The sequence below is a fragment of the Halostella pelagica genome, assembly GCF_004762015.1.
Lineage (GTDB): Archaea > Halobacteriota > Halobacteria > Halobacteriales > Natronoarchaeaceae > Halostella > Halostella pelagica.
In genome coordinates this window covers 1-52,316 of record NZ_SJES01000002.1, presented here as the reverse complement: position 1 = coordinate 52,316, position 52,316 = coordinate 1, and the positions used below count along the sequence as shown (strand labels likewise).

Annotated in this window: 62 protein-coding genes, 2 tRNA genes, 1 rRNA gene and 3 pseudogenes (1 of these 68 running past the window's edge); 37 read left to right on the top strand and 31 right to left on the bottom strand. The window is 62.2% G+C overall.

Annotated elements, in window-relative coordinates; all coding sequences use genetic code 11:
* Positions 1–489, top strand: partial view of a hypothetical protein gene (locus EYW42_RS04635; protein ID WP_135534097.1) — the 3' portion only. Its footprint begins 99 nt before the window's first position; the window shows 489 of its 588 coding nt (coding positions 100–588); its start codon lies beyond the left edge, outside the window; its stop codon occupies positions 487–489.
* Positions 490–567: 78 nt separating this feature from the next.
* On the opposite strand, the gene EYW42_RS04630 is transcribed toward EYW42_RS04635, so the two are convergent.
* Both EYW42_RS04630 and EYW42_RS04625 read right to left on the bottom strand, forming a co-directional pair.
* Positions 568–1,026 carry a hypothetical protein gene (locus EYW42_RS04630; RefSeq protein WP_135534096.1) on the bottom strand — a complete coding sequence of 153 codons (459 nt, stop codon included), beginning with the start codon at positions 1,024–1,026 and terminating at the stop codon, positions 568–570.
* A 72-nt stretch (positions 1,027–1,098) separates the two neighbouring features.
* Complete coding sequence (locus EYW42_RS04625; RefSeq protein ID WP_135534095.1) at positions 1,099–1,539, bottom strand: acyl-CoA thioesterase; 441 nt, start codon at positions 1,537–1,539, stop codon at positions 1,099–1,101.
* Between the two features lie 124 nt (positions 1,540–1,663).
* On the opposite strand from EYW42_RS04625, the gene EYW42_RS04620 reads away from it, so the two are divergent.
* Both EYW42_RS04620 and EYW42_RS04615 read left to right on the top strand, forming a co-directional pair.
* Complete coding sequence (locus EYW42_RS04620) at positions 1,664–2,983, top strand: TraB/GumN family protein (RefSeq protein WP_135534094.1); 1,320 nt, start codon at positions 1,664–1,666, stop codon at positions 2,981–2,983.
* The gene (locus tag EYW42_RS04615) at positions 2,983–3,588 is read left to right on the top strand and encodes a metalloprotease (RefSeq protein ID WP_135534093.1); all 606 of its coding nucleotides are present in this window, start codon (positions 2,983–2,985) and stop codon (positions 3,586–3,588) included. Before EYW42_RS04620 ends, EYW42_RS04615 begins: the two co-directional genes overlap by 1 nt.
* 41 nt (positions 3,589–3,629) lie before the next feature.
* On the opposite strand, the gene EYW42_RS04610 is transcribed toward EYW42_RS04615, so the two are convergent.
* Genes EYW42_RS04610 through EYW42_RS04595 form a run of 4 tightly spaced genes read right to left on the bottom strand, consistent with a single transcriptional unit; the run spans position 3,630 to position 6,204 of the window.
* Positions 3,630–3,920 carry a hypothetical protein gene (locus tag EYW42_RS04610; RefSeq protein ID WP_369335309.1) on the bottom strand — a complete coding sequence of 97 codons (291 nt, stop codon included), beginning with the start codon at positions 3,918–3,920 and terminating at the stop codon, positions 3,630–3,632.
* A gap of 8 nt (positions 3,921–3,928) precedes the next feature.
* Positions 3,929–4,204, bottom strand: a complete 276-nt coding sequence (locus EYW42_RS04605) for a winged helix-turn-helix domain-containing protein (RefSeq protein WP_135534091.1) — start codon at positions 4,202–4,204, stop codon at positions 3,929–3,931.
* 42 nt (positions 4,205–4,246) lie between these two features.
* Entirely contained in the window at positions 4,247–5,716 is a 1,470-nt protein-coding gene (locus EYW42_RS04600) for a molybdopterin-dependent oxidoreductase (protein ID WP_135534090.1), read from the bottom strand.
* On the bottom strand, positions 5,713–6,204 hold the full coding sequence (locus EYW42_RS04595; RefSeq protein WP_135534089.1) for a hypothetical protein: 492 nt from the start codon (positions 6,202–6,204) through the stop codon (positions 5,713–5,715). Before EYW42_RS04595 ends, EYW42_RS04600 begins: the two co-directional genes overlap by 4 nt.
* A 156-nt stretch (positions 6,205–6,360) precedes the next feature.
* Between EYW42_RS04595 and purM the strand changes: the two genes are divergently transcribed.
* Complete coding sequence (gene purM, locus EYW42_RS04590) at positions 6,361–7,332, top strand: phosphoribosylformylglycinamidine cyclo-ligase (RefSeq protein WP_202613813.1); 972 nt, start codon at positions 6,361–6,363, stop codon at positions 7,330–7,332.
* A gap of 15 nt (positions 7,333–7,347) precedes the next feature.
* Here the strand turns inward: purM and EYW42_RS20080 are convergent, their stop codons facing one another.
* The 3 genes from EYW42_RS20080 to EYW42_RS04575 form a co-directional block, all read right to left on the bottom strand.
* Positions 7,348–8,697: a hypothetical protein gene (locus EYW42_RS20080; protein WP_135534088.1), complete on the bottom strand. Its 1,350-nt coding sequence runs from the start codon at positions 8,695–8,697 to the stop codon at positions 7,348–7,350.
* Between the two features lie 110 nt (positions 8,698–8,807).
* Positions 8,808–9,347: a CBS domain-containing protein gene (locus EYW42_RS04580; RefSeq protein ID WP_135534087.1), complete on the bottom strand. Its 540-nt coding sequence runs from the start codon at positions 9,345–9,347 to the stop codon at positions 8,808–8,810.
* A gap of 38 nt (positions 9,348–9,385) precedes the next feature.
* Positions 9,386–9,757: a DUF555 domain-containing protein gene (locus EYW42_RS04575; RefSeq protein WP_135534086.1), complete on the bottom strand. Its 372-nt coding sequence runs from the start codon at positions 9,755–9,757 to the stop codon at positions 9,386–9,388.
* A 294-nt stretch (positions 9,758–10,051) separates the two neighbouring features.
* Here EYW42_RS04575 and EYW42_RS04570 point away from each other — a divergent pair, with 294 nt between their 5' ends.
* Both EYW42_RS04570 and psmB read left to right on the top strand, forming a co-directional pair.
* The gene (locus tag EYW42_RS04570; RefSeq protein WP_135534085.1) at positions 10,052–10,231 is read left to right on the top strand and encodes a hypothetical protein; all 180 of its coding nucleotides are present in this window, start codon (positions 10,052–10,054) and stop codon (positions 10,229–10,231) included.
* An 86-nt stretch (positions 10,232–10,317) separates the two neighbouring features.
* A complete protein-coding gene (gene psmB / locus EYW42_RS04565) occupies positions 10,318–11,052 on the top strand; it encodes an archaeal proteasome endopeptidase complex subunit beta (protein WP_135534084.1) in 735 nt (244 codons plus the stop codon).
* Between the two features lie 162 nt (positions 11,053–11,214).
* Here the strand turns inward: psmB and EYW42_RS04560 are convergent, their stop codons facing one another.
* Positions 11,215–11,541 carry a hypothetical protein gene (locus EYW42_RS04560; protein ID WP_135534083.1) on the bottom strand — a complete coding sequence of 109 codons (327 nt, stop codon included), beginning with the start codon at positions 11,539–11,541 and terminating at the stop codon, positions 11,215–11,217.
* A 932-nt stretch (positions 11,542–12,473) separates the two neighbouring features.
* On the opposite strand from EYW42_RS04560, the pseudogene EYW42_RS04555 reads away from it, so the two are divergent.
* From EYW42_RS04555 to EYW42_RS04545, 3 genes and pseudogenes are all read left to right on the top strand, one after another.
* Positions 12,474–12,875 (top strand): annotated as a pseudogene (locus EYW42_RS04555) (cation transporter); the annotation flags it as partial.
* A 77-nt stretch (positions 12,876–12,952) separates the two neighbouring features.
* Positions 12,953–13,627, top strand: coding sequence for an MBL fold metallo-hydrolase (locus EYW42_RS20510; protein WP_135534081.1), 675 nt, complete (start codon positions 12,953–12,955; stop codon positions 13,625–13,627).
* A 242-nt stretch (positions 13,628–13,869) separates the two neighbouring features.
* Positions 13,870–14,049 (top strand): hypothetical protein, encoded by a 180-nt coding sequence (locus tag EYW42_RS04545; RefSeq protein ID WP_135534080.1) that lies wholly within the window; start codon positions 13,870–13,872, stop codon positions 14,047–14,049.
* A 212-nt stretch (positions 14,050–14,261) separates the two neighbouring features.
* On the opposite strand, the gene EYW42_RS04540 is transcribed toward EYW42_RS04545, so the two are convergent.
* Together EYW42_RS04540 and EYW42_RS04535 are read right to left on the bottom strand one after the other, a co-directional pair.
* Positions 14,262–14,579, bottom strand: coding sequence for a DUF7521 family protein (locus EYW42_RS04540; RefSeq protein ID WP_135534079.1), 318 nt, complete (start codon positions 14,577–14,579; stop codon positions 14,262–14,264).
* Entirely contained in the window at positions 14,572–14,922 is a 351-nt protein-coding gene (locus EYW42_RS04535; protein WP_135534078.1) for a helix-turn-helix domain-containing protein, read from the bottom strand. The genes EYW42_RS04540 and EYW42_RS04535 overlap by 8 nt, the downstream gene beginning before the upstream one ends.
* Positions 14,923–15,021: 99 nt before the next feature.
* Here EYW42_RS04535 and EYW42_RS04530 point away from each other — a divergent pair, with 99 nt between their 5' ends.
* Both EYW42_RS04530 and EYW42_RS04525 read left to right on the top strand, forming a co-directional pair.
* Complete coding sequence (locus EYW42_RS04530) at positions 15,022–15,345, top strand: hypothetical protein (RefSeq protein ID WP_135534077.1); 324 nt, start codon at positions 15,022–15,024, stop codon at positions 15,343–15,345.
* Between the two features lie 424 nt (positions 15,346–15,769).
* Entirely contained in the window at positions 15,770–18,421 is a 2,652-nt protein-coding gene (locus EYW42_RS04525) for a PAS domain S-box protein (protein WP_135534076.1), read from the top strand.
* A gap of 357 nt (positions 18,422–18,778) precedes the next feature.
* On the opposite strand, the pseudogene EYW42_RS20505 reads toward EYW42_RS04525, so the two are convergent.
* Positions 18,779–19,039 (bottom strand): annotated as a pseudogene (locus EYW42_RS20505) (PLP-dependent transferase); the annotation flags it as partial.
* Positions 19,040–19,076: 37 nt separating this feature from the next.
* On the opposite strand from EYW42_RS20505, the gene EYW42_RS04515 reads away from it, so the two are divergent.
* The 3 genes from EYW42_RS04515 (at position 19,077) to EYW42_RS04505 (ending at position 21,984) form a co-directional block, all read left to right on the top strand.
* Positions 19,077–20,306, top strand: a complete 1,230-nt coding sequence (locus EYW42_RS04515; RefSeq protein WP_135534075.1) for an HD domain-containing protein — start codon at positions 19,077–19,079, stop codon at positions 20,304–20,306.
* A gap of 63 nt (positions 20,307–20,369) precedes the next feature.
* A complete protein-coding gene (locus EYW42_RS04510; RefSeq protein WP_135534074.1) occupies positions 20,370–21,383 on the top strand; it encodes an amidohydrolase family protein in 1,014 nt (337 codons plus the stop codon).
* A 46-nt stretch (positions 21,384–21,429) separates the two neighbouring features.
* Positions 21,430–21,984 carry a universal stress protein gene (locus tag EYW42_RS04505; RefSeq protein WP_375137122.1) on the top strand — a complete coding sequence of 185 codons (555 nt, stop codon included), beginning with the start codon at positions 21,430–21,432 and terminating at the stop codon, positions 21,982–21,984.
* A gap of 35 nt (positions 21,985–22,019) precedes the next feature.
* Here the strand turns inward: EYW42_RS04505 and EYW42_RS04500 are convergent, their stop codons facing one another.
* The 3 genes from EYW42_RS04500 to EYW42_RS04490 all read right to left on the bottom strand — a co-directional run bounded on the left by EYW42_RS04500 (position 22,020) and on the right by EYW42_RS04490 (position 23,586).
* Positions 22,020–22,946: a biotin--[acetyl-CoA-carboxylase] ligase gene (locus EYW42_RS04500; protein ID WP_135534073.1), complete on the bottom strand. Its 927-nt coding sequence runs from the start codon at positions 22,944–22,946 to the stop codon at positions 22,020–22,022.
* 72 nt (positions 22,947–23,018) lie between these two features.
* A complete protein-coding gene (locus EYW42_RS04495; protein ID WP_135534072.1) occupies positions 23,019–23,213 on the bottom strand; it encodes a hypothetical protein in 195 nt (64 codons plus the stop codon).
* A gap of 25 nt (positions 23,214–23,238) precedes the next feature.
* Positions 23,239–23,586: a winged helix-turn-helix transcriptional regulator gene (locus tag EYW42_RS04490; RefSeq protein WP_135534071.1), complete on the bottom strand. Its 348-nt coding sequence runs from the start codon at positions 23,584–23,586 to the stop codon at positions 23,239–23,241.
* A gap of 135 nt (positions 23,587–23,721) precedes the next feature.
* Here EYW42_RS04490 and EYW42_RS04485 point away from each other — a divergent pair, with 135 nt between their 5' ends.
* Both EYW42_RS04485 and EYW42_RS04480 read left to right on the top strand, forming a co-directional pair.
* Positions 23,722–24,138: a DoxX family membrane protein gene (locus tag EYW42_RS04485; protein ID WP_135534070.1), complete on the top strand. Its 417-nt coding sequence runs from the start codon at positions 23,722–23,724 to the stop codon at positions 24,136–24,138.
* Between the two features lie 189 nt (positions 24,139–24,327).
* On the top strand, positions 24,328–25,302 hold the full coding sequence (locus tag EYW42_RS04480; RefSeq protein ID WP_135534069.1) for an aldo/keto reductase: 975 nt from the start codon (positions 24,328–24,330) through the stop codon (positions 25,300–25,302).
* A gap of 34 nt (positions 25,303–25,336) precedes the next feature.
* On the opposite strand, the pseudogene EYW42_RS04475 reads toward EYW42_RS04480, so the two are convergent.
* Positions 25,337–25,502: pseudogene (locus tag EYW42_RS04475) on the bottom strand (macro domain-containing protein); the annotation flags it as partial.
* Between EYW42_RS04475 and EYW42_RS20300 the strand changes: the two are divergent.
* Positions 25,440–25,574: a hypothetical protein gene (locus EYW42_RS20300; protein ID WP_259371285.1), complete on the top strand. Its 135-nt coding sequence runs from the start codon at positions 25,440–25,442 to the stop codon at positions 25,572–25,574. The pseudogene EYW42_RS04475 and the gene EYW42_RS20300 overlap by 63 nt on opposite strands.
* Positions 25,575–25,652: 78 nt before the next feature.
* Positions 25,653–25,823: a DUF7331 family protein gene (locus EYW42_RS19720; RefSeq protein WP_168192955.1), complete on the top strand. Its 171-nt coding sequence runs from the start codon at positions 25,653–25,655 to the stop codon at positions 25,821–25,823.
* A gap of 106 nt (positions 25,824–25,929) precedes the next feature.
* Here the strand turns inward: EYW42_RS19720 and dpsA are convergent, their stop codons facing one another.
* On the bottom strand, positions 25,930–26,463 hold the full coding sequence (gene dpsA / locus EYW42_RS04470) for a DNA starvation/stationary phase protection protein DpsA (RefSeq protein WP_135534068.1): 534 nt from the start codon (positions 26,461–26,463) through the stop codon (positions 25,930–25,932).
* A gap of 163 nt (positions 26,464–26,626) precedes the next feature.
* On the opposite strand from dpsA, the gene EYW42_RS04465 reads away from it, so the two are divergent.
* The 4 genes from EYW42_RS04465 (at position 26,627) to EYW42_RS04450 (ending at position 29,442) form a co-directional block, all read left to right on the top strand.
* Positions 26,627–27,286 carry a helix-turn-helix domain-containing protein gene (locus tag EYW42_RS04465; protein ID WP_135534067.1) on the top strand — a complete coding sequence of 220 codons (660 nt, stop codon included), beginning with the start codon at positions 26,627–26,629 and terminating at the stop codon, positions 27,284–27,286.
* A gap of 55 nt (positions 27,287–27,341) precedes the next feature.
* Positions 27,342–27,674, top strand: a complete 333-nt coding sequence (locus tag EYW42_RS04460; RefSeq protein WP_135534066.1) for a HalOD1 output domain-containing protein — start codon at positions 27,342–27,344, stop codon at positions 27,672–27,674.
* Between the two features lie 166 nt (positions 27,675–27,840).
* On the top strand, positions 27,841–28,839 hold the full coding sequence (locus EYW42_RS04455; protein ID WP_135534065.1) for a carbohydrate kinase family protein: 999 nt from the start codon (positions 27,841–27,843) through the stop codon (positions 28,837–28,839).
* A gap of 126 nt (positions 28,840–28,965) precedes the next feature.
* On the top strand, positions 28,966–29,442 hold the full coding sequence (locus tag EYW42_RS04450) for a YbaK/EbsC family protein (RefSeq protein WP_135534064.1): 477 nt from the start codon (positions 28,966–28,968) through the stop codon (positions 29,440–29,442).
* Here the strand turns inward: EYW42_RS04450 and EYW42_RS04445 are convergent.
* Positions 29,398–31,185, bottom strand: a complete 1,788-nt coding sequence (locus EYW42_RS04445; protein WP_135534063.1) for an outer membrane protein assembly factor BamB family protein — start codon at positions 31,183–31,185, stop codon at positions 29,398–29,400. The genes EYW42_RS04450 and EYW42_RS04445 overlap by 45 nt on opposite strands.
* A gap of 233 nt (positions 31,186–31,418) precedes the next feature.
* Here EYW42_RS04445 and EYW42_RS04440 point away from each other — a divergent pair, with 233 nt between their 5' ends.
* The 6 genes from EYW42_RS04440 to EYW42_RS04415 all read left to right on the top strand — a co-directional run bounded on the left by EYW42_RS04440 (position 31,419) and on the right by EYW42_RS04415 (position 36,543).
* Positions 31,419–33,518 (top strand): acetate--CoA ligase family protein, encoded by a 2,100-nt coding sequence (locus EYW42_RS04440; RefSeq protein ID WP_135534062.1) that lies wholly within the window; start codon positions 31,419–31,421, stop codon positions 33,516–33,518.
* A complete protein-coding gene (locus EYW42_RS04435; protein ID WP_135534061.1) occupies positions 33,515–34,576 on the top strand; it encodes a phosphotransacetylase family protein in 1,062 nt (353 codons plus the stop codon). The genes EYW42_RS04440 and EYW42_RS04435 overlap by 4 nt, the downstream gene beginning before the upstream one ends.
* Before the next feature lie 59 nt (positions 34,577–34,635).
* A complete protein-coding gene (locus EYW42_RS04430; RefSeq protein WP_135534060.1) occupies positions 34,636–35,259 on the top strand; it encodes an HAD-IA family hydrolase in 624 nt (207 codons plus the stop codon).
* A gap of 100 nt (positions 35,260–35,359) precedes the next feature.
* Positions 35,360–35,668, top strand: coding sequence for a hypothetical protein (locus EYW42_RS04425; protein WP_135534059.1), 309 nt, complete (start codon positions 35,360–35,362; stop codon positions 35,666–35,668).
* Position 35,669: 1 nt separating this feature from the next.
* On the top strand, positions 35,670–36,011 hold the full coding sequence (locus EYW42_RS04420; RefSeq protein ID WP_135534058.1) for a hypothetical protein: 342 nt from the start codon (positions 35,670–35,672) through the stop codon (positions 36,009–36,011).
* A complete protein-coding gene (locus tag EYW42_RS04415; protein ID WP_135534057.1) occupies positions 35,995–36,543 on the top strand; it encodes a DUF7504 family protein in 549 nt (182 codons plus the stop codon). The genes EYW42_RS04420 and EYW42_RS04415 overlap by 17 nt, the downstream gene beginning before the upstream one ends.
* 84 nt (positions 36,544–36,627) lie before the next feature.
* Here EYW42_RS04415 and EYW42_RS04410 read toward each other — a convergent pair whose 3' ends face one another.
* Both EYW42_RS04410 and EYW42_RS04400 read right to left on the bottom strand, forming a co-directional pair.
* Positions 36,628–37,716 carry a CNNM domain-containing protein gene (locus EYW42_RS04410; RefSeq protein WP_135534056.1) on the bottom strand — a complete coding sequence of 363 codons (1,089 nt, stop codon included), beginning with the start codon at positions 37,714–37,716 and terminating at the stop codon, positions 36,628–36,630.
* A 239-nt stretch (positions 37,717–37,955) separates the two neighbouring features.
* Entirely contained in the window at positions 37,956–38,438 is a 483-nt protein-coding gene (locus EYW42_RS04400) for an HPP family protein (protein WP_135534054.1), read from the bottom strand.
* A gap of 419 nt (positions 38,439–38,857) precedes the next feature.
* Between EYW42_RS04400 and EYW42_RS04395 the strand changes: the two genes are divergently transcribed.
* A complete protein-coding gene (locus tag EYW42_RS04395; RefSeq protein WP_135534053.1) occupies positions 38,858–39,151 on the top strand; it encodes a PRC-barrel domain-containing protein in 294 nt (97 codons plus the stop codon).
* Here EYW42_RS04395 and EYW42_RS04390 read toward each other — a convergent pair.
* Entirely contained in the window at positions 39,148–40,602 is a 1,455-nt protein-coding gene (locus EYW42_RS04390) for a DHH family phosphoesterase (protein ID WP_135534052.1), read from the bottom strand. The two genes, EYW42_RS04395 and EYW42_RS04390, sit on opposite strands and share 4 nt — an antisense overlap.
* 372 nt (positions 40,603–40,974) lie before the next feature.
* Between EYW42_RS04390 and EYW42_RS19715 the strand changes: the two genes are divergently transcribed.
* Together EYW42_RS19715 and EYW42_RS04385 are read left to right on the top strand one after the other, a co-directional pair.
* Positions 40,975–41,121 (top strand): hypothetical protein, encoded by a 147-nt coding sequence (locus EYW42_RS19715; RefSeq protein ID WP_168192954.1) that lies wholly within the window; start codon positions 40,975–40,977, stop codon positions 41,119–41,121.
* 107 nt (positions 41,122–41,228) lie between these two features.
* A tRNA-Lys gene (locus EYW42_RS04385) sits at positions 41,229–41,302 on the top strand.
* A gap of 54 nt (positions 41,303–41,356) precedes the next feature.
* Here the strand turns inward: EYW42_RS04385 and EYW42_RS19415 are convergent.
* The 3 genes from EYW42_RS19415 to guaB all read right to left on the bottom strand — a co-directional run bounded on the left by EYW42_RS19415 (position 41,357) and on the right by guaB (position 44,062).
* Entirely contained in the window at positions 41,357–41,494 is a 138-nt protein-coding gene (locus tag EYW42_RS19415) for a hypothetical protein (RefSeq protein ID WP_161972908.1), read from the bottom strand.
* A gap of 151 nt (positions 41,495–41,645) precedes the next feature.
* Entirely contained in the window at positions 41,646–42,149 is a 504-nt protein-coding gene (locus EYW42_RS04380) for a dual specificity protein phosphatase family protein (protein WP_135534051.1), read from the bottom strand.
* 413 nt (positions 42,150–42,562) lie between these two features.
* The gene (gene guaB / locus EYW42_RS04375; RefSeq protein WP_135534050.1) at positions 42,563–44,062 is read right to left on the bottom strand and encodes an IMP dehydrogenase; all 1,500 of its coding nucleotides are present in this window, start codon (positions 44,060–44,062) and stop codon (positions 42,563–42,565) included.
* 152 nt (positions 44,063–44,214) lie between these two features.
* On the opposite strand from guaB, the gene EYW42_RS04370 reads away from it, so the two are divergent.
* From EYW42_RS04370 to EYW42_RS04355, 4 genes are all read left to right on the top strand, one after another.
* Positions 44,215–44,418: a hypothetical protein gene (locus tag EYW42_RS04370; protein ID WP_135534049.1), complete on the top strand. Its 204-nt coding sequence runs from the start codon at positions 44,215–44,217 to the stop codon at positions 44,416–44,418.
* A gap of 6 nt (positions 44,419–44,424) precedes the next feature.
* Positions 44,425–45,306 carry a DUF5794 domain-containing protein gene (locus EYW42_RS04365; protein WP_135534048.1) on the top strand — a complete coding sequence of 294 codons (882 nt, stop codon included), beginning with the start codon at positions 44,425–44,427 and terminating at the stop codon, positions 45,304–45,306.
* Between the two features lie 38 nt (positions 45,307–45,344).
* Positions 45,345–45,569, top strand: a complete 225-nt coding sequence (locus EYW42_RS04360; RefSeq protein ID WP_135534047.1) for a DUF5795 family protein — start codon at positions 45,345–45,347, stop codon at positions 45,567–45,569.
* Between the two features lie 61 nt (positions 45,570–45,630).
* Positions 45,631–45,808 (top strand) — tRNA-Trp (locus EYW42_RS04355).
* A 277-nt stretch (positions 45,809–46,085) separates the two neighbouring features.
* Here EYW42_RS04355 and EYW42_RS04350 read toward each other — a convergent pair.
* The 5 genes from EYW42_RS04350 to EYW42_RS04330 form a co-directional block, all read right to left on the bottom strand.
* Complete coding sequence (locus tag EYW42_RS04350) at positions 46,086–46,298, bottom strand: hypothetical protein (RefSeq protein ID WP_135534046.1); 213 nt, start codon at positions 46,296–46,298, stop codon at positions 46,086–46,088.
* 609 nt (positions 46,299–46,907) lie between these two features.
* Complete coding sequence (locus EYW42_RS04345) at positions 46,908–47,582, bottom strand: potassium channel family protein (protein WP_135534045.1); 675 nt, start codon at positions 47,580–47,582, stop codon at positions 46,908–46,910.
* A 46-nt stretch (positions 47,583–47,628) separates the two neighbouring features.
* Positions 47,629–47,841, bottom strand: coding sequence for a hypothetical protein (locus tag EYW42_RS04340; RefSeq protein ID WP_135534044.1), 213 nt, complete (start codon positions 47,839–47,841; stop codon positions 47,629–47,631).
* The gene (locus EYW42_RS04335) at positions 47,838–49,388 is read right to left on the bottom strand and encodes a TrkH family potassium uptake protein (RefSeq protein ID WP_135534043.1); all 1,551 of its coding nucleotides are present in this window, start codon (positions 49,386–49,388) and stop codon (positions 47,838–47,840) included. The genes EYW42_RS04340 and EYW42_RS04335 overlap by 4 nt, the downstream gene beginning before the upstream one ends.
* 248 nt (positions 49,389–49,636) lie before the next feature.
* Positions 49,637–50,029: a pyridoxamine 5'-phosphate oxidase family protein gene (locus EYW42_RS04330; RefSeq protein ID WP_135534042.1), complete on the bottom strand. Its 393-nt coding sequence runs from the start codon at positions 50,027–50,029 to the stop codon at positions 49,637–49,639.
* A gap of 138 nt (positions 50,030–50,167) precedes the next feature.
* On the opposite strand from EYW42_RS04330, the gene EYW42_RS04325 reads away from it, so the two are divergent.
* Positions 50,168–50,947, top strand: a complete 780-nt coding sequence (locus EYW42_RS04325) for a GTP cyclohydrolase III (protein ID WP_135534741.1) — start codon at positions 50,168–50,170, stop codon at positions 50,945–50,947.
* On the opposite strand, the gene EYW42_RS04320 is transcribed toward EYW42_RS04325, so the two are convergent.
* Positions 50,944–51,552, bottom strand: coding sequence for a transcription initiation factor IIB family protein (locus tag EYW42_RS04320; RefSeq protein WP_161972907.1), 609 nt, complete (start codon positions 51,550–51,552; stop codon positions 50,944–50,946). The genes EYW42_RS04325 and EYW42_RS04320 overlap by 4 nt on opposite strands.
* A 674-nt stretch (positions 51,553–52,226) precedes the next feature.
* On the opposite strand from EYW42_RS04320, the gene EYW42_RS04315 reads away from it, so the two are divergent.
* Positions 52,227–52,316, top strand: a 16S ribosomal RNA gene (locus EYW42_RS04315); the annotation flags it as partial.

Genomic DNA, 52,316 nt, shown 5'->3' with positions numbered 1-52,316 from the left:
TTCGAGGGGGAGGGGACGTGGCACGCCTTTGCCACGGCGCTCACCGAGTGTCCGGAGTGTGCCAGCAACCGGGAAACGGCTGTCCACGACCGGGAAAACACCGTCCGACGGTTGCACTCGCAAGGGGGGTTAGAGGGAGACCGAAACGACGAGAAACGGGTCGAGACCGACACCGGAACCCAGTCGACGATGCTCGATCCCGGAACCGTCGCAACGTTTTACGCCGGCGTCAGTACGAGCGCCGATTCGCTCTCGATTCACGTCCATTTCAGTACCGGGCACACGGTCGAGCTTATCGGTCCGGACGAGACTGTCCACCGGTCTGTGGATCCGGGTGATTCGATGAAAGAGGCCATCGGCATCAGAACCTGGACGGTGGATTCATCAGAACCGGGACAGTGGACCGTCGAAATACGGTCACCGTTATCGGGCGAGAAGCGGAAGGTTTCGGTTACGTTCGGAACGCTCACGGCTGAGCAGGATACTTGACAGGTAAAACGACCGTGACCCAGTCGTCTCCGTTTGGTTAGCTCGTCCGGTCGCGACCCGCTCTGCTTCTCGGATGCCTTAGTCGAAATCCGGAAGGTCGTCCGGTGCGTCGTATTCCGCTTCCCAGTCTACGAAGTCTTGCTTCAGTACCTCGCTGACGACCTGACCGAGTTCGGTCAGTCCAGCGTTGATAGCGGAGACCGTTCCCCAGGAGTCGAGGTCCGGATGATAGTCGCGTTCGCGCCAGTCCTCGGGAATGCCGGGCGCGTGATAGCCGACTCTGTCGGCAAAGTCGTCCCAGAAAAAGTCGAACTCCCGGAACAGACCGAGGTCCCTCGCGATTTCGAACTCCCCTTCGTCCATGTCCGTGTTCCCTCGCCACTCGTCGAAGGCGTCCGCCCACGCGCCGTCTTTCAGGAACTGTTCGAGGTCCTGACGGCGGTAGTTCGCATTCCCCGTCACCTCGACGTCGTCGTACTCTTCCGGGTCCGTCTCCTGTAGTTCGGGCGGGTCGGGCGCGTCGACATCGAGAGTCATACAGTACCCTACGCCGGCGCGAGGAATAGTAGTGTCGTTCAGTCACCTCCCCGGCGACCGCGGACCGAACGCTTAGCGATCGTTCGTAGAGAGCGCCGCGTTTCGCCGTCGCTTCCCTTCTTCGCTATCGACCGTGAGCTCGGGGACCGGAACGGGGTCGTGCTCGTCGTCGATAGCGACGTAGACGAAGTACGATCCGGTCGTTGGTTCGCGCTCGCCGGTCCGCGGGTTCTCGCGGAACGCTCGGAGTCTAACGCTGACGCTAGTTTCGCCCGTGTCGTAGACGTAGGACTCGATGACGGCAGTGTCCCCGACGTATATCGGCTGGCGGAAGTTCATCTCGTTCACGCGGGCGGTGACACACGCCTCGCCGGCGAAGCGCATCGCTGACATCGCGCCGATCTCGTCCATCCACTTCATGACGTTGCCACCGTGGACGGTGTCGAGGCTGTTGGCGTGGTTCGGCTGCACCATTTCGCGGTTCTCGATGTACGTGTCCATCAGACTCGGCATGTTCGGGAGTTGTCACGGCCCGGGAAAGATACTGTCGGATCGAACGAGTGCCGGCCGCCGAAAGCCGTTCTCGCCGTCACGACTCTCCGACAGTGGTAAAAGCCGCGGCAGTATATCGATGTGCATGAGTGACGAAGCGGAGTCGGCGACGCCTCCCCAGGCGTCGCACCCGCCCTCCGGCGAGGGCAGGGTGCAGGTCGTCGGAACGGCTCACGTCTCCGCCGACAGCGTAGAGGAAGTCGAACGGACTATCGAGGAAGAGCGTCCCGACATCGTTGCGGTGGAATTAGACGAGGGCAGATACCAACAGATGCAGGGCGAAGCGGGCCAGGACCTAGAAGCCCGCGACCTCTTGCGCGGCAACACGGTGTTTCAGTTTCTCGCCTACTGGATGCTCTCGTACGTTCAGGCGCGACTCGGAGAACGGTTCGACATCCAGCCGGGTGCGGACATGAAAGCCGCTATCGACACCGCCGAGGAACTCGGTATCGGCGTCGCGCTGGTCGACCGAAACATCCAGGTGACGATCCAGCGGTTCTGGGCGAGGATGACGTTCATCGAGAAAGTGAAGATGGTCGGGAGCCTCTTTCTCGGGCTGTTCGGATTCGGCGGCGAACCGCAAGAGGAGTTCGATATGGAGGACATCACGGACGCGGACGTCGTCACGGCGATGATAGAGGAGTTCCGGCGGTTCAGCCCTGGCGGAGCCGAGGCGCTCATCGACGAACGGGACGCCTTCATCGCCCACAAACTGCTTGCGCTACGGGAGCAGGGGTATCACGTCGTCGCCACCGTCGGTGCCGGCCACCGCGAAGGGATCGAAGGCTACCTCGAAAACCCCGAGACGCTACCGCCGATGGAATCGCTCGTCGGGACCCACTCCAAACGCTGGTTCTCGCCGGTTAAGCTGCTCGGATACCTCTTTACCGTCGGCTTTCTCGTGTTCTTCTTCCTGCTCATCATGGCGGGCGTCAACGACACGTTCCTCCTGAAACTGTTCGGAGCGTGGTTCCTGTTCAACGGTGTTCTCGCGTTCTCGCTGGCGAAGATAGCCGGCGCGCGCTGGACGAGCGCAGGAGTCGGCGGCGCAGTCGCGTGGCTCACCAGCGTCAATCCGTTGCTCGCTCCGGGGTGGTTCGCCGGCTACATGGAGCTCCGGCACCGCTCCGTCGACATCGGCGATATCGGCAAGCTGAACGAGATCATGAGCGACGAGGAGACGCCGATCCGCGACCTCATTGGACAGATGTTCGACGTGCCGCTGTTCCGACTCATCATGGTCGTCGCGCTGACGAACATCGGCAGCATGATCGCCAGTTTCCTCTTTCCGTTCACGGTCTTGCCGTGGCTCGCCCCCGAGATAGGTGGCGTCAGCGGCGTCCTCGACCAACTGATCGCCGGTGCGGAAAACAGCGCGGAACTGATCTGGGAGCTGGTCACCTGATGCGTTTCTCCGGCCGCGAGGTCGTCGATCTGGTAGCGGCGTGGCTGGCGCTCGGCCTCGCGTTCACGCTTTTTTTCGTCCCTGCTGCGCGCGCCATGGATCCGGACGCTATCCTCTCGTTTCTCCCCGTGAGCATGCTGACTGTCGGGGTTGCGTTCCTCCTCCACGAACTCGCTCACAAGTTCGTCGCAGTCCGATTCGGCCAGATTGCGGAGTTCCGAGCCGACTACGGGATGCTCTTTATCGCCATCATGAGCGCCCTTGCCGGCTTTATATTCGCGGCTCCGGGTGCCGTCCACCACCGCGGTCGGATCACGCGCCGAGAGAACGGCCTCATATCGCTCGCCGGTCCGGTAACGAACATCCTGCTGATGGTTCCGTTCGGCGCGCTCGCGCTCACCGGCGCTGGCCCGGACGTCAGCGGCTACTCGGTCGGCAGTCTCGGTGTCGGCATCAACGGCTTCCTCGCGGCGTTCAACATGATCCCGTACGGCCCACTCGACGGGAAGACGGTCTGGAAGTGGAACAAAGCGGTGTATCTCGCCGTGTTCGTTCCGGCCGCGGCGTTCGTGGTGTGGATGTTCCTCGGAACGCCCGGATACTGACTACCGCGGGAAGTCGGACCGCCCGCGACGCCGGTCGGTCGTCACTTCGCCGTCACCCACGCCAGGAAGACGAGCGCGACGAACTGCATCCCGCGGAGGACTGCAACAGCCGTCTGTACGCCGGGGTCACCGGAGTACAGCATCTTCGTGCTGAAGAAGAAGTAGATCGCGGTAGCGTTTTCGAGCAGCATCACGCTCCCGAAGGCGATCAGCCCCAGGATGAGCGGCGTCCGGAAGGTCCGATAATTCCGCACCCAGACAGCGGTCAGGCCCGCTAACAGGAGGATGTTGACCCCCGAGAGGGCGCTCGCAACCATGATTTCGGTGCCCATCGCCATGGTTACTCCACTTCGTCGAGGATGGTCTCGAACTCCTCGCGGTGTTGCTCGAAGCGGTCCGTGAGAAAGTACAGTTTGCCGTACTCGTTCTCGCCGCTCTCGAGGACGTCGTGTTCAGTGAGCATATCTAGGTGGTGACGAACAGTGTTGTAATCCATCTCGATCGCCTCCGCGATCTGATTCGCGTTGCGTGGACGCTCCGATAGCGTGCGGACGATCCGCGCCCGCGTTTCGCCGCCCCGCGTACCGGCGAAGAGATACCAGAGCGCCTGTTCCATCTCCGTACGTGTCGGTCTGTCCCGGATTATATAGTTTCACCGTTACCTCTCAACGGTTCTGGAGACCCAGCCGGTGGGACCGCTCGGATACGAGTCGGACCGCTCCTCCGGTTGTACGTCGCCGTTGCCGTCGACGGCGCGAACGACCACTTCGTGTGTGCCCGACGGCGTGAACTCGTGACTCCACTGTCGCCACACGTCGTCTCCCGGGAGCGGTTCCGACAGGGTCGCCTCGGCCCACGTGTCGCCGCCGTCGGTCGACACCTCGACTGTCTGGACTCCGCGCGTCCCCGCGTAGGCGTGACCGGCGAGTCGGACGTTTCCGTCGTCTTTGTGTTCGACGCCCTCGTCGTAGAGTTTCGCGACCGTTTCGACCGGGCCCGTACCGTGCCAGCCGCGTTCCTCCCAGTAGCCTTCCGCCTCCTGGTCGAGCACCTCTATTTCGGTGACCCACTTGACGTTGATCTCGCCCCAGTGGCCGGGTATCAACGTCCGGACGGGATGGCCGTGGCCTTTGGGGAGTTCGGTCCCGTTCATTCCGTACGCCAGGAACCCACGCTGGAGGGCCGACAGCGGGAACACCTGATAGTAGTCGTCCGCGGCGTGGAGCCTGACGCATTCGCATCCGCCCTGGGGACCGGCCCGCTCGATAAGCGGCGCGACCGGCGTTCCGGTCCAGAGCGCGTTGTCCATCTTCTTCCCGTTCAGGTTTTCGCCGACGCAGCGAAGCGTGACGAATCGGTGTTCTGACTCTCTCTCCCGCAGGTCGTCGAAGTCGAGGGTGAACGGCTCGTCGACCTCACCCGTCACCGCCAGTTCCCAGTCGTCTTGATCGACGGTTGGGTCGAAGCTACTGTAATCGACCTCGTAGAACTCGTCGCTGACGAGCCCCTCGATTCCGGCTACGTCGAGCGAGCGCTCTTCTGCGGTGTCCAGTAGCGCTTCCGTCTCCGCTTGCTCGTCGAGCGGTTCCGTTTCGATCCCGGTGTCCCGTTGCGTCCCGATGACGGTCCCGGCCGCCGCAAGGCCGAGCAGCGATCCGACTGAACCGAGGACGGCGCGGCGGCGCTCGGAAGTCTCGGCCGGTCCGTCGCTGACCCGCCTGGCAACTGGGACCGCGGCTGCGGGCAGGGCTGTGGCTGCCGCGGAGAGTACCGGCGACCCCACGGTAAACGACAGTGCAAGCGCGATCCCGCCGCCGACCGCGACACCCGGGAGCGCGTGGCCGGTCCGGTCGGCCGCAACGATCCCCGCGAATCCGGCGAGCGCGAACAGGCCGATAGCGGTCGCGATAGCGCCGACAAGCAACAACTGGTGGCCGAGGTCGCCCAGTTGCTCGATGGCAAACGCAACAAGCACGTTGGGCGAGAGGTCCCGGAGGACCTCCTCGGTCGCCGCCCCGACGAACTGAGGGGTGAACCCGGTTGCGGCGTACGACCCAGCGACGGATGCGAGACCGCCCGCTCCCGCGAGGGCGAACGCCGACCGATAGTCACGGAGTGTATCGATCATCGGAGTCGAGTGTACCCCAGGATGGCGACGGCGGCCAGGGCGACCGCGACGATTCCGAAGCCGTCGAGCGACCCGCCATCGCTTTCCTCTTCGTCCATATCGTTGCCGTCGTCCATGTCGTTACTATCATTCATTTCTTCGGTCGTTTCCATATCGTCGCTGTCGTTCATGCCGTCACCATCGTTCATCTCTTCGGTCGTTTCCATACCGTCGCCGTCGTCTATGCCGTCGCTGTCGTTCATGTCGTCGCCATCATTCATCGATTCGGTCGTGCCCATCCCGTCGCTGTCATCCATGTCATCGTCCATCCCGTCGCTCTCGTTCTCTTCCATCCCGTCGTCCATCGTGGCGGTCGTCGTCAACGGGGCAGTGTTCGAACTGTCTGGCGGCGAGTCGTCGACCGCTGTGAGTCCTGCGACCGGCAGAGAGACCAGTGTGAGTCCGATAAGCGCTACCACGAGCGTCCGTCCGAAGTGTCGTCGGTTCATCTCCGTCTGTATGCAGAGAGGATTGGGATAAACCGATTTTTCAAACTCGGTTCGGTGTCGGTACAAACTGCGTCTAGAATTCGTTCGGGATCCGTCGTCCGGACCGGCCTGAGCGGGACCGATGACCTTTTGCTCGCGCCGGGAGCGATATCGCCTATGAGTGAGGAGAACTCCGAGGAGTTGACCTACGCCGACACGGGCGTCGATATCGAGGAGAGCGAGGCGGCGACGGCGGCGCTGCTGTCGGCGTTCGGCGACGTCGACGGGTACGCCGGACTGCTCGACATCGGCGACCGCTACCTGGCGCTCGCGACCGACGGCGTCGGGACGAAACTGCTCGTCGCGGAGGCGCTCGAAGACTACTCGACGATCGGTATCGACTGCATCGCGATGAACGCCAACGACCTGGTGGCGGCCGGCGTCGACCCGGTCGCGTTCGTCGACTACATCGCCATCGACGAACCGAACGACGAGTTCACGGAACAGATCGGCGAGGGCCTCGCCGCAGGCACCGACGACGCCGGGATCGCACTGCTCGGCGGCGAGACGGCGGTGATGCCGGACGTGATCAAAGGCCTCGACCTGGCCGGGACCTGCGCGGGCCTCGCACCGAAAGACGCCATCTTCGACGGCGAGGCGGAACCCGGTGACCGCCTCGTCGGATTCCCGTCCAGCGGCATCCATTCGAACGGGCTAACACTCGCCCGCGAAGCCGTCACCCGAAATCACGAGTACACCGACCCGTTCCCGCCGAACTCCGACCGCTCCATCGGCGAAGAACTGCTGGAACCGACGCGGATCTACACATACCTGCTCGACGACCTGCGTGACCACGGTGTCCGCGCCGCGGCCCACGTCACCGGCGGCGGGTGGACCAACCTCGAACGTATGGGCGAGAACCGCTATGATATCACGGACCCGCTTCTGGCACAGTCCGTCTTCGAGTTCGTCCAGTCCGAAGGTGATGTCAGCGACGAGGAGATGCACCGCACGTTCAACATGGGGACCGGGTTCGTCGCCGCCGTCCCGGCGGACAGTGCGGACCCGCTCGCGGACGCGACCGACGGACAGGTCATCGGTACGGTAAAAGAAGGCGACGGCGTCTCGATCCGCGGCCTGACGCTGTAGTCTCTGGCGTTTCGACTAGATGCTCCTGAGGGTGACCTCGTCGTCGTCGATACGGTCGATCTGGTCGGTGCCGATAGCGTAGGTTTCGTCGGCGTCTCCCCAACCGAGACTCGACTTGATCCGTTCTGCGATCCCCGATTCGGGGTTTACGTGTATTCTACTGGCCTCGACGTCCGAGACGATGCCGACGTCGGTACCGTGTTCGTCCACGACGGTCTTGCCGACGTCGTCGTCGGTCAGTTGGACGGTACTGCCGCCGGGTTCGTTCCCGGTCCCGACGGCTTCGCCTTCGGCGTACTCCTCGTCCGGACTGGAAGCGGCCGCCCCGCCGGAACTCGTCCGTCCGGCGGTCCCCGCGGTGGCCTCGACAGTCGGCTCGGCGCGCATTTCTTCGAACTCGCCGGCCGGCACGGCTTCTTCCCCGACGACCGCCGACTCCAGGTACTCCGTCTCGACGATGTCGCTCGCGAGTCGGTCACTGTCCTCGAGGTCGTAGACGTTCCGGTACTCGTCGACGACTTCCTCCTCAACCAGCGTGCGCTTGACGAACTCGGTTTCGATGATATCCCCCTCTTTCATCCTGCTCTCGATAACCTCGGTGTCGACCGCGTTCTCGTCGAGTTCCCCCGCGCCGACGACGTCGCTTTGAAGCAGGTGTCGTTCGACGCCCTCCACGTCGACGGTTGTTTCCACCGCGTCGGTCTCGACGGTGTCGCTCTCGACCACGTCGCTCTCGACGACTTCGCTCTCAACGATTACGCGCTCGAACTGCTCGCGCGTCTCGGCCCGTACTTCCTCGATGTCGGCTTCGAGCGTCAGGTCTTCCGGCCGCCCCGGTGGTATCTCGTCGGTCCCGCGGTCGTCGTCGACCATCTCGTCGGAGGTGAACCTCGTGTCGATGACGTTCCGATCGACGACCTCGCTTTCGATCACCTCGCTTCCGAGCAGTTCGGTGTCAACGACTTCGCTCTCTATCGTCTCGTGTTCGACGACTTCCGTCTCGACTACCTTCGTTTCGACGACCTCCGTCTCGACGGTTTCGCCTTCGAGAAGCGCCTCCTCGACCGCGTCGCTCTCCATCGTCGCACGCTCGATGGCGTCGTCGTGGGACACCAGTTCGTACTCGTCCGAGTTGTCGCCGTAGAGGAAGACCAGGTCACGTTCCTCCATGGTCTCTCCGAGGCGATTCCACTCTACCTCTTCGTGTCGGTCAGACGCTTCTTCCGGGCGGTGGAAGTCGACCTCGTGTTCCTCGGCATCCCGTCGTCGGTACGGTCTGATTCCGCGTTCTTCACCCCATTCGCGGATCGTCCCCGGGTCTCTCGTTGCGTTCCACGTGTCGTCTCTGTTTCGTTCGTTACTCATTATCCCCACCATCACGCTAGTCCGCAGGAGAGCACTTAGCCGTGATCAATGGTGTCACGAACCTATCGTGTACTGTGTGATTCAAGTAACCGGGGTCGGAAACAGACCGCTCAGGAGAGTCGCGCCGCCAGATCTGCCTCGGTGACGATACCGACGGTCTCACCGTCCTCGGTTACCATCACCGCCTTGTAGTGGTCGAGCAGACTGCTGATCTCGTCTAACGTCGCGTTTTTCGAGACGGTCGGGAAACTCTCGCTCATGAACTCGCGTACCGGTTCACCGCGAGCGCCTTCGTCGACGTGAACTAGATCGCTCTGGCTGATGCTCCCGACCGGTATCCCTTCCTGAATAACGGGGAGTTGGGAGTACGCCTCGTCTTCCATCTTCCCCACGGATTTTCGGAGTTCGTCGTCGGGGGCGACGTGTATCACCGTCTCGTGCATCAGGTCCTCGGCGCGGACGATACCGCCCTCTGCCGCTTCGAGCGCGTTGACGATCCGTCGAAGCGTCGACAGTCGCGGGTCGACGTCGCCGCCCTCAATACGCGCGATGAGCGGCTGAGACACGTCTGCTCGCTCCGCGAGTTCGCTCTGGGTTAGTCCCAGTTCGTTCCGCCGCTCGCGTAAGTCGGCCGGCGTCGGGAGTTCCATACCCCCAGATTACTTTCGGTTATAAAATAAACCTTCGGTCACTCGCCGCTCTCGAGTTCTTCCTCGTTTTCGTACTCGATGGTTTCGACGACGGAGAGCGGCACGTCGCGAAGCGCCCCGCCGACCTCGCTTTTACCGATGCGCTGGGCGTGTTCCTGGCTGTCGGCGTTGAACACCTTCATTTCGAGGACGAGGCCGACGAGGGCGGTGTCCGCGGCGATAAACGCCGAGTCGAACGGTTCGCCACACGCCGGACAGCCGGTTGCGCCCACGTCGACCTCGACGTAATCCATGTCCTTCTCGTTCAATCGCTTCCCCGCTTCGCTCACTGCAACGCCGATAGCGTCGTCTATTTCTTCGACATCGCGAACCAGCCATGCGGCCTCCATCACAACGAGATAGTTGCTCATAGGAACGCTTGTGGCCGGAGGGTTTCTTTCTTTGCGGTTCGCGGCCGGTCCGCGCGGTCCGCTGACAGACGCGCACGTCAGGCCGATAATGCTCATAACTTATGAGAATCCGGGGGATGAGCGAACCCGTACATAGACTCGCGTCGGACCGATCCCCTCGATCCGTTTGGCCTGATACAATTCCAGTTGAACCGCAGTACTGCGTCGGGATGGTTGTGCTATTATAGATTGTTATATAGACAAAACCACAGTAACTCTTATATACTTCCTTCTGTTGGGACCGGTTGAAGTTCAATGATACGACGGGTGTATCTCGCCACGCTGTTCGCCCTGTACCAGATTAGCCTCGCGGTCGGCATCATGCTGATGCCGTTCGCACTCGCAATGAGCCGCGCCGGCGTTGTCCTGCCGGTTCACAGAATCATCGAAAACCTCGGCGACGCGTACCAGAACGCCGCCGGCCAAGCCAGATAACAGGGCCATAACCAGCCGTCGCGACGCTCCGGTCCCGCCGGTTCCGACCGTTGTTCTTTTTATCTACCGAGGTGTACTTCCGGCCAATGCGTACGCCTCCGAACGGCTCCGAGTTTTCCCGAAACCGCAACCGATTCACTGGGACCGACATCGACCCCTACCAACCCAAGATAGGGGAGATGCCGACGAACGACCACAGCCTGGACGACCTGGAGAACGTGAACAAGACGGGGACGACGACGGTGGGGCTGGCAACGGCGGAAGGCGTCATCATCGCGACGGACATGCGCGCGAGCCTCGGCGGTCGGTTCGTCTCGAACAAGAACGTTCAGAAGGTCGAGCAGATCCACGACACGGCGGCGCTGACACTGGTCGGCTCCGTCGGCGGCGCGCAGTCGTTCATCAGTAGCCTCCGCGCCGAGGCGAACCTCTACGAGGCCCGCCGCGGCGAGCCCATGAGCATCAACGCGCTGGCGACGCTTGCGGGGAACTTCGCCCGCGGCGGACCGTTTTTCGCCATCCACCCGATCCTCGGCGGCGTCGACGAGGAAGGCCACCACGTCTACTCGATCGACCCCGCCGGCGGCGTCGTCGCCGACGACTACACCGTCACCGGCTCCGGCATGCAGATCGCCTACGGCGTCCTCGAACAGGAGTACGAAGAGGGCCTCTCCAACGAGGAAGGCAAAGCCATCGCCGCTCGCAGCGTCAAAAGCGCCGTCGAGCGCGACACCGGCTCCGGCAACGGCGTCTTCCTCGCCGAGATCACCACCGACGGCGTCGACATCCGCGGTCACAAGGACTTCGACGACGTGCTGTAGTCGGTGTCCGTGGCCCCGTAGCCTGGGCGGGATGATACAAATTGTTTTATCTCATACTCCAGTATCTGCTATTTGGTTTGTAACCGAGACTACTCGGTAAGTCAGTACTGGGCGGATGTATGAACCGGTCTATCACGCTCTATTTATCAACTAATTCATGATTTAGGCCGCCTGTGGCGGCGACCACGTGTTGAGACGGTAGAGTAGGCGCACTACCGCCAATAGGACCACTGCCCCAACCACGATACCGAGGTACGACGGCGGTTCCATCACAGACGCGAGAACACCGAACACGAAAACGGCGATACCGACGCGGAGAATCGTATTCCCCGCCATGTCCTGAACCACGTCATCGGGTACCGGCGAGGTTGATTCGCTGTAGCCAGCCAGCAACCAGGTCCAGCCCGCGAATTTCATGAGGGCACCAAGGACCGTCACGAATACGCCGCTCGCAAGCCATTCGATGGCCAACGAACCGAGTGTGGACATACGCGAACGATTAACCTGTGGAACTATAATTCTGGTCGTGACGGGTTTTTCAGACGTTGGTGAGAGAACCCGATACAGATCCGTGCGTACCGCTCGGAGCGGCGATACTCGCTTTTCATATTAAAAATAGTTCCTCGAAGTCCCACGTCTCGTTACGTTCGCTTAGGACTCCAGCATGTCGGTGTCGAGACGGTCCGACTCACGTTGATATCTGCTGATAATTCCGATAATGCGCCGACGGCCTTGCGGCTCCGGTACTGGCCGAACTGCTTGACGTGGGTTCGATTATCGACGAGACGGACGATGGGTGTCGGTTCTGACTTCGAGTTCCCAGAGACCGAGGGACCTCTACCGAGCGGTAGTCGTATCGCTGTATGGTACGTAGGCCGACTGCAACGACGGGCCCGAGACGATCCAGTCTTGACTGAAGCACTCACACGGTTCAGTTCGAACGACTACTGTCTACACTATTTCCCCACGTCTAATGTGGAGCGTGTTCTCCCCGTTCGCCGGACTGTTCAGCGGGTCAATCCCAGAGCCCGATTCAGGTCAGGGAGCTAGTCCGGTGAAGAGGACTGGTTGATATCCTCTCACCTGAATATGTTTAATATTTAAACTTACGATCCGTGGACGGTTTTAGCTGCCGCGCTGAATACATCGTCTGCATCTCACATAGCCGTCGCTCCGTTCACTGTGGATCAGGATGAAACGGCTGTAGCGTACGACTGTGAACTGTCGCTGGAGGCGTATCTCTTGTACATGCGGATTTCGAGGTCCGTGCTCCATACTGGGCCGATCTGCAACCCTCTGGTATTGCTGGCATCTTCGAGAGGATTAATAGATGAAATACAATATATTGTCAAGAACACCCTTAGACTACCACGGTATTATCAATTACATTAATAAAAACGGTGTGTTACAGTTGAAGTAGGATGACCGTACACGAGTCAGCTCACGACCGCGATGGCTCACATGAAAAACACGGCCACGGGAACGACCCATCATCCACTAGCAATCGGAAGCTGGCCGCTGTCTCAGTCATTAACCTCCTCGGATTCCTCGCGGAACTGGCGGGCGGACTGCTTTTCGGCTCAGTCGCTCTCATCAGCGACGCCTTCCACATGCTGTTCGACTCGTTAGCGTACGTGATGGCGTTCGCCGCCGCGTACGTCACCGAGAACTACGGCGAGAGCGACCGCTGGTCGCACGGCCTCCATCGCCTCGAACCGTTCACAGCGTTCCTCAATAGTCAGTTCCTGCTACCGATGGTCGGGTTCAGCCTCCGGGTGTCCTTCCAGCGATTTCTCGACCCGGTGGCTATCGGAACGGGACCGTGCGCTCGACTGGGTGAGTGCTCGCACACCTCTCACAGGCCGGGAGTAGACAAGGGAGATCAGCTATCTTAGACTAAATGATGAACCGAATGGCACAGGTCGCACCCGATGTGTATCTGCTGAGCGAATTTCCTCGTCGATACCTGAATGCGTACATCATCGATGACGTGTTGGTCGACGCGGGAACGCGCTGGTGGGGCCGGCGACTGAGTCGGTGCTTGCGCAACCACGACATCGAGAAGCATGTGCTCACGCATGCCCATCCAGACCACCAAGGAATGAGCGCGGCCATCTGTGACAGTCTGCACATTCCACTCATCTGTCACGGAGACGAACGAGCGGCGGTAGAATCCGGTAAGACGTCCTCACCGATGCCACAGAACCGAACGAACGAGCTATTTGAACGATTCATGGCTGGCACCGGTCACGCAGTGGCAGAGACGGTGACGGAAGGAGACACTATCGGGGGTTTCGAGGTGATAGAAACCCCGGGCAATGCCCCCGGACATATCTCGTTATGGCGAGAAGCTGATGGGACAGTCATTCTGGGGGACGTATTGGCGAATATAAATCTTTTCTCGTTACAGTATGGGTTACACGAAATCCCGAGTAGATTCACACACAGTCCAACAGAGAGTATCGAGTCAGCGCGTAAAATTGCCGACCTAGAGCCAGACCTAATCTGCTTTGGCCATGGCCCGCCAATCACGGACGGAACTAAATTTCAGGATTTCGTAGCGAGCCTCGGGTAGGTCGATCGCTAACTACTTCCTGTCGGTTAGAGGGTCTAGCGGTTCGTCTTGTGAACTGTATCGAGTACTTTGCGTAGCTACTCTGTGCCTGTTTCGTTATATCACTCACCTGTATCTACCGCAATTGCTGGTGTTCTTTCAACGATCGCATCCTGAATTGGCTGGTAAGTATACCCGCAAATCTACCGGACTGGTGTCTGGTGAATATTTATCTCTCTCGGGTCCGTCGTTGTATAGAACCGATGGGACTCTTCGAACAGTTCGGACGACAGGTCGAGCAGTTCAAACAGACTGCGAAGGAACGGGCCGAGGAGACCGCAAACTTCCGGTGTCGGGCGTGTGATGCGCGGTTTAATACCGATGACGGCCAGTGTCCTGAATGCGGAGCAGCGAAAGTCGAATCGACGAAGTCGGAGGAGTGAACGCTGATACCGTGTGTAATGTAAATTCTCACTCGTCGCAGAGACAAATTCTGTAGCCAGTGGACTAATCTATGACTCAAAGGGACTGTTGCAAGTCATTTGGCTCTGTGGAAACCATCAGTAGATGACAAATCCTGGCCCAGTTGTGGTTACTACAGGATATCTGCATTGAGGTGTATTCGGTTCGAATGAGTCTGCAAAATACACCCGCCTTATTTCGTCGCCGGTGCGATAAACCCATACAAAATCAGCCCCATGCCGAAAGTTTCGGTGAGCTGTGTCGCGCCACCGACGACCAGTGGTGATAGGGGGAAGACTAATGAGGCGATGAAGATCAGTCCAGGCCCGCCAAAGGTGAGGACAAATCCAGCTGTGATGAAGAGCATCGGTCGGCTGTCGTTTCGACTGTACCCTTGGTAGGCGATATATGCGATGACGAGCGCTATTGCGATCGTAACATAGTCTGAAATCAATAAGAAGAGATCGACGGAAATCCCGCCAATCGTCTGTGCAACGATCGTCTCACTCATCGTAGAGACCCTCAATGAAGTTCGTAAACCGGTCGGCGGCGCGTTCCTGTTTTCTGACCCGGACTTCAAATTCACCGTCAACGAAGTCAATTACCACGCGATCCAGATTCGATGCATAGACCGTGTGATGGTGACCCTCTGGGTCTGGTCTCGTTTGTTCCACGAGCAGTTCACGGTCAGTCAACTCGTCAAGACGGCGATAGACGGTAGCCCGTGATGCTGCACAAGCTTCGGTGAGTTCGGCTGCCGACATAGGTTCCTGGGTAGTCTCTCTGAGCAGCGTCTGGACACAATCGTCCCCGAGTAACCGTGTAATTGCGTTGAGTCGGTTCCACTGCCCCACGACATGGGTTCGTTTGAAGCTAGTTATAAAAATAGTTAGCGTCTCATCGCATGAGATCGAGTCCGCTGTTTCTTTCAACGGGAGCTCAAATTTGCGGGTATGCTCGGTACTGGCTCGCTCGCCGTTGACTGGCTCGCAGTCGGAATAGCGCTCACGATAGCAGGCGGTCTCATCAAGTTCGCAGGTTGGACGTTCCTCCTGGCGGGATACGATGACAGTTCGCCTGTTCCGGACGACGTGATTGCAGACATCGCCGGGAACACCGTCTTACGAATCGGGCTGGCAGTGACCGTCTTCGGTGTCATCGCTTCGGTTACGGAGATTCCCTCGTATCTTCCGCTCTTGATCGAGGGAGCGATCCTCCTAGCGGTCCTCCGACTCCTCTATCGGCTCCACACTTACTCGCCGAACGGTACAGCCTGAGACGCCATGGACGACGAGTCCGGTTGACGGTGATAAAATTGCAGGAGCTACCTAACGGCTCTTTCGACGGCAGAACTGTCGAACTAATAGGATTTCAACAGAGGCAGTCATTTCGGTATTTCGCCGACACGAGGTCGGATAACGGTACACAGTTACAACAGTTCCTATCAAAGAGGCCGATAACGGAGACCCTCTCCAGTTCTCTCGTTGTGGCCGCACTGCCGGAGGTCAAATCACGATACTCACACTGTCGGACAGAAGCCAGTGCGAAGTAGATAGTCCAAACCGGCCGCCTCAGGCGGTGATGGCGGCGTCTGAACGACCGCCAGATCGGTAGTTTTGTCCGGAAGTCTCCCTCGGTGAGACCCGATCACGGTGTAGTTGAACGGTCAATTTATCCTCCTCCCTGCCAATCACCGTTCATATGAGCGATGGAGGGGATCTCACAGAACGGGACTTCTGGACGGACCGTGATCTCGTTGAGGGTATCGTCCAGACCAGTCCAGTCGGGATCGCAGTCGTTGACGACGATGGCATGATGACGTTCGCCAACGAGCGCGCAGAGGAGATCTACGGACGTCCCCGCGAAGAGATCAACAAGTTCACCCACGACGACTCGCGCTGGGCTCTCGTAAACGAGGGCGGGGAGCCACTCGAAGCAGGCGAAGCGCCCTTTGACCGCGTGGTCGACGGAGAGGAGACTATCTATGATCAGGTCATCGGCCTTCGCCGTCCGTCCGGTGAGCGCGTCTGGGTGTCGGTCAACGGTGCCCCGCAGTGGAACGAGGACGGCGAACTGGAACGAGCCGTCTTCGCGTTCGAGGATATCACGGAGCGAAAAAACCACGAGCGGGAACTTCGAGCGAAAGAGCGCCGTTACCAGGCCGTCTTCGAGGACCCGAACATCCTCGTTGGATTGCTGGAACCGGATGGAACGGTCATAGAAATCAATCGGACGGCAATGGAGTACATCGACGCCACCCTCGAAGACGTGACCGGCGAGTTGTTCTGGGAGACGCCCTGGTGGGGCGGTAACAACGCGAAACAGTCGGAGGTGAAAAAGTGGACCGAGCGAGCGGCCAACGGCGAGTACGTCGACTTCGAGGCCGATCTCACCCGGACAGACGGAAAACAATACACGCTCAGCGGCTATTTCCGACCCGTCACCGACGACGACGGCGAGGTCGTCTCGATCATCGTCTCGGACCGAGACATTACCGAGCGCAAAAAGCGCGAACGTGAATTCGAGGAGAGCGAGCGCCGCTACCGAACGCTGGTTGATAACTTCCCGAACGGCTCTGTCGGCCTGTTCAACGAGAACTACACCTACAACGTCGTCGGCGGGAAACTTCTCGACGACCTCGGACTCTCCCCGGACGATGTCGTCGGAACGACCATTTACGGACGGTATCCCGACGAACTCATCGACGAACTCAAACCGAACTTCCGCGCCGTGTTCGAAGGCGAATCGAACACGTTCGAGATCGATCTCGGCGAACGGGACTTCATGGCACACACGCTACCCGTACGGAACGCCGAGGATGAGATCTACGCCGGGATGTTAGTCGTCCAGGACATCACCGAACGCAAAGAGCGAGAACGTAAACTCGAACGCGCGCTAGACCTGCTCAACAAGACCGAGCGAATCGCAGATGTCGCGGGCTGGGAGGTCGACCCCGACACGAACGAACCCTACTGGTCCGACCATCTCTTCGACCTTCTGGACGTGGACTACGACGACCAGCCAACGCTCGACGAAGCTCTCGACGTCTACTATACGGAAGAGGACGGGGCGATCGTCGAAGAGGCCATCGAAGAAGCGCTGGAGACCGGGAAACCCTTCGACGTGGAGGCGCGCTTTCCGAGACCGACGGGCGACGTAGGCTGGCTCCGAGTAAAGGGAGACCCCGAGACTGAGAAAGGTGAAGTCGTCTCGCTACGCGGAGCGGTCCAGGATGTCACCGAGCGCAAGGAGCGCGAGCAGGCGCTCCAGGAGAGCCGTAATCAGCTTCAGGCGCTCATTGACGTGCTCCCGATCGCCGTGTTCGTCGCCGAAGTCGACGGTAAGATCGTCGAGTGGAACGAGGCCGCCGAGGAGATCTGGGGTGGAGAAGTCGCCGAATCCGAGTCAGTCGCCGAGTACGACGAATACGATGCCTGGTGGGAAGACACCGGCGAACCGGTCGACCCTGACGAGTGGCCGCTAGCACGGGCGCTTCAGGGCGAAGAGGTAACCGACCCGGACGAGATCAAAATCAAGGGGTTCGACGGGGAGTACCGCACGGTACTGAACCACGGCATGCCGGTCCGGGACGCAGATGGCGAGGTGAGCCGCGCAGTCGTCACTCTTGTTGACATAACCGAACGAAAGGAGTATCAGCGCAAACTCGAAGAGTCGAACGAACGTCTGGAGCAGTTCGCGTACGCCGCGTCCCACGACCTCCAGGAGCCCCTGCGGATGGTGTCGAGCTACCTCCAGTTGATCGAGCGCCGTTTCGGGGACGAATTCGACGAGGACGGCCGGGAGTTTCTCGAGTTCGCCGTCGACGGGGCCGACCGGATGCGGGAGATGATCGATGCACTGTTGAAGTATTCTCGGGTCGAAACGGAGGGGGACCCGTTCGAATCCGTCGATCTCGACAGCGTCCTCGGCGATGTTCGCGAGGATCTGCAGGTTCGGATCGCGGAAACCGGTGCCGAGATCACAGCAGATGATCTTCCGACAGTGAGAGGCGACGGTGATCAACTCCGTCAGGTGTTTCAGAACCTGCTGGAGAACGCGATCGAGTACAGCGGCGACGCACCGCCACAGGTACACGTCGGGGTCGAACGCGACGGCAACGAGTGGGAGGTCGCGGTCCGAGATACGGGGATCGGCATCGACCCTGACGACCAAGACCGGATCTTTCAGGTGTTCCAGCGGCTCCACAACCATGACGAGCACGAGGGGACGGGCATCGGTCTGGCCCTCTGCCAGCGGATCGTCGAGCGCCACGGTGGCGAGATCTGTGTCGACTCTGACCCCGGGGCTGGTTCGACGTTCCGGGTGACGCTGCCGGCCGAGGGGTCGTACTGAGTGCCAGCCGAGATGCTGGTGACTCGGCTGATATCGTTCTCACCGGGAAGACCCCGGGCGAAATCAGGTTCACGAAAGTCGCATACAGGGAGAGCTAGATCGTCCATGCCTTCGCGTCGTAATCGACACACTCGACTTCCTTCACCAGCACGGCGAGTAGGCGGATGCGCCGTGTCCGGCTTTCGGAATCCCGTCCTCCCGCGAAAGAACGGCGACGACGTGTTCTAGAAGAGTTCGTCATAATCACACCTGCTGCGGTCGTCCCGCCGAGTTCGGAAGCGCAAGTCGATGTCGTCTGACCGCAGCCGCTATCAAGTGTACTGCAGATCGAACAGGGTTTCGTCGATACAACTCTCGATCATCGGCGATGTCAGCTATCGCCCGGATGTCGCACAGCCGTATCAGCGGATTCGTCGGCGTCTCCGCCCAGACCAAGTCGGTGTCCGAATCGACTGTGGCAGCGACGTTTTCAGGGTCACGGGTATCGACGAACTCGACATCGACGCCGAAGTGACCGCCGACGAGTTCTGTGAGCAGTTTTTCGGTTCCGCTATAGAATCCGTTTCAGGGGACACAGTGACCGTTGCCCGGCGTCGCGAGCGACTGCCGAGGAGACGAACGACACTTTTTGAAGGAACGCGACGAAGGTCGGCGCATGAAGACGATCAAGGACTCCGTCCACGACCACATCACCGTGGACGGCGTGGCGCGAGACCTCCTGGACACGCCCGCGGTCCAGCGACTCCGCCGGATCAAGCAGTTAGGGACGGTGTCTCTGGTGTATCCGTCCGCAAACCACACGCGATTCGAACACAGCCTCGGCGTGTATCACCTCGCCTGCGAAGCGCTCTCTAACCTCGGCGTCGAGGGCGACCGGGCCGCACGCGTCGAGGCCGCCGCGCTACTGCACGACGTCGGTCACTCCCCGTTCAGCCACAACGTCGAGGACATCATCCACCGACGTACCGGGAAGTACCACGACGACGTCCACGAGCTGTTCGTCGGCGGCGAGGTCGGTTCGGTACTTCGCGACCACGGGCTCTCGCCTGCCGCCGTCGCGGATCTCGTCGCCGGCGAGGGCCGCTTCGGACAGATAGTCTCTGGCGAGTTAGACGTAGACCGGATGGACTATCTCGTGCGAGACGCACACCACACCGGCGTCCCGTACGGGACGATCGACCACGAACGACTGATCCGAGAGCTCACCTTCGTCGACGGGGAACTCGTGTTAGCCGAGGGGAACGTCCAGGCGGCGGAGAGCCTCCTGGTCGCGCGAGCGCTGATGAATCCGACCGTCTACAGCCATCACGTGGCCCAGATCAGCAAGTCTATGCTCCGGCGGGCATCCGAGCGACTGCTCGAAACGACCGACTACACCGCCGAGGAACTCCGTCGGTTGGACGACCCGGGGCTCCTCGTCGCGCTTCGGGAGGCGGACGCGACGGCAAACACCGCCAGACGGCTCTGCAACCGGGACCTGTTCAAGCGCGCTCTGTGGGCTGAACTAGAGAGCGTTCCCGAGAGCGTTCTGGCGGCCAACCACGACGTCGTCCGGGAGTGCGAACGGGAGATAGCCGCGAACGCTGGCGTCGACCCGGAGCAGGTCATCCTCGACGTGCCGGCGCGTCCGACGATGACCGAGTCGTCGACGCGAGTAGCCGTCGCCGGAGAGATACGGAGACTCGACGAGCAGTCGCCGCTCGTCGAGGCGCTCCGGGCGGCGCAGCGCTCGCAGTGGCGGCTGGGCGTGTACGCTCCCGAGGAGGTGACTGCACAGGTCGGGCGGGCCGCAGTCGACTCGCTCGGTCTGGACATCGACGGGTCGCTCGTCACCGAGCGCCGGAGAGGGTGGAACGCCCGACTGGACGAGTTCGGCGACCGCTGAGATGCGGGCGAAGCGACGGCGAGTCGGACAACTGATTACGGAGTCCGCACAACCACCATCCATATGGAGATAGAGGGGACGATACTTCGCGGCCGGGAGTTCGAGCCGATCGAGGGCCGCGTCGTCGCGGAGGACGGCGAGATAACGGCCATCGAGGAGGCGTCGGTCGAGAGTGACGCTGTCGTGATTCCCGCGTTCGTCAACGCCCACACCCACATCGGAGATTCGATCGCGAAGGAGGCGGGAGGCGGCCTCACTCTGGAGGAACTCGTCGCGCCACCGGACGGGCTGAAACATCGCCTGCTCCGGAAGGCCGACCAGTCGGAACTAGTCGCCGCGATGCGGCGGTCGCTCGCGTACATGCAAGCGACAGGCACTGCGACGACGATCGAGTTCCGGGAGGGCGGCGTCGACGGCGTCGACGCGATCAGGGCGGCCGCTGACGGACTGCGTATCGACCCGGTCGTGCTCGGCCGGGAGACGATCGACGCGATGGAGGCCGCAGACGGGTACGGAGCGAGCGGTGCGAACGACGACCGGTTCGGCCGCGAACGGACGGCGACGCGGGCCGCCGACAAACTGTTCGGCATTCACGCAGGCGAGGTCGACAGCAGCGATATCAACCCCGCACTGGACCTGGACCCGGACTTTCTGGTCCACATGGTTCACCCGGAACCGCTTCACTTAGAGCGGTTACAGGACAACGAGATACCGGTCGTCATCTGTCCGCGGTCGAATCTGGTCACCGATGTCGGCCTGCCGCCGGTCGACGAGTTGGCCGAGCGAACGACGCTCGCGCTCGGGACGGACAACGTGATGACGAACAGCCCGTCGATGTTTCGCGAGATGGAGTTCGCGGCGAAGCTGTTCGACCTGTCAGCGACCGAGGTCCTGCGGATGGCGACGGTACGCGGCGCGGACATCGCGGGTCTGAACTGCGGTCTGATCGAACCGGGCCGAGAAGCGAAGCTCCTGGTTCTAGACGGCGACTCCGACAATCTCGCCGGCGCTCGGGACGTGGTCAGATCCGTCGTTCGCCGCGCCGGCAGTTCGGACGTGGAGCGCGTGTTGCTGTAGCAGGAACGCGTCTCTCGCACGATGGGTTTTTATCAACCTGCGTCGTATGCGAACACGTAACACGATGTACGACCGCATTCTCGTCCCGACGGACGGTTCGGACGGCGTCGAACGCGCAATCGGGCACGCGATCGATCTCGCTGAAGCCCACGGGGCGAGCGTCCACGCGGTGTACGTGGTGAACACGGCTAGCTACGGCACTCTCCCGATGGAGACGTCCTGGGAGGGTATCTCCGACATGCTCCGGGACGAGGGCGAAGCGGCGATAGACCGCGTCCGCGACATCGCCGCCGGAACATCCGTCGATGTCGAGGGATCGCTGGTCGACGGGACGCCGAGCAAGGAGATCGTCCGATACGCCGAGCAGAACGACTGCGACCTGATCGTCATGGGAACCCACGGTCGCGGCGGCATCGACCGCCTGCTTCTGGGCAGCGTCGCGGAACGTGTTGTTCGCTCGTCGGACGTCCCCGTTCTGACTGTCCGCGTCGGCGAACCAAGTGAGGAGGGAGCGGAGGGCCGCGAGCAGAATCCGGCAGAAAATCGGGAGAGAAACCGCGAGGAGGACGATACGGGATCAGTCGCCAGCGTCGAGGAGTAGCGACAGACGGCACCGCCGCCAGTGTTGGTCGGTTTTCAGTGCGGCCGGAGGTGCTCGCAATCGCCGGCGTGTACCCGTCGCTCGCCGTCTTCGGTGTCGATTACGAGCGTTCCGGGAAACTCCACGTCGATAGCCTCGCCGATTACATCGCCGGAGGGCGTCTCGACGCGTACCGTCCGTCCGAGCGTGAGAGCGTTGTCTCTCCAGGCCGCAAGCACCGCGTCCGAGTCGGAAAGCAGGTCGTCGAACTCCTCTAGGAACCGCTGGACGAACGGCCGACGCTCTACGTCTCCGGCGCGCTCGCGGACGCTGGTCGCCGTGTCGGGCAGTGTTTCCGGGTCGACGTTCGCGTTCACGCCGACGCCGACGACCACCCAGTTCGCGCGGTCAGCCTCGCCTTCCATCTCGGTCAGGATCCCGGCGAGTTTCCGCCCGTCGTCGGCGGCGAGTACGTCGTTCGGCCACTTGATGCCGGCGTCGACGCCCGCTTCGCGAAGCGCGCGAGTCGTCGCAACGGCAGCGGCGAGCGTCACCAGCGGAACGTGCGCCGGCGGGAGGTCCGGGCGGACGACGACGCTCATCCAGACTCCGCCGCTCGGCGAGGTCCACTCGCGATCGAGACGGCCTTTGCTGTGCGTCTGCTCGTCTGCGAGGACGACTACGTCGCTCGCGCCGTCGCCCGCCAGGTCCCGGGCGCGGGCGTTCGTGCTGTCTACCGTGTCGTGGTATTCCACTTCGTAGGGGGCGTCGAGGCCGTATTCGACGGCCGTGCCCCCGAACTCCGGGACTGCGGTCAACCGGTACCCCTCGCCGTTGCTCTCGATCTCGAAGCCCTCTTCGCGGAGGCCGTCGACCTGTTTCCAGACGGCAGCGCGCGAGACATCGAGGCGGTCCGCCAGCGCCGGCCCCGTCACCGGTCCGTCGGCGAGCGCGGCGAGAATCGCGCGTCGAGTGTCGTTCATGCGCGACGCTACGCGTCTCCGTAACTTGAATCCACCAGAGAACCGCCGGACCGCGATCTCCCGGACGAACGGTCAGCTGAACGGGCAGAGCGACTCGACCTGGTCGCGGGCGTAGCCCGCGGCGAAACCGGTCGCACCGCCGACGCCGGCCGCGACGCCGGCGGGCACCGGGCCGAACGGTTTGGCTAGTTTCGCGCCGGTTTTCGCCCCTTTGGCCGCACCGTCTTCTGCGTGTGACGAGGACGGGGTGAACGGTACATTCGGCATGGTCAGACGGTCGGACGCCGAGGACTTAACTCTCCGCCTCGCCGAGCCAATCTTCTGCCCAGTCCTCGATCTCGTCGAAGACGGGACAGAGCGACCGACCCTTTTCCGTGAGACTGTAGTACGTCGCGACCGGCGCGTCCTCTTCGAGGCGGCGCGTGACGAATCCGAGGTCGGTCAGGTCGTCGAGCACCCGCGAGAGTGTCCGGGAGTTCGCGCCAGTCGAGCGTTTGAGTTCGTTGAACCGCTTTTCATCCTCCTGCAGGTCGTTGAGGACGATGAGTCGCCACTGGGAGCCGATCTGTTCGAGCGATTCGACCACGTCGCAGGCGCTCTCGTTTTTCTCTTCAGGCGAGGGGGTAGATTCGAGGGACATCGGTGTTACCTACTAACTCCGACGTCCGGGAACGCCTAAAAGGTTCGCTATCGAACCAGGTAACGTAATGAAATCACGTATCCCGACGCAAGTTTCGTATCGTCTCGCAACTGTTTCCGCCGGAGGTGGGGCCTGATGGCCCTCGAACTAACGGCCGTCGGCGATATCCTCTTCCTCGTGGGGAGGGTACTGTTCGGCGCCGTTCTCGCGTTCACGGGATTGAACCACTTCGTGGACACCGAATCTATGGTCGGCTACGCGGACGCCAAGGGCGTCCCCGCCGCGGGACTAATGGTCCCGTTCACTGGCGGGATGTTGCTGGTCGGCGGTCTACTCGTGGCGCTCGGACTGTACCCTCTCCTGGGCGCGGGAGCGCTGGCGACGTTCCTTCTCCTCGCGACGCCGAAGATGCACGACTTCTGGAACGTCGACGACCCTCAGCAACAGCAAAACGAGATGAACAGCTTCCTGAAAAACGCCGCCATGTTCGGAACCGCGATCGTCCTTCTGGCCCTGAGTACCCGGGCCTGGCCGTACGCGATATCGCTCTGATGCGGTGACGACGCTACAGTAGTCACTGACAGTCAATACATACCTGAGCGCACGACGGCAATGTGCTCAGTTGTAACCCGTTTCAGGGACTAGTATCGTTCGAGAACTGAACGATAGCAGCCGGGTTCAGTACCCGTACGAGATTCCTCCACCTCCACGCTTTTGCACCCCCTCGCCGTACGCGGTGGCATGGAGTACACGACGCTCGGTTCCACCGGCATGGAAGTCAGTCGTATCTGTCTCGGTTGCATGAGCTTCGGCACGAGCGACTGGCGCGACTGGGTCCTAGATGAGGAGGAGAGCCTGGAGATACTCGACCGGGCGATGGACCTCGGTATCAACTTCTTCGACACGGCGAACATGTACTCGGAAGGCGAGAGCGAGCGCGTCCTCGGAACGGCGTTAGACGGTCGACGAAACGAAGCCGTCGTCGCCACGAAGGGCTACTTCCGGATGGACGAGGACGACCCGAACTCCGGCGGCCTCTCCCGGAAGGCTATCGAGCAGGAACTGCAGAACAGTCTCGACCGCCTCGGCATGGAGACGGTCGACCTCTACCAGATACACCGCTGGGATTACGACACGCCGATAGAGACGACGCTCCGGGCGCTCGACGACGCCGTGCGGAGGGGACAGGTCCGGTACCTCGGCGCGAGTTCCATGTGGACCTACCAGTTCGCGGACGCGCTTCGGACGAGCGAACGGCTGGACCTGGAACGGTTCGTCACCATGCAGAACCACTACAACCTGCTCTACCGGGAGGAGGAACGCGAGATGCTCCCGCTGTGCGAGCAGGAAGACGTCGGCGTCGTTCCGTGGAGTCCGCTCGCCCGCGGCTACCTCACGCGGCCACACGAGGAACACGAGGCGACGACCCGCGGCGAAACGGACGACTACGCCCGCGAACATCCGTACTTCGAGGGCGGCGGTCGGGAGGTCAACGAACGCGTCGCGGACCTGGCCGACGACCGCAACGCGACGATGGCGCAGATAGCGCTGGCCTGGTTGCTCCATCAGGACGCGGTTGACGCACCCATCGTCGGCACGACGAGCGTCGAACACCTGGAAGACGCCGTCGAAGCTGTCGAGATGACGCTTTCGGACGACGAACTGGAGTATCTCGAGGAACCGTACGAACCGGTCCGCGTCTCCGGCCACGAGTGAAGCGGCACGGTAGCGGCCGGTGAAACGACGTTGACGACGTAGTCAGCGTCGAGGTCGAACGCGTCCGTGACCGCGACTTCGCCGAGGTCGACAGGTCCCTTCTCCATCGCCGCCTCGTTTATCTGCTCGCCGGCACCGTGCCGCAGCGCCCCGCCGACGCCGCTCCCTATCCGAAGGCTGGTGCCCGCGGCGTTGACCAGCGCATCGGCGGACTCCTGACTGATATCCCCCTGAAGACGGTCCACTCCATGATCGCCGGTCCGTTCCGGTGAGCGGTAAGCGCTTGGTCGGTCTTCCGAAACTTAGGCCGACCAAAACCCTTATAGCTTTAGGCGGGCCTAATCCGGGTAATGGCAGTTCAAGGTAGTTCGGAACAGGAAGAACACGTCGCGGAATCAGTACCTGCTGAATCGACAGTCGTCGCGGCATACGAAACGCGACCGGGCCGTACCGTCTTCACCGACCCCGAAAACAGCGACGCCTGGATAGCGACCGACCTCACCGTCGACCTTCACCGGTAAACTCCCGATTTCTCTTTACGCCGGCAGTCGAACCTCATCGAGGATCGAAAGCGTGCGATGGCCCTGCTAGTCGGAACTGCAAAAACGGAGTTTCTCTACCGGACGCTTACCAGTTCTTCAGGGAGTCGTCTTCGATGTAGTGTTCGATGTGGTGGGCGAACTCCTCGGCCTCCAGCAGGTGTCCGCGAAGCATCTCGGCGGTGCCGGGGTCGCCGAGGTTCTCGGCGAGTTCGACGTGGTCGCGCAGGCTCTCGATGATGTCGCCGTACATCTCCATGTCGTTCTCCATGGAGGTACGGGCGTCGTACACGTCGTTGCCTTCCGGTTCGACCGGCGCGGCCTCTTCGAGGTCGGACATCCCGCTTATCGGGACGCCGCCCAGAGCCTGCACTCGTTCCGCCTGTTCGTCGGCGGCTATCTCCGCAGCCTCGTAGGCCTCCTCGAAGAACTCGTGGAGCGCTTCGAACTCGGCTCCTTCAACGTTCCAGTGGTGCTTTTTCAGCTGGTGATACAGCACGTACGTCGCGGCCAGGTCGGTGTTCAACGCATCGATGATCTGCTCGGCTTTCTCCTCGTCGATGCGGAGGGCGCTCTCTTCTACGGTACCGGCCTCTCGCCGGACGGTTTCCTGGGTACTCATGTTCAGTTCTACCTACTCCGTACAGGTACTTAAAGATTCCCACTACACAAACAGTTTTTTGGATAACCTAAAGATATTTCCAGCATGTGTAATTTAGAGTTGCCTAAAACAGATTCGCACGAAGGGGCGGAACCGTTTAGCGCTCTCGGCTCCAAATAACTGTATGGGTATCGTCGCCGAACTGACTCTCAAGGGGAACGAGCTACTGCTCACTGATTCGCTCGAAGCAGTCCCGGAGATAGAACTCTCCGTCGAAGAGGACACCGCCGGCGAGTCGGGGCTCCCTATCTTCTACTTCTGGGCCACCGGGCGCGACTTCGACGACTTCGAGGCGGCGCTCGCCGAGGACGAGTCCGTTTCGGAGTACACCCTCCTCGAACGCCTCGAAGACAGACGCATGTACCGTGTCCACTGTTCTCGAACCTCCTTCTACGACGCCTACCGAGAGTCCGCCGCGACGTTTCTCGGAATAACCGCGAGCCACCGCGGGTGGGCCATGAACATGCGGTTCCCGACCCGCGAATCCCTGTTCCAGTACCGGAAAGTGTTCGAGAACACTGGCGTCTCGTTCGTTCTTCACCGCCTCTACACTGACACGGAAGACCCCGGGAAGTGTTACGGACTCACCGACAAGCAACGCGACACGTTGTTGCTCGCCCACGAAAAGGGGTACTTCTCGCAACCGCGGGAGACGACTCTGAAAGCGTTAGCACGGGAACTCGGCATCTCGTCACAGGCTACCTCCGCACGTCTCCAGCGCGGTATCGATACGCTCGTCACCGCAACACTTGTCGATGCCTCGCCGGTCCGCGACCCCGGATAAAAGGTTGCGTACTAAACCCGCTGGTAGACCCGTCCTCGTCGGGTAAAGATAGTCGATGGGAGATAGCGACATTCATCGCGTTGGAACCGCGTCGAACGATGCTGATGAGCAACCGGGCACCGTCCCCGATCAGAACGACATCGTAGAGCGGACGTTCGAACCCGGTGCGAACCCGGCGAGCGAAGCGGTCGTGTACGCACTGTCAGACGCCGCGGACACCGACCCGTTCGATATCGACCCCCTACACGAAAGCGTCGACACCGACGCACTTGACGCCCTCATCCGTCGAGTCGAAAGGTCGACCGCCCTCTCGTTCGTCCACGCCGACCACTACGTGTCCGTCTCGGGGGCGGGCCGTGTTGTCGTCGCGCCGGAGAGAACGGACTGACGGGACCGTTGGACCCGGACTCCGTTGAACTGCTGGACGGCGGCTTCTGTCGCTTTCCCGGTCCGGCGAAACTGGGGCGCGCTGTTGGGTGGGACCCGCGGCGGCCAGCGTAACCGCGACCAACCCGCCCCGGCAGTACTTTGACCGAGAACGCCAAGTGATAGCCATGACACGCGACGTCATCGTCGCCGGGGAGACGCTGATCGATTTCATTCCGGAGACCCCCGGCGCTCTGGACGAGACAGGAGCGTTCACCCGTCGCGCCGGTGGCGCACCCGCGAACGTGGCAGTGGGCCTGTCGCGACTGGACGAACCACCGCTGTTCTGGACCCGCGTCGGAGACGACCCGTTCGGTGACTTCCTCGCGCGAACACTCGACGAGTACGGCCTGCCGGACCGGTTCGTCGAACGCGACCCGAGCGCCAAGACGACGCTCGCCTTCGTCTCGCATCACGAGGTCACCGATGAAGACAGTTCATCGAGCCCTCGACCGTCTTCGTCTCCCGGGGACCCGGACCGGTCGTTTACGTTCTACCGAGACGGCACCGCGGACACGCGCATGCGATCGGGAACCGTCCCGGACGAAACGGTAGCCGAGGCGCAGTGGGTCCACGTAGGCGGCGTGACGCTGGCCGACGAACCGAGTCGGACGGCGACGCTCGACCTGGTAGAGCGCGCGGCGGACGCCGGCTGTACGGTCTCGTTCGATCCCAACGCGAGGCCGGAACTGTGGGGTAGCGACACGGAGTTCAAGACGGTCGCCGGATGGGTACTGGAACACACGGACGTGCTGAAGGCGACGCCGGCCGAACTCCGCTCGCTCGGTGCGTCGGGAGAGAGAACTGCTGCGCTCGCTCGGAGCGCCTGCGACCTCGGGCCACACACCGTGTTGCTCACCCTCGGCGGCGACGGCTCCGTCGCCGTCGCGACCGACGACGCGCCCTGGGCAGGCACGGCCCGCCACGGCGGCTACGACGTCGACGCGGTAGACACGACGGGCGCGGGCGATGCCTTCACCGCCGGCGCGATAGCCGCCCTCGTCGCGGGGCAGTCGTTAGACGAGTCGCTCGCGTTCGCCAACGCCGTCGCTGCGACGACGACGACCGAGAAGGGGGCGATGACGGCACTCCCCGGCCGGGATGAGGTCGCAGCGAGACGGAAGTAGCGGCGTATCACACACCGGGTATACCAGGTTCGGTGCGACGGCCGGACCGCCCGACGGCACCGTTCGTCGCGGTGTATACTGTCGCGACACCGAGGGTTTTTGTCCGACCGCGTCAGTGCGAGAGGTATGCATCCGAGCGCGGAACGATTCGCCCAGCGAGCGCGCGACGAGTACGACCTCGATATCGAAGTGACGGAGTTCCCCGCCGGGACGAAAACCGCGGACGACGCCGCCGACGCGGTAGGGTGCGAAGTGGCGCAGATAGTCAAAAGCATCGTGATGCGCGTCGGCGACGACCTCGTAGTCGCGCTCACCAGCGGCGAGAACCGGGTCAGTGAGCAGCGACTTGCCGACCATTTCGACGTCGACCCCTCCGACGTCGAACCGGCGTCACCCGCTGTGGTCAAGGATGCCCTGGGCTGGTCGATCGGCGGCGTTCCGCCGGTGTGTCACGACGAAGAGATCCCGGTTCTCTTCGACGAGACGCTCTCGGCGTACGAGACGGTCTGGGCCGCCGCCGGAACGCCCGACGCAGTGTTCCCGATAGACCCCGACGTACTACTGGACGTTTCCGGCGCGTCGGTCGTCGACGTCACCGAGTGACTGTCCCGCCGTTCGGCCCTCGGACTCCGCTGGACCCAGAGCGACGAGTCGGTCGTCGTCGACGGCAAGGTACAGTCGACCCGCGGCGGGCGTCGCCGGTGCGGTGACGCGGGCGGGAAAGGACGCGGTGAAGCGCTCCCCGCCGTCGTCGAGCGCGACCGCCGCGATGCCGCCGTTCAGTGGGACGTACGCCGTCCCGCCCGCGACGGTCGGTCCCGCGGTGACCTCGGCGGTCGTGGTCCGACTCCACCGCTCGTCCCCGTTCGAAGCGTTCAGCGCGTGGATACTTCCCCCTGCCGCCGACATGTCGGTGTCGCCCCCGCTCTGAGCGCCGCCGGCACCGTCACTGAGCGCGACCTCTCCGTACGCAGCGGCGCTTGCGGCAACCGTACCGTCGGCGACTGCGAGCGAGCGCGGGACCGCCGATGTCCCGAGATCGCGCGTCCATTCCGATTCTCCCGACGCCGCATCGAATACGAACACGCGGCCGCCGGCACCGTCCTCGTTCTCAGTCCGGGCGGCGAGATACGCTAGCCCGTCGCGGACGGCGGGCGCTGTGACGTTGGCCGTCTCGTCGCCGACCCGGCGTTCCCACTGCCGTTGCCCGTCCTCGGGGGACAGCGCCAGCAGCCTTCCGTCCGACCGACCGACGTAAACCAGATCCTCCGTGATCGCGAGGGGATCGCGGACGTTCCCGCCGGACTCGCGCGTCCAGCGGACCGTTCCGTCCCCTGTGTCGATAGCGATAACGCGACCCGGGGTACTGGAGCCGCTGGCGACGACGTACACCGTGCCGGGTTCCGTGGACCGGCTCCCGCCACCTCCGGTGACTGTCGGGGCCGCCGCGACGCTGCCGTCGACGGAACGGTTCCACCCCGTATCGCCCGTTACCGCGTCGACTGCGACGACGCGCCCGTCGGTACCGGCCGCGTACACCGTTCCGTCGACGACAGCCGGCGTGCCCGCGAGGGGTCCAACGGCATCGAACGACCAGCGCTCGTCGCCGGTTTCGCCGTCCAGCGCGCTGACTCCGCCGCCGGATGCACCGACGAACGCCACGGAGCCGTCGCCTGAACCGACGAGTTCGTCACCATCCTTACTACCAGTAGCGCCCGCCTCGGAACCGCTCTCTCCGGCACTACCGCCGACGCCCTGGTCGACGATTGCGGGGGCAGTGCGAACATCGTCCTGCGTCCACCGGACCGTCGTGGCGGTGTCGGGCCCGCGCCCCGTAGCGTCGACTGCGGTGTTTGCGGCGTCGAACGCGGACTGTCGCCAGTTCGCGGCAGCGGCGTCGAGTGCCGATTCGGTCACCGTCTCGTCGTCGTGATGGACGACCGCCCGGCCCGGCAACCCGCCGTCGAACGTCACGACGGCCCGGTACTCGATGGCCGTGAGACACTGTACGCAGAGGTCGACGTCCTCGCGTTCGACGGTTCTGACAGTCAGATCCAGTGCGTCCGCGCCATCGTCGTACGCCGCGCCGGCGAGTTCCGCCGTGTAACACGCGCTCGGCGCGGCGACGACGCCATCGACCGTAACGCGGTCCGCCGCCGCGTCGGCCTGAACGGTCGCGCGCTGGGAGCCGTCGCCGCACCCGCTGTCGCGCACCGTCAACTCGGCGTCGACGACCGTCGGAGCCGCCTCCTGGGCGTCCGCGACGCGACCGTCGATGCCGAAGGCGCTGGCGACCGCACCGCCCAGACAGGCTGCCGTCCCTCTGAGGAAGATACGGCGTCTCATGGACGCTTTCCAACGACCTGCGTTAAGTCCGTTCGGGGTCGCCTACGGACGAACGCGGACAGCGGCACTGGGGAACCGCTCCCCGTAGCGGTATTCAGGATCAAGGGAGAGAGCGGGGGAAACCGACGTAGAGGGCCGGCGGCGTGCGTCCCGACGAGATATGTGTCGTAACTGTTCCCGTCCGGCGGGAAGATGCATACATTTAATCACTCGTGCGGGCGAAGTTGAAAACGATGGGATCGTTATCCGAGTTGTTCGCGCCCGAGAGCGTCGCAGTCGTCGGCGCAACCGACCGCGAGGGGTCGGTCGGTCGGGCCATCGTGACGAATCTGCGTGACGAGTTCGACGGGAGCGTCGTCCCGGTGAACCCCAACCGGGAGTCGGTTCTCGGCCTCGACTGCTATCCGGATGTCGGGAGCGTCCCCGACATGCCCGACCTGGCTGTCGTGGTCGTTCCGCCTCAGATCGCCGTCGACGCCGTCGAGGAGGCCGCGGAGGCGGGCGTCGAGAACGTCGTCGTCATCACCGCCGGGTTCAGCGAAACCGGCAGCGACGGGGCCGCCCGGGAGCGGGAACTCGTCGCCGTGGCAGAGGAACACGACCTCAACCTCGTCGGCCCCAACAGCCTCGGCGTGATGAGCACTCCCGTCGACATGAACGCCACGTTCGGCCCGGAGAAGGCGCTTCCGGGGTCGCTCTCGTTCATGAGTCAGTCCGGCGCGTTCATCACCGCCGTGCTCGACTGGGCGAACGACCAGGGACTTGGCTTCAAAGACGTCGTCTCCCTCGGAAACGAGGCCGTTCTGGACGAAACTGATTTCGTCCAGGAGTGGGGCGACGACCCCGACACCGACGTGATCCTCGGCTACCTCGAAGGCATCGACAACGGCCAGGAGTTCATCCGTACCGCCCGCGACGTGACCGACGACACGCCGATAGTGCTCGTGAAGTCGGGCCGGACTGACGCGGGCGCGCAAGCCGCGTCCTCGCACACCGGCTCCATCGCCGGGAGCGACGAGGCGTACGAGGCCGGTCTCGAACAGGCGGGCGTCCAGCGCGTCGAGACGGTTCAGGAACTGTTCGACTACGCCCGGGCGCTTTCGGGGCAACCGCTCCCCGACAGCGACGGCGTGGCCGTCGTCACGAACGCCGGCGGCCCCGGCGTGATGGCGACGGACGCCATCGGCGATTCCCGCCTCTCGCTCGCGTCGTTCTCGGACGAGACGATCTCGGCGCTACAGGACGCTCTGCCGGACGAGGCGAACGTGTACAACCCGGTCGATACGATCGGAGACGCCGACATCGAGCGGTTTCGGTCGGCGATCGACGTCGCGCTGTCGGACGACGGCGTCGGCGCGGCGGTGGTCGTCTCCGCCCCGACCGCAGTCCTGTCGTTCGAGACGCTCGCCGAGGAGATCCTCGCCCTACAGGAGAAACACGGCAAACCCGTCGTCACCTGCCTGATGGGCGGCGAGAGCACCGAGGCGGCGGCGGACGTCCTCCGCGAGGGCGGCATCCCGAACTACTTCGACCCCGCCCGCGGCATCCGGAGCCTCGAAGCGCTCTCGGAGTACCGCGATATCCGGGACCACACGGTCGAACCGCCCGCCGAGTTCGACGTCGACCGCGAGCGAGCGCGGGACGTGCTTCGCGGCGCGAAGCGACGGGGGGACAACCGCCTCGGCGTCGAGGCGATGGACCTGTTAGACGCCTACGGCATCCCGACGCCGGAGGGCGACATCACCGACGCGCCCGAGGATGCAGTGTCGGTCGCACAGGACATCGACGGACCGGTCGTGATGAAGATAGTCAGCCCCGACATCCTTCACAAGTCCGACATCGGCGGCGTGAAAGTCGGTGTCGAAAACGAGGACGTGTACGACGCGTACGAGGACCTGATCACCCGCGCCCGGAACTATCAGCCCGACGCCACGGTGATCGGCGTTCAGGTTCAGGAGATGGTCGACCTCGATACGGGCACCGAGACTATCGTCGGGATGAACCGGGACCCGCAGTTCGGACCGCTCGTCCTGTTCGGTCTGGGCGGTATCTTCGTCGAGATACTCGAAGACACGACGGTTCGTGTCGCCCCCGTCGGCCGCGACGAAGCGACCGAAATGATAGACGAGATCAAAGCCGCGCCGCTTCTCCGCGGTGCCCGCGGCAGAACGTCCGCTGACGAGGGCGCGATCGTCGAAACGATCCAGCGGCTCTCGCAGTTGGTAACGGACTTCCCGGCGATACTCGAACTCGACATCAACCCGCTCGTCGCGGGGCCGGACGGAGTACAGGCAGTCGACATCAGACTCACCGTAGACACCGACAAGCTATGACCCACACCACGCTCGTGACATCGATAGACGAAAGCACCGGTAAGACCGCCATTACCCTCGCGCTCGCCCAGTTGGCACGGGAGGGCGGCGAGTCGGTCAGTTACATGAAGCCGAAGGGGACCCGTCTCCAGAGCAACGTCGGCAAGACGATGGACGACGACCCGATGCTCGCGCGGGAACTGCTCGGCCTTGACGCCGAGATGCACGAGATGGAGCCTATCGTCTACTCCCCAACGTTCGTCGAGCAGGCGATCCGCGGCCGCGAGGACCCGGAGGAACTTCGCGACACCGTCGCTGAGCGGTTCGACTCCATCGCCGCAGACGCGGACCACGTGTTCGTCGAGGGCGGCGGCAGTCTCACTACCGGTGGCATCGTCGACCTGACAGACGACCAGATAGCCGATATCATCGACGCTCGTGTCGTGCTCGTCGCGACGTACGAACGGCCGAGCGACGCCGACGACATCATCGCCGCCGCCGACCGACTGGGCGACCGCCTCGACGGCGTCGTGTTCAACCTCGTCGCGGACGCGAACTTCGACGCGCTGGAAACGGACGTCGTCCCCTTCCTCGAAGGGCGCGGGATCACCGTCTACGGTGTTCTCCCCCGCGACCGGGATCTGGCGGGCGTGACTGTCGGCGAACTGGCGGAAGAACTGGCCGCAGATGTCGTTACTGACGTTCCGACCGACGGGTACGTCGAACGGTTCAGCGTCGGCGCGATGGGTGCTGACGAAGCGCTGCGACATTTCCGGCGGACGAAAGACGCCGCCGTCATCACCGGTGGCGACCGCGCGGACATCCACACGGCGGCGCTCGAAGCCCCCGGCGTCAGATGCCTGATCCTGACCGGCGGGCACCGGCCGTCCGGATCGGTCGTGGGGAAAGCCGCCGATAAGGGCGTCCCGATCCTGCTCGTCCAGACGGACACGCTGACGACGGTCGACCGGGCGGAAAAAGTGGTCCGCTCGGGACGCACCCGCGACGCCGAGACTGTCGCGACGATGCGGTCGCTGCTCGCTGACCACGCCGACGTGGACGGCTTGATCGGTCACTGACCGCCGAAAGACGCCCGCTGATCGCAAGGAATACCGTCGCGGCGTTGGAACTGCCGCTCATGCCGGCCGTCTACTTCAATCTCGACCTGACACTCACCCGGATGGAGCGTCCCTTCGACGCTCTCGCCGTGGAGGTTCTCCAGCACGCCGACGTTCCGGACCCGGAGATAGATCCGACGAAACACTCAAACCTGTTCTTCGACCGGTTCCTCGAACTGGAGGACGATCCGCTCGTGGGTTCGTACGCGGCGTACTTCGACGACATAACCACCGATGTCGACGTCTCGGCCGAGGAGGCCGCTGACCTCCAGAAGCAACTGGAAGTCGACGCCGTCCGCCCTGCCGTCGCGGACCTCCCGGGCCTGGTCGAAACCGTCGGCGCGGAGCATGCCGTCGGCGTCCTCACCAGCGGCTTGCCGGACCTCCAGCGCGCGAAACTGGAGAAACTGGGGATCGCGGACTCGCTCGACGACGTGGTCATATCGTACGAACGCGATGCGACGAAAGCGAGCGGAGACCTGTTCGCCGCGGCCGAAGCGGCGGCGGACGCCGAGACGTTCGTCTACGTCTCGAACCACGACTCCGACCTCGAAGCCGCCGAGGCCGCGGGGTGGAAAACGATACCGGCCGATGCGACAGAACTCGCGGACGGTCCCCTAGAGCGCATCTCCGACGCGCTGTGACCCCCGCTGGTGGCTACGGCGACGGGTCGATCCGACCATCGGGTTTACTACGTTGCGGTCGCGTTCTTCTCGAATGATCGTGTTCGGATACGTCAGAATAATGTCGATTAATGGAGCGGGTGCCGTCACGGTAGGCGACGTGTTCGCCCTCGCCACGGTGTCGATGCTGTCAGTAGCGCTGCCGTTGTCAGTAGTCGCGGCGTACGGGTTTCGTAACGCCCCGTTCGGCGCAATGCTGAAGCCCCTTCCCGTGACCATCTTCGCGTTCATCCTGTCGGAGGCTATCTCCCTGCTCGGGGGCGAGACTACGGGAACCGGATATCTTGTGTTCTCGTCGATCGGCGTCGGAGCGGCGTTGGTGGCGACCGTCAACGGGATCTTGCTACTCACTGAACGGAGGGCGGTCTGAGATGGACATCGCCGGTGCGGTGTTCGTCACCCAATCCGTCCTGCTTTTCGTGACCGGCGCGTTACTCGTCTATCCGCTGGTCGCCTACGCCCAGAACGTGGCGTACACGGAGGGGTTCGTCTTTCTATCTCTGGGGTTTCTGGTCTTTACCGCGACGTACATCCTGGGAACGTTCGGGATCGGGGCCTTCGGGGTCCGAAGCGCACTTCACTTCCTTGCGACGACCTGTATGACAGTCGGGATCTGGTCGTTCGCCAGCGAATTCGTCACCACCGAATCTGACGCCTTCGAAATAGTGGATACAACGACAAGCGGAGGGTTCGACCGTGCTAACGACGAGTAACCGCGCCGATCGCCGGGAGCGGATCTCGGTCGACCCGGGGACGCAGTGCCTGCTCTCCGTCCCGTCGATGCGGTCGCCGCTCGAACGTCTCCCCGCGGACGCGTTCGAAAACTTGCTCGTGGTCTCCGTCACGCGGTCGCCAACCAAGATCGAACGGACCGTTCGCGAGATGGGCGGCGAGCCGTCGAAAGTAGGTGTCGTCCCAGTTTCCGGATCATCGATCAACTACGACGGTCCGCTGTGGGTGGCCGATGTCGTCGGTCCCACCGACCTCACCGGCATCAACCTCCGGTTTTCCAACGCGATGCGTCACGTCGAACCCGGTGCCGGGTGGGTCGTTTTCGACAACGTCAACGTCCTACTGATGTACGCCCAGTCGGACAGCGTGTATCAGTTCCTCTCCGCGGTCATCTCGCAGGCCCGCAGCCGGCAGGCCAGAGGCGTTTACGCGGTAGTCCGCGACGCCATCACTGACGAAACGTATGCGAGCGTTCGAGAACTGTTCGACGAGGAGTTCGCGACCGATGCGTGACTGTGCGGCCGTCGATGCGCTCGTGGGCGGTCGGCTGGAACCGGTGCCGAGCGATCGCTCGGAGAGCCGCGTCCGTGCGGGCGGTCACGCGGCAGGGGTGTACTCGTCGAGCGGGTCCTCTAACTCCCCGGTGATGGCTTCCCAGGCGTCGGTCGCCGTTAGTAATCCGACGACATCACCCGCATCGACCACGAGAGCTAACTCCTCTCCGGCCGACTGAAACCGATCGATAGCGTCGCTGACGGACGTCTCGGAATCTATCTCGACGGCGTCGCGGGAGATGTCGGTAAGCGTTGTTTGTCCGGACCGAAGCGGTTCAAGGTTCCGTAAGACGTCGGGCGAGTACACGACGCCGCGGAACCCCTCGAAGTCGCCTTCTACCAGCGGAAACCGGACGTACGGGTGTTCCTGCATCCGAGCGAGGTTCGTCTCGAACTCGTCCTCGACCGAGAGGGGGACGACGCCCTCGCGTGGCACCATGATCTGTCCGACCGGTTCGTCGCCGATCTGGAGGGCGTTCAGTATCTCCTGTTCCCGTTCGTCCGAAACCGGGCCCTGACTCAGCGCTTCGTTTATCTCGCTCCTGAGCGCTGCACGCGTCGAGATCAGTTCCTCTTCGTCCTCCGCCCACGGGCGAGTTACGTCGATTCCGAACAGTCGGAGCGTCGCCTTCGCCACCCAGTCGCCGAAGGCGATCAGCGGAGTGATCGCCTTCGTGAACCAGTACAGCGGCCCGGCACCGTATCGTGCGACGAATTTCGTCTTCTCGATGCCGAGGTACGTCGGCGTCTGTTCGCCGTGGGTAAGATGGAGGAGATTGATGATGATGAACGCAAGCGTCGCACCGACCACGTGACCCGAACCGCCGGGAAGCGCGACGGGCAAAGCGCCGGAAAGCACCGCAGTCAGCGGCGCGAGGAGTTCGACCAGGGCCGGTTCGGCGACGACGCCCAGCGCGATGCTCGAGGCAGTGATCCCGACCTGGCAGCTCGTGAGGTAGATCTCCAGGCGTTCGGTCATTTCCCAGGCACGCCGGAGACCGGGATCGTCGAACTCCGACTCGTCGTACTGCCGGACTCTGGTCAATGCGAACTCGATAGCGACGAAAAAGCCGTTGGCGAGGATCAGGGCGACCCCAGTCAGCAATCGTCCGCCGGTGACGATCGAGACCATCGGGTGGCAATTCGTCCCCTGAAGTCATATGGATGACCGTCGGGACGGCCGGCGACAGTTCCTATCGGACTGAACCAGCACGGTCGCCCCGCGAACCGCGCTACGGCGGCTATCCGGACCCGCTTGTCGCCGTTCGGGACCGGTTTAATCGCGATAGAACTATAGTAGCCACTGAAAGTCATTGCACACCCGATCGCACGACAGCTGTGCGATCGGTGTGTAAATCGTTTCAGCTGTTACTATAGCGCTACCGACCGCAGTACGAGTTCGTGAACCGCGACGAGGACCGTCACCGCGAGGACGATCACTGCGCCGGCTCGGACGGTAGGGAGAACGCCTAGAGCGACGATGAGCGTCGTCGCACACGCCGGCGGATGGCTCGTATTCGTGGCCAGCATCCCGACGCTCGTCAGCAGGACCGAAAGCGCCGCGGCCACAGCGAGTCCAAGTGTCCCCTCCGAGAACGCGGGCAGCGAGGTTGACAGCGCCACGCCCGGGTCGACCAACCCGTAGGTGACGAGTCCACCGATGACGCCGACAGTGTGACCGCCGATGACCCGCCGGGGCGTAACCGAAGACCCTCGTCGAGCCTTCGCCATGAGAAAGGCGGACGGTCCGAGACTCGGGAAAACGAACGGTTCGCCGGCGGCCCAGGCGACGCCGCCGAGCACTACGAGCAAAAGACCCGCATACACCGCCGTCGCCGCGTCGTGCTGGTCCACATCATCGGCTACGCGCGTGCTGTCTGAAGTAAGGCATGATCGCCGTCAGACTCCCGGTCGGGTCTACTGCCGACTCTCCGTGTCGGCTATTTCGCGTATCTGACCGATAGAACACCTTCGGTGACGCACGTCTATCAGTGTAGCAAAAGCGATACGGAGCCACCGAACGGGGTTTCCCCCGTTTCGTCGGGCCGACCCGGGCAAGTCAACCCGACGTTGTTTGCCGGTTGTCAGAGGCACCCCGGCATTAGAGATACACCGTTGCCTCGCATATAACCTCACCTCCCGAAATGAAAGTCAGCGTTTGATTATAATCACATATATTTTTTGTATAATGATCCAACAGCATCCGATACCGGCCGAGACTGTCGCCGCGCGTCTGACTAACAATTAAGGCACACCCTGCCCACCGGTTCTGTATGGACGACACACCCCAGGAGATCACTGCACTCGTCGGGCGGGAGGTGTACTCGAACGGCGGCGTTTTCGTCGGCGAGATCGAGGACGTGCGCCTCGATCTCGACACGGAACTCGTCACTGGCCTTGCACTACGCGAACTCAATCGGGACCTGTTCGCGGGCGTTCGCGACGACGCCCGGGGCGTCATCATCCCGTACCGCTGGGTCAAAGCCGTCGGTGATATCGTACTGATAAACGACGTGATAGAACGGATCCAACGCCCCGAGGACGAAAGCGAAGAAGCGGTCGTTTAGGACCCGTTCCCGCTCTCGCCGCTCTCGACGCCCATCGCGTCGAACAGTTTTCGTTTCACCGCTTCCTCAGTCAACTTGAGGAGCGTATCACGGTTCTCCTCGTTCGTCTCGATGCCCGTGAAGATGCCGAGCGGTATCTCCGCGCTCGCCTGCGTCGAGTGGCCCGCGGCCTCGCCGATCTCCGCGTAGGCGTCCGCGAGCACCTTCCCGATGTTCATGCGGATGTCCTTCGACCGCGCGGCGAGGTAGATGGTGTCGTCGGCGATGCCGAACACCGCGGTCGTCGTGATCCCTTCGAGGTTCAGGAGGTGTTGTGCGGCCTGCGCTAGGGCGTCGCGGTCGCGGATGAACCCCGCGTTCGAAACGAGATGACTCCCCTGGACTTCGCGGTTCGTGATCGCTTCCGCGAGGACGTCCAGCGTCTCCGGGGACATGCTCGGCGACTCGACCTGTTCCAGCGTATCGTGGTTGGCGAACGGGTAGAGATACGCCGCCGCCGTCAGGTCGGCGGGCGTCGTATCGCGTTTGAAATCGAGCGTCTCCGCACGGATGCCGTACAGCAACGCGGTGGCGACCTCCTCGCCGACGTTCATGTCGAACTCCTGAATGTACTTCGTCATGATCGTCGATGTCGAGGACATGTTCGGCCGGACGTCGACGAACGACGCGTCGTAGTCCTCGTCGGGTTCGTAGTGGTCGATGAGGATATCGACGGGCAGGTCGTGGTCGACTTCCGATGACTTCGCGTGGTCGACGAGCGCGACCGTATCGTACGTGTCGAAGTCCTCGACGGCGGTCCAGTCGTGGAGTTCGATCCCCAGGAGATTGACGAACGCTCGGTTCTCCTGATGGCCGATGTCGCCGAGATAGAAGATGTCCGCTTCCACGTCGAGGTGTTCTGCGATAGCCTGCAACGCGGCGGCGCTTGCGATCGAATCCGGATCCGGATTGTCGTGAGTGAGTATCGCGACCTGCTCTTTCGTGTCGCTCAGGACGTCGCTCAACTGGCGCGCCTTGTACTCCAACTCGCCGGTTTCTAGCGACCGAAGCGCGGAATCGGCGATGACGGCGGACGGGTTGATGACGTGGTCCGCGCCGAGTTCACGGAGTTCGTCGCTGGAGACGGGGTCGCTCGCGCGGACGACGACGAACTGGTCGTCGTTTTTCTCGCGAATGTTCGCTACTGCCGCCTTGTTCGCCTCTACGTCCGAGGACATGATGAGGATCACATCGCGGCTCGCGACAGTCTCGGCCACGGACTCGTCGACGATGTTCGCCTGCTGAGCGTTCAGGTCCTGGTCCCGCAACGCCTCGACCCGGCCTTCGTCCTTGTCGACGATGAGCACGTCTTTCCCCTGGTCTACGAGTTCCTCCGCGACCGCGTGACCGACGCTCCCGCAACCGAGAATAGCGTACGTCGAAATCGAGGAGATAGTTACGCCAGTGTTCATTTGCCGCTCTGTTACTTCGGACGATACTTAACGGTCCCGAACCCGCTCTTTCCCCGACGAAACCCGCGAATGAGCGCTACTTTCACTGGAAGAGAGGCAGAATATATGTCTACCGAGTCATCTCGCTCCACGCCGAGATGGTTCTTCAGATAGTAGATCTAGAGAGGCGTAGACGCTATATTGGGCGTCTAAAACGTGTTATTTTACTTCCGCCGAGATTGGAATACGATCCGAACCTGTTATACTCTTCGACTGAATTATCCGAGCACGCCCACCAATCTGCCGACGACTCGAATTCCGCGGTGCCGATCCCGCGTCGTCGGCTACACTACCTATCTCAATGACACCGCCCATCTCAATGGAGGTCAAACCGTGCTTCTCGACAAAATGAAACGCCTGTTTGCCGACGAGCCCAACGTGGTCCACGAGTGTCGCCGCTGTGGCACCTCCCTTAGCGCTGACGAGGACATGTGCCCCGAATGCGGTTCGACCGAATCAGCCCAGTTCGAGATCGAGTGACTGGTCGTTGCCTCGAGTACCGTCGTGCTCGCGTCCCTGATTCTCGGACAGTCCCGCCGGAGAAACAAAACGTATTTTAGTACACCCCGGTAACTCTCGGGTGTATTGGGCCGGTAGCTCAGTCTGGCAGAGCGTCTGACTCTTAATCAGACGGTCGCGTGTTCAAATCGCGCCCGGCCCGCTCTTCTGACGAACGCTAGTGAGTCGAAGACTCGCGCGTTTCGTCTCCGACTCCTCACAGCTGTTCGAGTTTGTCGCCCCCGCAGGACGGACAGACCAGATACGACGTCTCGTACGTGAGATCACAGTGCGTACACTGGTACTGTTCGGTCGGGGGTTCCCCGAGTGCACGGATGCGGTCGAGGACGTTCATGGCGTGTGTTCACTTCGTAGTGTGTGTTGTTAACTGTTATCGTGATCGATCGTCCGGTTCCGCACTTGCTGCCGCCGTCAGCCGGGTCCCAACGAGATCGGTCAGGACGGACGTGCCGCGGAGAATTCCGTGACTGGAACGGGCCGTTCGACTACGCTGGCCGCGACCGGGCAGCCAGATACACCACCGCCAACTCGTGGAGAGCCGGGTTCGGCATCGCGTACGGACGAGCGTCATGGACGAAAGCGAGCGCGTCGCAGAACGTTCGGTCTTCCTCGGCCGCGAGCGCCGCCGCGATGACCGTGGTACTCCGCGATATCCCGGCTTTACAGTTGACTAAAACGGATCCCTCTCGACGGTACAGCGTCCGGGCAGTGTCGACAGCCGACTCGAAGACGACCCACTCGTTCCCGGGGCCATCGGTCAGGGGCCGATGATGCGTCGTGAGCGGCTGTGTCTCGGTAGTCGCCGAAAGGACGTAGTCGAACGTGCGGTCGTGTTCCTTGGGGTCGGCCGCAAGTCTGTTCCCCAGATAGAGCTCTCTCTCGCCGATCCGGCGGATGACTGGTGTCTCCTCCACGTACCCTTTCGGTCGGACGAGCGGGTCCGAAGAACCGTACTCCCCGTCCGTAGTCGCTCTCTCGTCGGGTGTCACTTCTCCATCCAATCGCTCGCCCCTATTAACTCTACAGCAAACCTCTCGAAGCCGGGAGCGGAGGTCGGCGGACAGCGGACGGCAATCAACGGGGATTTGATACAGGTGGACCGGTCGGCGGTTTCCGCTCGTTCGACCCGTGCCAGTGTCGTCAAAACTTCTTTGGCGTATCCTGCTGTATCTCGAGACGTATGGCGGGCTTCGAGACCTACGACTGTGCGGGCTGTGGTCGCGAGTTTACAGCGCATCCGAGTTCGAACGCGGCAGAGAGTGCGGCGTGTTCACCGCGGTGCGTGACGGCTGGCAACTGATAGAGGCCGTTGTAACTGTGTACCGGCATTCGTCGACACGGGGTCGACGAACAACTACCGGACAGACGTACAACAGTCCCTACGAGAGACCGTTGTCCGAGCCTACTCGTCCGGACTGTAGTTCGGCGCTTCGTCCGTGATGACGACGTCGTGGGCGTGGCTCTCGCGCTGGCCCGCGGAGGAGACGCGGACGAACTCCGAGCGCCGTTTGAACCCCGGTATCGTCTCCGCGCCGACGTACCCCATCCCGCTTTGCATACCGCCGGTTAGCTGGTGGAGTTCGCTCTGGAGACTTCCCTTGTACGGCGTTGCGGCCTCGACGCCCTCGGGAACGTACTCCTCGTCGTCCTCGGGGGCTTCTTTCAGGTAGCGGTTCTCCTCGTCGTCACCGCCTTTCATCGCGCCGACGCTCCCCATGCCGCGGTACTGCTTGTACTTCTTGCCTTTCATCGTGATGACGCGACCGGGTGCCTCGTCGGTACCCGCGAAGTACGACCCGAGCATGACCGCGTCCGCGCCGGCGGCGATAGCCTTGATCGCGTCGCCCGAGTAGCGGATGCCGCCGTCCGCGATGACGGGAACGTCATGCTGACTGGCGACGTCCGCGACCTGCGCGACGGCCGTTATCTGAGGCATGCCCGACCCGCTGACCACGCGGGTCGTACAGATGCTTCCCGGGCCGATACCGACCTTCAGACCGTCGGCGAAGTCGACGAGAGCCTCGGCGGCTTCTCGCGTTCCGACGTTGCCGACGACCACGTCCGCGTCGATGGACTCTTTGATCTCTTCGGCACCCTCGATCACGTTGTTGTTGTGTGCGTGCGCGCAGTCGATGAAAACCACGTCTGCGCCGGCCTCGTCGGCGGCCGCGGCGCGGTCAGTTTCGAACGGTCCGACGGCGACGCCGGCGATCAGTTTCCCGTCTTCGTCGCGGGCGGCGTTGTCGTACTCGCGCCGCTGGAGGATGCCCTGCATCGTGACGAGACCGACCAGGCGGTTCTCGTCGTCGACGATGGGCACTCGCTCGATCTTGTACTCGTACATCAGTTCGAGCGCTTCGCGCGCCGTGACGTCCTCCGGGGCGGTGATGACCTCGTCAGTCATCGCCTCGCGGACTTCGTCGCTCTCGCCGACCTCCAGATACGGGCGGATGTCCGTACCGCTGATGATACCGAGTACCTCGTCGTCGTCGTTTACCACTGGCGCTCCGCTGACGCCCTTGCGGCTCATCATCTCGTCGACGTCGCGGACGGTCTGGTCGGGACGCGCGGTGACGACCTCCCGGATAATGAGTTCGTCCGCGCGTTTGATGCGCACTATCTCGCTGACCATCTTGTCGACGTCCATGTTTCGGTGTAGGACGCCGAGACCACCCTGGCGCGCCATCTCTATCGCCAGGTCGCTCTCGGTGACGGTGTCCATCGCTGCCGAGAGGACGGGGACGTTCAGGGTGACGTTCGTCGAGACACGCGTCGAGAGGTCCGCCTCGTCCGGTTCAACGCTGCTCTCTTTCGGTCGGAGCAACACGTCGTCGAACGTGAGCGCTTCCGGTACGCGTAGCTTCTCGGAGAAAGTGCCGTCGTCAGGAACGTCGTTCGCCATGTAAACTGTCGGGCTCCCCCGCCCAAAAACGTTGCGAGATGCCCGGCGCTGTGGGAGCCAGCCGCACGTCAGATCCCCCGAAATCGGACACTCAGGGGCGTGCATACACGTCTCACGCAATGCTTATTCTTCGGGCGACTCGATAGCCGAGTATGGACTCCGCCAGTCCCATCGCACCGTCTCGCGCCGGTCAGACGAGCGCCGACTCCGACACCCTCCTCTCGTTCTTTGCGATGGCGACGGCATTTAAACGGTCGCGGACACTCCCCCCGGTCGAGTGGCGGGAGAACGTTGACTGCGGGCACGACTGCGGCTCAGACCACCTTCCGGCCGCGGGGAACGGCCATGCTGGTTAGCCTGCGATGACTACTTCCCGAAACCAGATCGCACTCGGCCTTGAAGAACGGCTGAGCGATGCGACCAAGCTACTCGCGACGATCATGTGTCTGCCGCTGGTCGACGGCATATTCCCCGCGCTGGTTCTCGCCGGCGCGCTGGACACCACGGCGGGCATCCTGCAGGTCGGCCTGCTGGTGTTCGGCGGGAGCGCAACGGTCGCTGTCATCCTCGCGGAGATGGACGGAACGCCGCGGGAGCAGGCCCGAACTGTTCTGATCGTCGGCGCGGTGTTGCTCGTCGTCGCGGCCGTCGAAGCGGCGCTCGCCCCGACGATACAGAGCCTGCTGAACCTTGAACTGTTCGAGCGCTTCGCGGCGCTGGTCATCGCGGCCGTCGCGGCCCAGACCGCGAGCGCGCGAATCGGTGAGTACCTCCCTCGGCCGGCGGTCATCGTCGGCCTGGGACTCATCGGCAGTCTCGACCCCGCCGGTGCCGAACTCGTACTGGTGCCCGACGCCGCGTTAGTCCTGCGAGCGGTCGCCTCGGCGGGCGTCGGTGTCGGCTTCGCGTTCCTCGTTGCTCTGCTCGCTCCGACGCTGCGTGAACACGTCGACATCGACCGCTTCAGGTTCGGCAGTGCCGTCGCCCTCGGTCTCCTGCCGCTGTCGTTGCTCGGCATGCCGTTCGGACGCGCGCCGCTCGCCGTCCTCGCCGTGACCGCGCTGTTCGCGTTCGACCCCAGCGGAACGGCGACGGTCCGCGAAGATAGTACCCACGCGAGACATCGCGACTCGGCCCCCGACCGCGCCCTGCCCGACGGAGGACAGGACGCCGAGGACTCCGACGAGGCTGTCCAGTCCGTCGACGCGCCGATATCGGCCGAGGGACGCGCCCCGTGGCTGTAGAAGCGAACGCTTACTTCCCCCGACCGACTTCTTCGCGTATGAGCAACCGCGTCGTGCAAGGTCGTATGGTCACGGCCGAGTCACTGGCCGAGATGATCGAAGGCGAGGATATCATGGAAGCGGAGGCGATTATGGATGCGGACCGCGAGTGTCCGAACTGCGGCGAGGACGTGCTTCAAGTCGGTTACATGCCGACCGTTACCGAGTTCGTCACTGGCTACAAGTGCCAGGACTGCGACTGGGCCGAAACTGACCGGGAGTAACCGCCTGCGCTCGGTCTTGAATCGAAACCACTTTACGAAACTCCGACCAATCGACTATCGCGGGGTCGTGGCCAAGCCCGGAATGGCGACTGACTCCAGAGGTTTCAGCGCCCGGTGACGACATCCCAGACTGATATACCGAGCGACCGACTGATCATCGGTCGCGTTGACGACCCTCTGGGGTACCGAGGCGCGCCGGAGATATCAGTCGATCGGGGGTTCAAATCCCTCCGACCCCATACCATATATTAACCATTCTTAGCATTGCTGATGGGTTCCTATTAGGAGAAAACAGTTCTCCGAGACGCTTCTTCGTTGTGAATACGTCACGGTTCGGTCAGCAAACAATACTGGAAACCGACTCACAACCACTGCTAGTCCGTCCCGAACTGGTTTCGATGAAGAAAGCCGGAGAAGGTCCGTAGCAGAATCATCGCCAGTAGTAGCGGCTACGTCTCATGGACGTTATGCGGCCGGTATAGCGTGAATCGTGTGCTCACTACACGTGCGAACTTATCAATCCGAACTTTGCCTGCGGTTAACCAGTAGTACAGGGACAATCACCAGCATTGCAAGCAACAGACCGGCTCCGATGATAACAAAAAACATGTCTGATTCCCCTTCTGTTGTCACGTAATCATACGACAAAGCAACCGCCATGACTCCCCCGAACCCGATGAAAAGTAGTTGGCGAACCTCCGAAGACCAGTGCCTAGAGGGGACGTTCATGTTATGTGAGAGGACATCTGCAGGCAAATACGTATGGGTGATGATTGATTAGTCCATGCTCGATATTCATCAATTCGGTAGCATTATTGCTCTCTCAAGAATTCGAAAGGAATGTGGATCAGTAGGTATCGGCTTCGTTGAAGGGGTTACGTTCGCCCCTCGACGGGTCCGCATACACGAACCAGTTTTTCAGTCCATCGGGTTACGGTAATTCAGTATGTCCTGCACTCTCCGCGCTGAAGAATCGAAATGCGCTCGTGCTGTCACAGACGTTTACCAGAGTGGCTGTTGAACGGCGTATATGGTCGAACACACCCGGACATTGGGTTTCTGGGTTTCCTTTGCGTTGGGCTAGGCACGATGATCGCGGCGGGGATCTTCTCGTTGTCCGGCCAGGCGGTGGCCGTGGTGGGAAGCAGCGCTATCATCTCGTTCGTCATCGCCGACCCGCACCGGCGATGACCGGTAAATCGTTACAACAATCCGTATGAGGAAACATCGCCGGGAGCGCTCCGTTCCTAATCCGTTCTACCGACAGCACGGTCTCCTGCCCGGCGCGAAAATCGCGATACTAGCAAAGTACGAAGCCTCCCACCGTCACTCCGATTCCTAGTCCTCGTAGTGGCCGAAGATGTCCGTCACGTCCGGCGTTGCCCCTTCCGCCGAGTACACGGTCAGGAGGTCGCCCGGCCGGAGCGGGGTGTTACCCTGCGGCGTCACCGGTTCGTCCTCGCCGCGCTCGACGGCGACGATGAGCACTTCGCCCTGCAACGTGCCGTCGGCCGCGGCCTCGCGGATCGTCTTCCCCGCGATGGGGGCATCCTCGTCGATCGTGATCTCGAACACCTCTGCCGCCTCGCCGATGCGCATGTAGTCGACGATAGAGGGGCGTACGACCGCCCGGAAGAGGTGTTCGGCGATGAGCCGCGACGGGTTCTCCATCGTGCTGATCCCGATCTCCTTGAACAGGTCCATGTGGTCGGGGTCGTGGACGACCGAGACGACGGCCGGCACTTCGCGCTTTTTCGCCAGCAGGCAGACCATGACATTTGTCGCGTCGCGGTCCGTGGTCGAGATGAGCGCGTCGGCCTCGTCGACGTCGGCATCGTCGAGCGTGCTCATCCTCGTGGCGTCCGCGTTGATGACGATGCAGTCGTACTCGTCAGCGATGCGGTCCGCGGCAACCTTGTCGGTCTCGATCACGACGACTTCGTGTCCGGAGCCCGTCGCGAGATCGATCAGCGGCGTGCCGATCCGACCCGCTCCGACGATGATTATGTACATCAGACGAGCTACGACGGCCACCCTCCAAAGTTCCGGGGGCGGCAGATCACGCCCCGTCCGTGGCGACCCCCCGATACGCGACGTAGAGGACGAACAGCCCCACGTACGCTCCCGCGAAGACGGAAGTGACCGCCGACCGGCCGAGCAGTGCGAGCGAGGAGACGACCAGCGGCCCGGCCAGCATGAACGCCGCGAGCACGCGGTCCTCGACGCCGAAGCGAGCCGCGAAACGGACGAACGGTATCTGTTCTGGATTCATTCGTACACGTTGAACTTCTGGAAGAGGCCCCGAAGCAGGACGAGCACCGGGATTATCTCCAGGCGCCCGATCCACATGTTGAACAGGAAGATCGCCTTCGCAGGCGTCGGCATGTCTGGGCCGGTGATACCCGAGGAGAGGCCGACGTTGCCCTGGGCGCTGGTCACCTCGAATATGACGTTCTCGAGCGTGAACTCCCCCGATTCGATGGGCAACACGAGAAGCAGGACGAGCGTACTCACCGAGAGGAAGACCACCCAGAGGAAGGAGATGATGGCCGCCTCCTCGATCTCGCGGGCGGCCTCCGCGTCGTCGAGCTTCCGGCCGTCGAGCCTGAACCGGCGAACGACGGTGTCCGGGACGAACACGCCCTGAATTCGATACAGCGTCCCCTTGGTGAACGTCGCGACGCGGATGAGCTTGATCCCCCCGACCGTCGACCCCGCGGCCGCCCCGATCGACATCGCGAACGCGATGGCCAGTTGCGCCTCAGTCGGCCACTTCGGCCCGAGGCTGCCGGCCGTCTGGAACCCGGTACACGAAAGCGCCGAGACGAACTGGAAGGCCCCGTAGCGAAACGCGGCGAACGTCGACTCATAGGTGTCTTGCCTGTTCAACAGCCACGTGACGGCCGCGGAACCGACTGCGAGGAACCCGAAAAACCAGCGGGTCTGCAAGTCGGTGTAAAAGTTCCGTAGTTGTCCCTGTAGAATTAGGTAGTGAACGGGGAAGGCGATTCCCCCCAGGATCATCACCGGAAACAGCGCGAAGTCGATGAGGGTGCTGTCGTACGTGGCGATCGAGTTGTCCGTGATCGAAAACCCGCCGGTCGAGAGACCGGTCATCCCGTGGTTGATCGCGTCCCACGCGGGCATCCCGGCAAGCCACAGCAGCGTGATCGAGAGGAACGTAAACAGGAGGAAGATCCACCAGATCGTCCGCACGGTCGAGATGATGCTCGGATGGATCTTCTCCTCGCGTGCCTCGCTCTCGTAGAGTGTGAGCGATCCGCTCCCGGGCCGGGCGAGGATAGCCGTGGTGAGAACGATGACGCCGACGCCGCCGATCCACTCGATGAACGACCGCCACCACTGCAGCGACCGCGGGAGCGACGACTCGTCGTCAGTCATCGTCAGTCCTGTCCCGGTAAACCCGCTCATACTCTCGAAGAAGGCGTTGAGAGGATCGCGGAAGGCCCCGACCGTACTCGCGGCCCGCCCAGTGAGGTCGGGTGCGTTCAGAAGAGCCGGGTCCAGGTGGATCGTCCAGGCGACCAGGTAAAACGGAAGGCTACCGAATATCGCGACGAGGAACCATCCCGACGCTGCGATCATCATGCCGTGGAGCTTTCCGACCTCTACCGCACCGCCGAAGTAACTGGTGAGGGAACTCCCGATTGCCAGCGGGATGAGGCCGGAAATGATCAGCGCCGGGACCGCGTAGAACTCTCGCCAGATGAGGGCGACGACGACAGTGGCCGCCATCATGAGCGACAGCGCCTGAAGCATCCGACCCAGGTCGTGAGCAAGCAACTTGAACTCGACCATCCATAAGAAGATATCTTCGTACACGGGTTTATACGCCAGTGTAACGTGCGTGATCGCTTTCGGGTCTGGCTCTGTTACCGCGACAGCACCACTGTAAACACGACAGAGAGAAGACCGTCCTACATTTCGCGACGACGGTGATGAATCCGGCCTGGGTAATTGCGGACGAAGATGGATCCCTTCTCTCACATCCCGTCCTTGGCGGTGTGGCGCTCTCAACCGCAACCCAGTTTCCTGGCGTCCCGGGGTCAGTCGTACGTCCGGTAGTTCACTGACCCGACGTCGATCCGAACCAGTGTGTTTTCAGCGTGTGCGTCCTCGGCGACGCCGTATTTCGCGTTTATTCGGCGGTTGGTCTCGCGGAACGCGTCCTCGTCTTCGATCACCGTTGCCGTCCCGCGTAGCGTCACCATCCAGTGAGGGTCTCCGTCTTCGTCTTTCTGCACCGAGAGCGCGACGCGCGGGTTTTCTCGGACGTTCGCTAACTTCCGACCGGTCGTCACGATCTCGACGACGCCGTCGTCGTAGACGTACCAGAGGGGAGCGACGTGCGGGCGGTCGTCGACGCTCGTTGCGAGATGCGCCATCAATGGCTCGCTCGTGAGTAATCGTTCGGCCTCGGATGTAGTGGTGTCAGACACGGTTTCGCGTACGCGCGCGTGACGGGTATGATTTTGTACGTCGCTGAACGCGAGCGGGCAGTGGTGGTCGAGGGGGTCGGTCCCAGCCTGATGTCAATCAATACTGGAATAAGGGAGTACACCATAGCACCGCTCATCGTGGCGAACACTCAGGTAACACTCGTTCAGATCGATAATTACGGTCCCTGGACGGTGACTCCGGAACCGCGACGCGAGGTCGATCTCCAGACGATGCAGTCCCGCCTCTACGCCGACCTATCGCAACTGGTCGGCAACCGCGACGGGTACGTGTTCTTCACCCGATTCGACAATATGATCGCGGTGACGAACGGTCTGGATATCGACGACCACGCGCGCGTTCAGGAGTCTATTGGGAACCGATATCCGGTCTCTATCAGTCTCAGCGTCGCTGCAGCCCCATCACCGGTCGCGGCGCTCGACGATGCGACTGCACAGTTACAGGACGCCGGGAGCGCACAGGACAAAGGCCGCAGAGAGATCCTCCGCGGAGAGTCGCTCTCTGATCTCGAACGGAGCGACGACGACGTTCAGATCGCACATTTCGACGTGATCAACGCAACCGGAAAGTACACCGACGAACTCAACGCCTTCGACTCGTTCATCACTATCGAGCAGGGGTACGCGGAACTCATGCGTTACATGCGTCGCGCGCACGAATCGCTCTCGTTCTTCGTGGGCGGCGACAACGTCATCGCCACCTGCCCGGACCTCGACGCCACAGAGTATCAGGACGCCATCGACCACGTCGCGGAGAGCGTGGACGTGGACTTACAGGTCGGCGTTGGACGTGCGAGCAACGCACACGAGGCCGGTATGGCGGCGAAACACGCGCTCGAACAGTGTCGGTACAACGGGACGCAGGTCGAACGAGCGAGCGATCTGGCTCACGGCGATTAATCCGCCGCGAGTTCGCCCCCGTCCGACAGTAGGTCGCCGACCGCCTCCGCCTGTTCCTGGTAGCGGTTCCGTATCGTGATTTTGCTCACGTCCGCGATCTCGTGGACGTCACCCTGCGTACAGTCTTCCTTGTGAACCGTCGCAGCGTAGTACACTGCAGCGGCGGCGAATCCTCGCGGCGACTTACCGGAGGCCAGTCCTCGGTCGGTGGTGACGGTGACGATGTTCTGAGCCAACTCTCGCGTTTCATCGGGAAGGCCGAGCTGTTCGCAGTACTCGTCGACGTAGTCGTTCGGGTTGAACGACTGGATCCGCGTTCCTAACTCCGACTGGATCCACTTCGAGCGCCTGTAGAGATACTTCTCCTGGAGGTCAGCCTCTTCGGCGATATCTGTCGGATGGACGGGAACGTTCTCTTGCTTGCACGCCAGATACAGAGCCGCCGTGGCGATCACGTCACAGGGTCTCCCTTGCTGTGTCTCAGGCGTGTACACCTGGTGGAAGATGGCGTATCCAGTTTCACACACACTGTCAGGCAGGTCGAGTGCGCTCGCGACAGTGTGGATCTGTTCGCTACCGCTCTCACGCAGGGCTTCGATATCCATGATTCCCAACGAACCGACGTGTTCGTGTCTCCATTCAGCCCGCACACATCTATCTCTTTCGTCGATTTCGAACATTACCAACATACTACAGGAACGTTAATTGCATAGTAACCGATTCGACGGCCTTTTATGATTACCTCGCCTCGAATAGGATGCGACGAAACACACGCGGAGGGCGAGAGATTCCTCGTCCCTCCAGGTGAATTTCGGACTACTACGGGCCGACCGAAGATGAACGGGTTTAAGTACCTAAGTACTCTACAATCGAGTCCGTACTCGGACGCCGAGTTGGCGAGCATCGTGCCGCCATCCCGGGGTTCTGTCGGGCTTCGGTCCGACGGAGCCGGGTCGAAGGGTTTATGTACCCTTCCGGCTCTACAAATTAGTCCGAAGAAGTGAGGCGGGACGTCCCGCCTCGGACTTCCCGCGGACCGATGTCCGCAGGTGGGTTCGACGGGTTTATGTACCCGTCGTCCACTACAATGAAGTCCGAAGGACATGAGGATTCCACCCCTGCGGTCCGCCGTACACGATGGGATCTGATGTTAGCCTTGGTAGTTCGGTGACACCCGATCGGTCGCGATCCGGTTGTCGCCGAATTACGGACCACGCAAGATGGTGTATACTCGTCTGAGTATACCCGCCACGCCCCCTGGCCCTTAGTGGCCAGGTACATTCCGGTTGATCCTGCCGGAGGCCATTGCTATCGGGGTCCGATTTAGCCATGCTAGTCGCACGAGTTTAGACTCGTGGCGAATAGCTCC

Excerpts from the sequence above, each read along its gene's own strand:
- EYW42_RS04575 (WP_135534086.1), bottom strand. The coding sequence starts at position 9,757 with ATGAGCAACTATCTCGTTGTGATGGAGGCCGCATGGCTGGTTCGCGAT.
- EYW42_RS04540 (WP_135534079.1), bottom strand. The coding sequence starts at position 14,579 with ATGAGTGAGACGATCGTTGCACAGACGATTGGCGGGATTTCCGTCGAT.
- EYW42_RS04445 (WP_135534063.1), bottom strand. The coding sequence starts at position 31,185 with ATGAGACGCCGTATCTTCCTCAGAGGGACGGCAGCCTGTCTGGGCGGT.
- EYW42_RS04340 (WP_135534044.1), bottom strand. The coding sequence starts at position 47,841 with ATGAATCCAGAACAGATACCGTTCGTCCGTTTCGCGGCTCGCTTCGGC.
- EYW42_RS20510 (WP_135534081.1), top strand. The coding sequence starts at position 12,953 with ATGATGAACCGAATGGCACAGGTCGCACCCGATGTGTATCTGCTGAGC.
- EYW42_RS04370 (WP_135534049.1), top strand. The coding sequence starts at position 44,215 with ATGGACTCCGCCAGTCCCATCGCACCGTCTCGCGCCGGTCAGACGAGC.
- EYW42_RS04610 (WP_369335309.1), bottom strand. The coding sequence starts at position 3,920 with ATGGGCACCGAAATCATGGTTGCGAGCGCCCTCTCGGGGGTCAACATC.
- EYW42_RS04455 (WP_135534065.1), top strand. The coding sequence starts at position 27,841 with ATGACACGCGACGTCATCGTCGCCGGGGAGACGCTGATCGATTTCATT.
- EYW42_RS04615 (WP_135534093.1), top strand. The coding sequence starts at position 2,983 with ATGCGTTTCTCCGGCCGCGAGGTCGTCGATCTGGTAGCGGCGTGGCTG.
- EYW42_RS04490 (WP_135534071.1), bottom strand. The coding sequence starts at position 23,586 with ATGTCCCTCGAATCTACCCCCTCGCCTGAAGAGAAAAACGAGAGCGCC.
- psmB (WP_135534084.1), top strand. The coding sequence starts at position 10,318 with ATGCGTACGCCTCCGAACGGCTCCGAGTTTTCCCGAAACCGCAACCGA.
- EYW42_RS04435 (WP_135534061.1), top strand. The coding sequence starts at position 33,515 with ATGACCCACACCACGCTCGTGACATCGATAGACGAAAGCACCGGTAAG.
- EYW42_RS04485 (WP_135534070.1), top strand. The coding sequence starts at position 23,722 with ATGGCCCTCGAACTAACGGCCGTCGGCGATATCCTCTTCCTCGTGGGG.
- EYW42_RS04505 (WP_375137122.1), top strand. The coding sequence starts at position 21,430 with ATGCGAACACGTAACACGATGTACGACCGCATTCTCGTCCCGACGGAC.
- EYW42_RS04335 (WP_135534043.1), bottom strand. The coding sequence starts at position 49,388 with ATGGTCGAGTTCAAGTTGCTTGCTCACGACCTGGGTCGGATGCTTCAG.
- EYW42_RS04425 (WP_135534059.1), top strand. The coding sequence starts at position 35,360 with ATGTCGATTAATGGAGCGGGTGCCGTCACGGTAGGCGACGTGTTCGCC.
- EYW42_RS04625 (WP_135534095.1), bottom strand. The coding sequence starts at position 1,539 with ATGCCGAGTCTGATGGACACGTACATCGAGAACCGCGAAATGGTGCAG.
- EYW42_RS04545 (WP_135534080.1), top strand. The coding sequence starts at position 13,870 with ATGGGACTCTTCGAACAGTTCGGACGACAGGTCGAGCAGTTCAAACAG.
- EYW42_RS04560 (WP_135534083.1), bottom strand. The coding sequence starts at position 11,541 with ATGTCCACACTCGGTTCGTTGGCCATCGAATGGCTTGCGAGCGGCGTA.
- EYW42_RS04320 (WP_161972907.1), bottom strand. The coding sequence starts at position 51,552 with ATGGATATCGAAGCCCTGCGTGAGAGCGGTAGCGAACAGATCCACACT.
- EYW42_RS04350 (WP_135534046.1), bottom strand. The coding sequence starts at position 46,298 with ATGAACGTCCCCTCTAGGCACTGGTCTTCGGAGGTTCGCCAACTACTT.
- EYW42_RS04365 (WP_135534048.1), top strand. The coding sequence starts at position 44,425 with ATGACTACTTCCCGAAACCAGATCGCACTCGGCCTTGAAGAACGGCTG.
- EYW42_RS04595 (WP_135534089.1), bottom strand. The coding sequence starts at position 6,204 with ATGAACCGACGACACTTCGGACGGACGCTCGTGGTAGCGCTTATCGGA.
- EYW42_RS04440 (WP_135534062.1), top strand. The coding sequence starts at position 31,419 with ATGGGATCGTTATCCGAGTTGTTCGCGCCCGAGAGCGTCGCAGTCGTC.
- EYW42_RS20080 (WP_135534088.1), bottom strand. The coding sequence starts at position 8,697 with ATGAGTAACGAACGAAACAGAGACGACACGTGGAACGCAACGAGAGAC.
- EYW42_RS04570 (WP_135534085.1), top strand. The coding sequence starts at position 10,052 with ATGATACGACGGGTGTATCTCGCCACGCTGTTCGCCCTGTACCAGATT.
- EYW42_RS04630 (WP_135534096.1), bottom strand. The coding sequence starts at position 1,026 with ATGACTCTCGATGTCGACGCGCCCGACCCGCCCGAACTACAGGAGACG.
- EYW42_RS19415 (WP_161972908.1), bottom strand. The coding sequence starts at position 41,494 with ATGAACGTCCTCGACCGCATCCGTGCACTCGGGGAACCCCCGACCGAA.
- EYW42_RS04580 (WP_135534087.1), bottom strand. The coding sequence starts at position 9,347 with ATGGAACTCCCGACGCCGGCCGACTTACGCGAGCGGCGGAACGAACTG.
- EYW42_RS04410 (WP_135534056.1), bottom strand. The coding sequence starts at position 37,716 with ATGGTCTCGATCGTCACCGGCGGACGATTGCTGACTGGGGTCGCCCTG.
- EYW42_RS04345 (WP_135534045.1), bottom strand. The coding sequence starts at position 47,582 with ATGTACATAATCATCGTCGGAGCGGGTCGGATCGGCACGCCGCTGATC.
- EYW42_RS04510 (WP_135534074.1), top strand. The coding sequence starts at position 20,370 with ATGGAGATAGAGGGGACGATACTTCGCGGCCGGGAGTTCGAGCCGATC.
- EYW42_RS04430 (WP_135534060.1), top strand. The coding sequence starts at position 34,636 with ATGCCGGCCGTCTACTTCAATCTCGACCTGACACTCACCCGGATGGAG.
- purM (WP_202613813.1), top strand. The coding sequence starts at position 6,361 with ATGAGTGAGGAGAACTCCGAGGAGTTGACCTACGCCGACACGGGCGTC.
- EYW42_RS04390 (WP_135534052.1), bottom strand. The coding sequence starts at position 40,602 with ATGAACACTGGCGTAACTATCTCCTCGATTTCGACGTACGCTATTCTC.
- EYW42_RS04395 (WP_135534053.1), top strand. The coding sequence starts at position 38,858 with ATGGACGACACACCCCAGGAGATCACTGCACTCGTCGGGCGGGAGGTG.
- EYW42_RS04420 (WP_135534058.1), top strand. The coding sequence starts at position 35,670 with ATGGACATCGCCGGTGCGGTGTTCGTCACCCAATCCGTCCTGCTTTTC.
- EYW42_RS04495 (WP_135534072.1), bottom strand. The coding sequence starts at position 23,213 with ATGCCGAATGTACCGTTCACCCCGTCCTCGTCACACGCAGAAGACGGT.
- EYW42_RS04620 (WP_135534094.1), top strand. The coding sequence starts at position 1,664 with ATGAGTGACGAAGCGGAGTCGGCGACGCCTCCCCAGGCGTCGCACCCG.
- EYW42_RS04605 (WP_135534091.1), bottom strand. The coding sequence starts at position 4,204 with ATGGAACAGGCGCTCTGGTATCTCTTCGCCGGTACGCGGGGCGGCGAA.
- EYW42_RS04480 (WP_135534069.1), top strand. The coding sequence starts at position 24,328 with ATGGAGTACACGACGCTCGGTTCCACCGGCATGGAAGTCAGTCGTATC.
- EYW42_RS04450 (WP_135534064.1), top strand. The coding sequence starts at position 28,966 with ATGCATCCGAGCGCGGAACGATTCGCCCAGCGAGCGCGCGACGAGTAC.
- EYW42_RS04500 (WP_135534073.1), bottom strand. The coding sequence starts at position 22,946 with ATGAACGACACTCGACGCGCGATTCTCGCCGCGCTCGCCGACGGACCG.
- EYW42_RS19720 (WP_168192955.1), top strand. The coding sequence starts at position 25,653 with ATGGCAGTTCAAGGTAGTTCGGAACAGGAAGAACACGTCGCGGAATCA.
- EYW42_RS04530 (WP_135534077.1), top strand. The coding sequence starts at position 15,022 with ATGCTCGGTACTGGCTCGCTCGCCGTTGACTGGCTCGCAGTCGGAATA.
- EYW42_RS04460 (WP_135534066.1), top strand. The coding sequence starts at position 27,342 with ATGGGAGATAGCGACATTCATCGCGTTGGAACCGCGTCGAACGATGCT.
- EYW42_RS04515 (WP_135534075.1), top strand. The coding sequence starts at position 19,077 with ATGAAGACGATCAAGGACTCCGTCCACGACCACATCACCGTGGACGGC.
- EYW42_RS04465 (WP_135534067.1), top strand. The coding sequence starts at position 26,627 with ATGGGTATCGTCGCCGAACTGACTCTCAAGGGGAACGAGCTACTGCTC.
- EYW42_RS04600 (WP_135534090.1), bottom strand. The coding sequence starts at position 5,716 with ATGATCGATACACTCCGTGACTATCGGTCGGCGTTCGCCCTCGCGGGA.
- dpsA (WP_135534068.1), bottom strand. The coding sequence starts at position 26,463 with ATGAGTACCCAGGAAACCGTCCGGCGAGAGGCCGGTACCGTAGAAGAG.
- EYW42_RS04525 (WP_135534076.1), top strand. The coding sequence starts at position 15,770 with ATGAGCGATGGAGGGGATCTCACAGAACGGGACTTCTGGACGGACCGT.
- EYW42_RS04360 (WP_135534047.1), top strand. The coding sequence starts at position 45,345 with ATGAGCAACCGCGTCGTGCAAGGTCGTATGGTCACGGCCGAGTCACTG.
- guaB (WP_135534050.1), bottom strand. The coding sequence starts at position 44,062 with ATGGCGAACGACGTTCCTGACGACGGCACTTTCTCCGAGAAGCTACGC.